Consider the following 57,366-nt stretch of genomic DNA (forward strand, 5'->3'; position numbering starts at 1 on the left):
GGAAGAAAATTATGCCGGAGTTTACGGCGAAGAGATGACTTGGTTGAAAACCATAAAAGCGGTTCGATAAACGATTTAAAAATAATAGAAAAATATATTTGACTGGAAGCACGCTTTCAGAGATGACTCGATACTCCATATTCGTAAGACGAGGCTGGTCGATGAGTAAAAAAACCTCACCTTGCGATGAATTGTCTATTTTATGCAACATCTCTGCAAATTTCGCAAAGAACTCAATCTCAATGATTGCCCCTGAAATTTCGCCTCACGGAACAAAAACACCGTTTTTTAAGGCTGCTGACCGGCAAAATTTTGCTCGTCCGATAATGGCACATATTTTGCAGACCTGCAATATACAAGGACACATTGTAATCGCAGTAAGCCCGAAGAAGAAGTTTATCTGCCTATGGCGGAATAATGGAGGATATGAAAATGGACATCTCTGCTGTTGAAACCAAACTCAATGAGCTTTTAAATGAAATCTCAGACATACCTGCCGGCCGGGGCAAAAAACTTTTACTGCTTACACAAAAAACAAAGTCTATCGACCCGAAGCCGAAAATTGAAACCATCGATGAATCCATAGACCATCTCCGCCTGATTATAAAGTATCTGCTTTTTGATGTAGAGGCCACACGCCGGGAAAACTCATATCTTCGAAAAATGCTCGAAGGCCGGGAAGATTAACGCGAATTTTCGGCCATTTATTCCGCTGCGATCGGCGGCTCATTCTGGTCGGCTGCAGGAACAATTTTAAACCTTGCCTCTGCCGGGTCGCCTTTGAGCCGAATCCTGTCTTCGCGAACGTACTGTACGGGAAAATTATAAATTATCTGCCGCGTTATTTCAGGTTTGCCCAAATCATCGTCCTGAACTTCAAGCAGCACTTCGAACTGTTTCTGTTCGTATGCGTCCTTGGCCTCAGGTGTCGCCAGTATCGGAATACTGCCGACTTCGGGACGTTTGATGAATTCCACTTTATATCCGCCGGCAAGATTCGCGCTGAATATATATCCGAGTGTGCCGCGAATCGTGTACTGTTTCATATCCTCGCCGGTCACAGGAAGCTCAATCTTAACCGTAGTATCGGAATATCTGGTCTCGCCTTTGGCAAGTTCTATATAAGGATTTTTGCTGATTATTCCCCCGCGAGCCTGTTTTTTCTCAGCGGTTGAAGCCAGTTTTACTTTTGCTCCGGCTACCGTATCCGGCGATAACATAGTAATAATATCAGGTGTTATTTTTGCCGCCGGTATTTCGGTATCCGTCTCATCGACACATTTTATTGGAAGTGTTTTTTCCTTAAGCGCAACCACTTTTATTTTTTGCAGCTTGTCGGGCTTTGCCGCCTTGACCGCAAGTCCGTACTCGCGAATCTTGTCGCTTTCAGCGAGAAATCTTCTTACGTCAGGCAGACTGTACTCGCCTTCTGCGGTCATATTCTGTTTTTCAGCATCGAATACGATATCGAGTTTTTCCCTGCCGGCGTTCATTCTACTGATAAGCTCTCCTACTTTTCTTGCCGGCCCTCTGAAATCGGCTTTTATTTGTATATCGGATTTATCTTCGATGGTTACCCACAGCCGGGGATTGGCCTTGCTGACGGTTATAGTTACAGTCTGGTCGGTAAGGTCTTTATCGAGGGACAAATCGGCCCACACCCATATCAGGCAGGTTATAAATATTACAAGGATTGCTTTTTTAAGTTTTGCTAACATAGCTCTACATTTCTTTGCTCAAAGAGTCAGTCTTTCTCCGCAGCTTCGCTGTAATGGGGCCGGCGTCAATTATTATATTTGTCAGTCTTTTACGCAATTCTTCTTCGGTTATATGACGGTCGAGTTTGCCGTTTTCAGCTATGCTTACGATTCCTGTTTCTTCGCTGACCACTACGGCCACCGCGTCGCTGCCTGTCGTTATGCCCACTGCGGCCCTGTGTCTTGAGCCGAGCGAGCCTTTTATAACACCGACTTCCGCCAGCGGAAGCTGGACTCGTGCCGCAACTATTCTGTCTCCATGTATTATTACCGCCAAATCGTGCAGCGCCGAACCAGGATAGAATATTGTTTCGAGCAGGGCGGCCTTGACTTTGGCGTCAAATTTTACCCCTGTTTCGGTAAATTCGCCCAGGGCGACTTGTCTTTCGAGAACGATAATTGCTCCGGTCTTCTTTTCGGAAAGGTTGGTAACTGCGCCTATAATTTCCTCTACTGTCTGTGAAAGTTGTTGATGTGACGAACTGCCGAAGCTGCCGGCCTGTCCTATTTTAATAAGCATTCTCCTGATTTCAGGCTGGAATGCCGCCACTGCGAGAATCAAAACGAGGATAAGGAAGGTGCTGTATAGATATTGCAGTCTTTCGAATTCGAAGCTGCCTATTAGAAGTTTAAGAATCATCGACCCGGCGAGCAGCAGAATAATTACTCCCCTGAACAAACGCTCGCCTCGTGTGCCTTCGAGGAAATTTACCGCCCAGTAAACAACAAGCCCTATCAATAAAAGCTCGATGAAAACTATCAACGGATTATAAGTTGCGATACGGTTGAAATATTCGATAATCGCGTCCAGCCACATTTGTGAAGCAAATTCCTTTTAGCTTTTCTGCTCTGGTTACCGTTTTACCTTATAGTATATTCAGAAAGTCTGCTTGGTCTGTCCTGCTGGAAAATCGAGTCGACATCGTCAATCATCATTGTTCCATTCAGCCTAAGCTGTCTCGAATGGTCGTCACTCCGCTCAGCAGCAGTCTCACCCATACCATGACAGCCGACAATCGATACCGCAAACGCAGTCAACATCAGCACAAGCAAAATACCTGGCAAAAATCTTCTCATTTGTCCTGCCCCAATCTCTAAATTAAACTTAAGTTCGGTACTAAACAAAGTTTACTAAATATAAGCTACTTTGTACAGCCATATTTTAACAGATTTCAGCTTAAATGTCAATTTAGGCAAACTTTGAATATTAAATTTTATTTCCCGCTATTTTAACTCCTGTAAAGTCCTGTTTTTTGATATTTTGCCTATTTTTTACCGGACTTTACAGGTATTTTGTCTATTGTTCCTTGAATTTTTTAAGAAATTTGCTAATCTCTGCAAAGTTATGGAATTTCCAGAAAAAACAACTATTCAGTCCTGTACGATAACGGTTATTCCGCGATATTGCGAGACCGACCAGGCGGGCGTGGTTCATCACGGCGTTTTCCCAATCTATTTCGAGATGGGCAGAACCGAACTTCTCCGCGCCAACGGCCTTGCTTACAAAGACCTCGAACGTGAAGGTTTTTATATGGTCGTCGCGGAACTGCACGTCAAATACCGCAGGCCGGCATACTATGATGAAAAACTGGATTTGATTACCGAATGTACAAAAGTATCCGCCGCGAAAATCGAGCATAGCTATAAATTGATTCGTCCCGGCGTGGGGCTGCTGCTTGCCGAAGGCTGGAGCATCCTTGCCTGCGTAGATGATAACGGTAAACCAAAACGTGTGCCGGAATTTATGTATCCGGGCTGAAACAGAAAAAGAGAATCTATTTAGAAGGAGAATAATATGACTAATATCGAGGTGTACAAAAAATCTTACGAACCAAAGGAAGTCATCAGCCAGGCAAATAAGGCATGCGGCTGGTTTGCTGCAATCGCCGCGTTTTCGCTGGTCAACTCTCTATTAATATTTTTTAAGAGCGAGACAACTTTTGTAATCGGACTCGGCATAACTATGATTGTGGACGGTATTATAGCAGTCGCCCGCGAAGAATCTGCTCCTGCAATGGCGAATTTTTTTACTGTTATCGGATTCCTGATAAATCTTATTCTAATCGGCGTTTTCGCCCTTATCTGGTTCTTGTCCAAACGTGGAAGTAAAATTGCTTATATTATAGGTATGATATTGTATTTGCTCGATGGTCTTCTTTTCATTCTCTTTAAGGACTGGTTTGGCGTCGCGTTTCACGCGTTCTTTTTGTATATGCTCATCGGCGGCTGGGGCTTTATAAAGGCAAAGGCAAATGCGGAAAGTCTCTTAGCGGCCGATGCAGCCAATCCGCTGCGAAAATCGAGCATAGTTATAAATTGATTCGTCCCGGCGTAGGACTGCTGCTGGCCGAAGGCTGGAGCATCCTTGCCTGCGTAGATGATAACGGCAAACCGAAACGTGTACCGGAATTTATGTACCCGGATGAATAGCCATCCGCCGTCGCTAATCCTCCGTCGCACTATGTGCTATGTAGGGCAGGCGAGCTATGGCGGACAGGCTCCGACACGAAGAAGAAAAGGAGTTTTGATTATTAACCACGGATTTCGCGGATTTGCACGGAGAGGTATTTGTTTTAACGGCAATAATAATTGCCAATAATTCAATAGCGTCAGTCCTTGCTTACAAGTAAACTTGACGCCGGCTTGACGCTTTGAATTTTCACCCAACGAGTGGGCAAAGCCTTTGTTAAAACAAAAAAATATCGTGAGGCAACAATTGAGTATTGAGAGAAAAAACCGCCGAAGGCGGACAAAAATTGAGGAAATAAAGGATTGGCAGAAAGTAGAGCAGGTGAGCAGGAGAACCGGAAAAAATTATAACAGGAAATCGAGGATTTTAGAATAATGGCAAAAACGCCTGAGATGATATTGCAACTCGTACGGTTTTCGGGAGGCAGGTCGCAATTAGAGGGACTTAATAGCTCGTTGTGGTTTCAGGATTTAGATGACGTAATTAGAAATCCTTATGATTACGAAAATCAAAGACTATTTATTAAAGAGGCAACGTGGATATTAAATAAAATTTATTCGCTTTATGATAAATATCAACTTAAATTTCATATGGACGATATATCCTTAAAAAAGTGCGTATGGATGTTGCAGATTGACGCACTTGACACATTAAGAGATTGTATTTTTTTGATAGAGCAAAATAAACATAGAATTGTTGGAAAGATGTTTCGAGATATTGTTGAGACTTTAGATTTTGCGTATTTGATTCGCAAAGATACTAAAAAACATTTGAATAAATGGTTTAACGGTAAAGAAATTAAGCATGCTGAGTATAGAAACTATGTCAAAAAGATAAAAGGTGTTAAGAAGAAAAAAGAAGCGGACAAGTTGTATCATGAGCTATCAAATTTTACACATCATACTTATTATGCATTAAAAAATTCTTACTCATTGGGCGGAGATAATATGATGGTATATGATAGCCATGCACCAGATATGTTAGTATTGCCAGAAACAATTTCGCAGTACTTGTGGATGATAAGTTTTTTAATAAAAAAGTTTATAAAAGAAATGGAAGATTCAAAAATATTTAATGACGGGGAATTTATTACCCACGGTGGAGAATAGTGGTAAGCGGTAAGGGAGAAGGATTAATAATAAATCTACGCAGTCGGCAGGTTGAAGCAACAGGCAGGCAGATTGATAAACTTGTATATGAATTGTATGGACTAACGGAAGAAGAAATAAAAATTGTTGAGGTATTACTATGAAAAAATGTATCTTGATATTGTGTTTATTTGGTTTTCTTTTAGTAACTGGATGCAGGCAAAAAAAAGAAATTCAATTAACGCCAGACACTTTTCCAGAATTTTGTAAACTTAAATTCACTAAAGTTTATATTTCCACTGGTACCAGACGTGGTGGTTATGAATATTACATTGATGACCCTAAAAAAGTTGAGGTTATTAAATTGTGTCTTCAAAGAGCAAAACATATGAAATTCGATTTAGAACGATTGTCAAAAATGAGGGAAACCCAAAAAAACGAAAATTTAGAAATGCTGATTTTTGAAACCAGAAATACAATGTATAGCTTGCAGTTTTGCTGGAACGATGAATTTGTTTATGGATTCTGGTGGGAGTCAGCACCTCTGCTGAAGGTTTTTGAGAAATGGCAGTTGTTTGAAGAATTATCCAAAGCGGATCCCGCCTGGCCAGTGTTCACTCTCAATTACCCAACAGATACGAATACATTCCGGTTGCCTCCATATGATAGAAATGAACCGAATAATAAATCAATAGAACCAAACGAATCGATAGGGTTAATGCTCTAAATTGTGGGCAAACTGATGAAGAAGTCAGAAATTCTATGACTGAAAGAGAATACCTCAAATTTAGAAAATCTATCGAAGAATCCGCCGAATAAATCGGCGGGCTTTCGGATAAAATTATAATTATTTGGGGGATTGCGATTTGTCAGGAAAGTTCAGGGAAGCCCCGATGAGATAGCCGAAGCGGGGAATAGGCGAACAGGAGAACAGGTGAGCAGGAGGAACGGATTTAAAATTTGAAAGTTCAGATTTGAGAAATAAACCCTGCCATAGTGATGGCAGGGCTAACCATGACGTAATTATTTTTGGATCCCTACCTTCGCAGGGACAGGTTTTGCGATTTATCGGGAAAGTTAAAATGGAAGAAATAAACAGGGCGATAAAGCCGCATGGAGGATACCGAAAGCTGCGAAGTTTTCAGACAGCTCAAATAGTTTATGACGAGACAGTAATTTTCTGTAACAGATTTATTGAAAGAATGTCGCGCACGCGCGACCAGATGGTTCAAGCGGCACGAAGCGGCGTACAGAACATTGCCGAAGGCAGTATGGCTTCGGCAACATCAAAGAAAATGGAGTTGAAATTGACGGGGGTGGCGCGCGCCAGCCTGGAAGAACTGCTGTTGGATTACGAAGACTTCCTTCGGCAGCGAAGTCTAAGAATGTGGCTGAAAGATTCGCCTGAAGCACTGGCGGTTAGGGAATTTTATAAGTCGGACGGGTCAGACAGGTCGGACAAGTCGGACAGATTTGATATTAAAACAGCTAATGCAGAAACATCTGCTAATACCCTTATCTGTTTGATTAACCAGGCGAGTTTTCTTTTGGGACGGCAAATCCAGAAGCTGGAACAGTCTTTTTTGAACGATGGCGGATTCTCGGAGCGTCTATACCAGATGCGCAGTCAAACACGGCGGCATAATTCTTAACGCTTTTATGGGTTCCGGAACAACAGGAGTAGTCGCTAAACAATTAGGCAGGAATTTTATTGGTATTGAAATTGACCAATCTTATTTTGATATAGCAACTCAAAGAATAGATAATACTTCAAGAGAACAAAGTCTGTTTGTAACACCTCTATCAAAGAGTAAAGCTATACATTGCCAACTTAGCCTTTCATAAACTATTGTACCTTATCAAAAAATGAAAGTGTTATATCGGTACAAAACCCCAGTTAGATAGGACTTTGACCCATCGAATAAACCTGGGGGCTAAATTGGTGCGGGATAAAAACCCCCGGTAAAACCGGGGGCTAAATATTTTTGAACGACGAACCCTGCCAAGGTATTGGCAGGGCTAATCACGACATAATTATTTTTGGATTTGCGATTTATCTGGAAAGTTCAGCGAAGCAAATTTCCCAAAATACAGTTGTGCGGCATTGTCATAGGCTCTTGCGGCTTGCTCTTCTGTTTCGAATCTGCCTAAATATATACGCTTGCCATTATGGGTTATATATGCCCGCCATAGATTTTTATCGCTGTCGTAAGAGACGCCTTTGTATTTTGAGCTGCAAGGTCTTAACACTTTTCTGACGTTGCAGGCGTTTTGTCTGGGTGTAGCAATTCTTAAATTCGCTTTTCTGTTGTCCAGGCCGTTATGATTTTCATGGTCAACGAAATATCCTTGGGGAGGGCGCATAATCTGCTGGTGCATAGCAATTGTCGTCTGTCTGCCGTTTTTGAGGCCATAACGTTTGGCATAAAAAGTGTCGCGCTTCGGGATGGCATACCAGTTATGTTTATTAAGCTTTTCAAAATCTTCGACATCTACGATTGCATATTGGCCACGAGACAGACGAATCCGCCTAAAAGGATAGCCGTAACGCAGTCGCCTGTAAAAAATCGCAATGGCAATGAGCCAATCGGCCAATGGCGGATGGATTACAAAGTCAAATTTAATGGGAATTATAATTTTGATGGGACACCTCTATAAAGAATTGAAGATTATTACGATCAAACCCTAAATCCTAAACCCTAAGCACTAAACAAATTCAAAATACAAAACCTAAATGTTCAAAACCGTGTTGTTTGGGTAATTTTAGATTTTGGTAATTAGGATTTGTTTCCACCGTAAGGCATCCTGCGGAGGATTTAGATATTATGATTTCGGATTTAAGTTAGGTAATCGCCTAACTATGCCGGTATTATACCATATTTTTAACAAAAATCAAGCAAAAAATGGGAAAAACGCGACATAGCTGATGAATGAATGGCAGCAGTTAGGTATAATGAAAAAAACGGTATTAATGAGGAATATTAATGAAAACAGTTTTTTGTTTATCGCTGATAGGCCTATTTTTGTCGGCTGGGCCGGCGGTCGCTGATACTTTTGTCAATACTCAAAACGGCGAGACATATCACGGATTTTTAATCGGCGATTCAAACGCGGGGCTTTCCGATGTCAATACTATTGAAAAAGGAATCATCGAGGTAAACTTAAGCCAGTTCAAAGTAACCCGCGACAGGGCCGGCAGAAACAATACTGTTGCGCTCCTGTCGGTGCCGGACGTAATAATGCTCGGAATGGAAACCAAGGCTTTCGAAGACGCAATCAAACAGGCCGCATCGAAAGGGCCGCTTTTTATTCTTATCGAAATAGATTGTCCCGGCGGTCGCGTCGATTTGGCAATGAGAATGTGTTCGGCCGTTCAGGAAACCACCAACTGCAATACGTACGCCTATATAAAAGGCGGCACCTGCGGCGGGGCGTATTCGGCTGCGGTGGCGCTGTCGCTTTCGTGCGATAAAATTTATATGTCGCCGGGTACGGTTATAGGCGCCGCCACGATGATTTCGGTGAACGATGAAGGTAAGCCTGTGGAAATAAAACAGGCACTCGGCGAAACCGTAGGCGAAAAAATGAGTTCGGGCTGGAGAAATTATCTCGCTTCGCTGGCTTCGGAAAAGAACCGGCCCGCCGTATTGGCAAAAGCGATGGAAAGCAAGGATATCGAGGCTATCGAAATCAACAAAAACGGAAAAAGACTTTTTATAGAGTCGGTAAACAAAAAGCCTGACGATATTGTGGTAAAAACGTGGTCGAAGAAAGATTCGATATTGACGCTTACCGCCGAAGAGGCCGTCGAGTGCGGCATGGCCGACAAACTCTACGCCAACCGGCAGGATTTGCTGGCAGACCACAACGCTCTGTCGGCTCAGATAATTCCCGATGTATCCATGGCAAAGGCCAGAGAGATTTACCAGCGGATAGAAAAAAGTCTCAAACGGATAAACGCTTCGATTGACCTCGGCGTAAAACAGCTTAAGGCTACCAAGTCGCGCGGCCAGGCTCTGAAAGCGATGAGGAATATTATAAACGACGCACAGTTCGTGCTGGGGCTCAAGAGAAAATTCGGGGACGATGTTCCGGTTGACGAGAAGAAGGTTCAGGATTACCTGAACGATGTCAAGGCCGAGTATGACGCGTTGAGAACCGCAAGATAATCTTCGGGCTAATCGAAAAGTTCACTGAACCTGCCGGCGATATCGCCTGCCTTGCAGAGTGTTTCACCGATAAGAATCGCTGTCGCGCCGCATTTTTTTATCTTCTCGATATCCTGCCTTGTTTTTATTCCGCTCTCAGCGACAAGTCCGTTCGTCTGCCCGGCAAGTTCGGCGAGTCTTACTGTCGTATTCAAATCGACCTGCATCGTTTCAAGGTTGCGGTTGTTTATCCCTATCACGCTGTAATGAGCCATTGGAAAACCAATCAGGCTCCTTACCCGCAAAAGCGTCTCCGCGCTGTGCACCTCCAGTAATACCGACAGTGTAAGTTCCGCCGCCAGAATTATTAAATCCAGTATCCTGCCGTCCGTCGGCTCGAACGCCTCGGCTATTAGCAGTATCGCGTCGGCCCCGGCCGCACGTGCTTCGTAAATCTGATATTCGTCGATGATAAAATCTTTCCGCAAAACCGGCAGCGAAACAGCGTCTTTGATTTGCGTCAGATATTCGAGCCTGCCCTGAAAATATTTTTCATCGGTCAGAACACTGATGGCGTCTGCGCCGCAGGACTCGTAAATTTTCGCGATTTTCACAGGGTCGAAATCCGGCCGGATAATCCCCGCTGATGGCGAGGCTTTTTTCACTTCCGCGATAATGTTTATATTCCGCAGATTCGGCTTTGTTACGGCCTTGTGAAAATTCCTGCACCTGGGCAGATTTTTTATCTGCTCTTTGAGATGCTCGATGGAAACAGCTTTTTTCTGCTGTTCTACTTCATTCCGTTTGTGGCCGATTATTTCTTTGAGTATATTTGCCAAGATATTATCCTGCCGCACTGACAAAACCCATTCGAAGCTGGCTTAGCGCTCCGGCCAGGAATTTCTGTTCCTGCTCGGTAAGATTTCCTTTTGTTTTCTGCTCAATCGCTTCGAGCATATCTATATGGAACTTTGCCAGCGGCAAATCCCTTTTCGGCGTTTTGTCGTTTTCGTCGCCTATAAGTCCCATAGCGAAGAACGCCTGTGTCGCCAGCAGGCTGATTAGAGAATTGAAATCACCCGGCGGCAGCGTTTGAGACTCTTTTTGGGGCTTGGGTTCTTCTTTGTCCTTTAGAACCTCTTTTTCCTTCTGCGCCTTGTTCTTCCAGTCTTCGTCAATTATTATTTTCTTTTCCTGTTTTTTTTCTTCTGCCATATTTATCTCCGGATTAAACCACGAATTAACACTAATAAGCACTAATTTTTATTCAGCCTAACTGTGATAACTTTCTACACGACTTATCCCATAAATTTTTTCGCATTTCGAGAGCTGTTTGAAAATAATTGGTTTCATTTGGCGTATCACAAAATAATCTTATTTTTTGCAGTACACCATCAGAAGCATATAAAAGTGAATTATAGTAAAATTCTTTTAACTTTGCAAAAGTGTATTTTTTTATGGTCTCGATATCTTTTGTGCGCGGTACATATGGGTCGTTTAATTCAAATTGATTAATATTTTCTGGATTTAATAAAATCCTCATCCATACCAAAGTGGAGCGATAACGATTCTCTTTGATTTCGTGATTCTTAATATCATATACTTTTCTTTTCTCGAAGATTGCAGTAAAGTATGTTCCTATTAAACTACCAATTCCCAACAAACCCACAATTGAAATAATCGTTTGAATATTCATGCTACACCATAAATTTATTTGTCTCATTGTTAATTCGATGTTCCTTACTTTTCCTATTTAATCGGTGATTAAAATTTTTGTGTAAATTCGTGTTCATTCGTGGTTAATTTCATCTCTTGTATTTTCTCATACTTTTTTTGATATCGCCTTTTTGCTGACGGGCCTTGATTTTTTCCCGTTTGTCGTACTGGCGTTTTCCGGTTGCCAGCGCCAACTCGATTTTCGCATGGCCGGTATCGGAAAAATATATCCGCAGCGGCACAAAAGTAAAACCCTTCTGCCGCAGTTTGCCGTCAATCTTTTTTATCTGCCGCCCATGCAGCAGGAGCTTGCGTTTTCTCAAAGGTTCGTGATTCCTTGCTCCGGCCTGTTCATAAGGTGAGATATTGCAGCCGATTAGCCAGCATTCATTTCCGTCGATTCTTGCGAAAGCGCCTTTCAAATCCGCGCCGCCCCGTCGCAGCGACTTGACTTCACTGCCCAAAAGCACCATGCCGGCCTCTATCTTCTCGATTATCTCATAATCGAAAAAGGCCTTACGGTTATCCATTTTCGGTATATGTTTAATCTTTTTTTCGTCTTTCGCCATAATCGTATAATACCACAACAGGCTTAGGAAACGCCATACCATTTTTTGATTGTATCTCTAAGTTCGGCCTCGTCCTGTGCCATTACAAGCTCCCTGCGGACTTTTCGCGGCTCCTCGTGGCTTCTGCCGTATTGAGAAAGAAATTTTCTGAAGTACCAGACGCATTTTCTGGACTCGTACAGTTCCTTAAGCAGGTCTAAATGTTCGAGTATAATCTGGCCCTGTTCCTTTATGTCCGGCTGGTATATTTCTTCTTTCCCTTCGAGCAATTCTTTTATCTGCCTAAAAATCCATGGTTTTCCTATCGCTCCTCTTGCGATAGCCACACCGTCAATGCCGCTTGTCTTGAGTTTATTGACAATATCGTGTGCCTCGAATAAATCTCCGCTGCCGATGATGGTCGTCGCCGGATATTGTTTTTTCAGTTCAGCCAGAACGTTCCAGTCCGCGCTGCCCCTGAAGTATTGCGAAGTGGTTCTGCCGTGGACAATCAGTCCGTCAATTCCGCCTGCGACGGCGTCGGCGCAAATCTGCAAAAAATCTTCACGGGCCCCGGCGCTCTCATCGAGGCCGATTCTCAGTTTCATCATAAGCGGGCAGGTAACGGCGTCTCTGACTGCGCGGAAAATTTCGAGTATCAGCTTCGGATTGCCGAGCATAGCGCCGCCTCTGCCTCGGCGCAAAACCTTCGGAGCGGGGCAGGCAAAATTCAAATCTATTATATCGTAGCCGGCGGCGAGAAAATTCCGGGCCGCCTGCGCCATTATTTTCGGCTCTGTTCCGAGCAATTGCCCGCCGATTGGATGTTCTTCGTTTCTGAGCCGGTGAAAATCTTTCGCAAGCAGAGGTTTATAACATGCGGATGTATCGAGCATAACGCCGCTGAAGGTCAGTTCGCAGCCGAAACGTCTGGCAAGCGTTCGCATTGCCCGGTCGCTGTAGCCGCTCAGCGATGCCTGCATAACAGGCGTATTAAGTTTTATATTTCCTATTTGCACTTAAGCGGGCTTATCAGAAGTAACGGTTTCTTTTCTTGCGCGTCTCGACTCAGGCTGAGGTCGGGCGGCAAAACAGACAAACGAAACCAGAACAAGTCCGGTCCCGGCGGCAAAGAGGATTACCCTCGACATTTTTAAAGTCGCCCGCTGCAGCCGGGCGGGAATCCGCTCTTGAGAAACCCTCGGATTTTCATCGTCATTCGACCACTCGAGCACGGCCCTGGCCTGGGTAAGTGTATCTGTGGTTATTTCCACAGCCGGCATATTTGGTTCCTCCGGCTTTTGACCCAAATTTGCGGGGACAAGACGCTTTAGCATATTGGGGTCTTTGTTTATCCGGCTAATCAGTTCTTCCTGGTCGCGCATAATCTGTTCTATTTTCCTGTTGTTCTGTTCGGATTGTTTTGTGGCCGCTTTTATTTTGTAAAGATTTTTCCACTCCGGCCCGAGTACCGCCAGCGTTACGGAAAGAATCCCTATCGCGGAAAATAAGGAAAAGAACGCGGCTCTGCTGAATTTTTCAAGTTTTTCCACTACTCTGCTCACCTAAGCAAAAATTACGGATATATAATACTCGGCGATTTTGTAAAATCAAAAGTCAAATTTCTATTTTTCATCGGCAGGTAAATCTTGCTGTCGGCCGGTTTTTTTGGAGGCTTCTTCGGATTTACTAAACCCGCAATTCGGACATCTGTCGATGCAGCCGTCTTCGCTTTGATAGTCGAGGCTGAAACAATTGCCGCATTTTTCACAGGTCGTCGCCGCGTACGCAGATTCCTGTCCGCATTTTGGGCATTTAAAAACCGGCGTCGGAAGTCCCGCCCCGACAGGGCCTTTTTCAAGAAATTCTTTTTGGCTTATCTCAAACTTGCTGCCGCACTGCGGATTTTTACATAAAAGCTGAACCATCCCGCTTGAAACATCCGATTCGCCCGACCTGCCCGGCCGATTTACCACAGCCGCAATAATCACAACTGTAACAATACAGGCCAGCACGATGCAGGCGATGGCGATACCTGTCAAAGTTCTCTTTTTAGCCTTTTTGCTCCGCCATAAGCCGTTCAATATAGGTTTGAGCTTTTTCCATATATTCTTACGTTTGCGCGAAACAGCCATTTTGCCCTTATCCTAAAATAATTCTGTACTTTATGCCACCAAGAGTATAATACTTTTTAGAATAAAAACCAGTCTAAGATTAATTTAGGGTCTGGGAAATATTACGAAAGGGAATACAAACAATAAACAGAGGTACATTAAAGGATTGAACAATATCGTACAGGAGAAAATAGAAATTGAAAAGTCAGTACGGCCGAGCCTGGCCGGATTATTGATGTGGGTAATACCGGCATCGGCAGGGGCGTTTTTGCTGCTATTCCGGCTGGCTGACGTAGCCGGACTGCATCGCGACGAAGCAACCTTTGGCTTATTTGCGGAAATGATACAGAATGGCTTTCGACCGTTGCGGGGTTACTTTAATTTTTACACTTCTCCGGTTCACTCTTATATAATCGCTCTTTTTTTCAGCCTTTTTGGCGAATCTATATGGTCGCTCAGGGCCAGCGGTGTTCTCTTTAATCTCGTCGCAGTCTGGGCGTACATAGATGTGCTAAGGCGCATATCGCCCCGTGAAGCATTATGGACGCTTTGGTTTCTCGTCACGCTGCCGGCATTCATCGTTATGTCACGTATTGCTGGCGAAAACTATGCAATGAACCCATTATTCCTGTTTGGCGGAATATGGTGCTTTTATGTCCTCGGGCTGAAAGGACAATCGAAATGGGTAAACCGGGCCGGGTATTTCCTGACTGGTTTTTCGTTCTTTCTCGGATGCTGGAACCATATTGTTTTTGCGCCTGCGGCGTTAACTGTCGTTATTGTTTATCTTATTGCTTCGCGGATAAAAATAACAAAAATATCGGTCGTCCTGTTATGGTTTGCCGCCGGTGCGATAATCGGCGCCATACCCAAGTTGTACGGCGCGGCATTTCTCGGTTATCCACTGTTTCCGGCAACCGGCCGGACGACGCACTGCGACTTTAGAGAAGCGTTTTTAAATATGGTATATACATTGGGCGGCGATGCACTTTACATAAGAGCCTGCGGAAAAATACTTTTCTCTGTTAACTGGTTTTTGCCTTTGTGTGTTCTTGGTTTGGCAGGTGTTGTTTTTCGCCGCGATGTGCCGCCGCAAAAAAGGAAAATCTGGATTGCCGCGGCAGCCTGTGCGATTTTGAGCTTTCTGGGAACATTAGCGATTACGCCGAACGGACTGGTAGGCTCCAGGATATGGCTTTTGCCGTTATGGTTTGTACCGCTGCTTCTTGCATCGGCATTATCGACCTGCCCGAAAATGATTAGAGTCGGATTGGGTACCGCCATAATCATAACCAACATTGCCGCAATAAGCGTAAACTACTTCTATAATTTTCTTCAGGATAAAGGAACTCCGCTGGCGTCGGTCTACGTTGGCGGCCGGTACGATAACAGTTGGGACTTCATCGACCTTCGGCCTCTGGTAAACAAACTCGCCGACTATAATAACAAACCAATTTACATAGAGGATTTTAACGCCGACCGGCTAAAATTCCTGTTGCCGGCAGATTGCAGGACCAGGGCAAAGATAATAGAAGACCTTGTCAATAATGATAATGCCGAACCCGGCAGTATTATTGCTTTTTATAATATTAAGAGTCGTATTTTCCCGCCTAAGATTGATATAGGCAGAGCTGCGGGAATGAAAAAAGAAGAACTATGCACGCTGCATTATGTCGTTTTTGAGATTGCCGGAGTAAAATAAATCTTATCTGATATCTGGAAATATTACGAAAGGAACCGATATGACTAATGTTGTTCTTTATTTGATTTTGGGCCTCGTCGCCGGAATATTAAGCGGCCTCATCGGCATAGGCGGAGCTACGATAATAATTCCCGTACTGGTTCTAATGTTCGGCCTTTCCCAATATATGGCACAGGGCACAACACTTGCGCTGATGGTTCCGCCGATAGGAATACTTGCCGCATGGACATATTATCAGAAGGGCTTTGTCGACCTGAAAATCGCCGGTTTCGTATGCCTGGGCTTTTTAGTCGGCGGTTTGTTAGGCGCAAAACTCGCCATTGGAATACCCGAGCAGATATTGAAAAAAATCTTCGGAATATTCCTGCTTATCGTTTCGCTGCGAATGATTTTATTTAAATAGCCTGGATAATTATCCCAGCCAGAACACTTATAACCACCAGAAGGGCGATAACAAAAAGCGTATCCTTGAAACTTTTATTTTCCCTGACAAGCACTAAAAGTCCCAATCCTCCCGCCGCGCACAATCCCGCGACCAGAGAACCGAAGCTGATTGTCCCATCTGCGAACAGTTTGGCCAAAAGTACTGACGCGAAACAGTTGGGTATCAATCCAATCAGCGATGCCAGAAACGGCTGAAATACCGTTCCGCTCAGCAGCATTTCCGCGATTCTTTTTTCACCGACTTTTTCGATAATCAGATTTAATATGGCCGAGAGAACAAGCAAATAGATAAAGATTTTAATACTGTGCTGCAGCGGATGAAGAACCAGCGCTTTGAATTTCGAGTGTTTCTCGTCCAAATCATGGGCGCAGCAGCCCGCATGGTGCTCGTGTTCATGTTCGTCTTCGTGATGATTATCCGCGATGGCAGGGGCGGCTTGTTTCTCTGCCGGCAATCGCCGCAAAAGCAAATCAACCCCGATGCCTGCGATTATCGCGATACCAGCCTTGATAGCGATAAGAGTCCAGACCATATGTGCCTTGCCCGGCATAGATAGAAGTACCGGCACAGCCTCGTCCGAGGTCGATAGAAAAACCGCCAGCAGCGTTCCAATCGATATCAGCCTTTTGACGTACAGCGCCGAGCCTACCACAGAAAAGCCGCATTGCGGTATGCATCCGAACATCGCGCCAACCACCGGATTGAACATTCCGAACCGTGTCAGGATAGAACCCATACGGTCGCCGTATCGATATTCGAGAAACGAAACGAAAAAATAAATCACCACCAATAACGGCAGCAGTTTTAGCGTATCAACTAAAGCTTCTGTCAGAAATTCCATCATTTATCTCCAAAAAATAATTCTAATACTTATGGCAATCTCTAAAAATTGTTTTCCCGGTCATTTCGACCGAAGTCAGCGAAGCTGACGGAGCGGAGAAATATTTTTTAAAACAGATTTCTCCCCCTGCGAGGGTTTACGCTTTGCTCCAACGACTACGACCTGATAAATCAGGTCTCCGCTCGAAATGACAGTGAGCGTTTTTTTGATTTTTAGATTCAACCTTATCTGCATTGAGTACACAGACCTTTAATCTGCAATAAGTGAGATTCCACTTTGCATTTGAGATTTTTTTCAATCAACCGGGAAATTTCACTGAAGTTGCAGTAATCGACCTCTTCGGTTTTTTTGCATTTGGTGCATATAAAATGATGATGATGATGTTCGTCCGGTATGGAGCACAGCGAATAATGGAGCTGCCTGTCTTCTGAAAGCACCTGTACTAAAATGCCGATATCTTTCAGTTCGTCCAGTATCCTGTAAACCGTGGGCAGCCCGATTTTCGGCAGTGTTTTCCTGAGCCTCTTATGAACATCGCAGGGCTTCATCTGCGTATTATTTTTCAGAAAAAGCTTTATGACCGCCTTGCGCCGGGGCGTGATTTTCATCAGGTTGCCCTTCAAAACCTGCAGGAACCTGTCCATATCGCTCCTTTTCTAAATAGAAACCGTTTCTATTTAGATTATAACAGGGGATAATACTTTGTAAATAAAAATAATTTCTATTTATAACAGGAGAAAATACTGCTGTTTCCTTCGTGTCTTAGTGCCTTTGTGGCTACATCTTGGCGTTTTTAATTTTCGTCCATTCGTCGCGAAGAGTTGCTGTACGATTGAAAATCAATTTGCCATTCTTACTATCAGAATCAACGCAGAAATAACCGAGTCTCTCAAACTGCCATCTGCTCGAAGCCTTTGCCTCTTTAAGATAAGGCTCGACTTTGCAATTATTGATAACTTTCAATGAATTCGGATTAAGATATGCGGTGAAGTCTTTTCCTTCCTCGACTTCATCAGGATTTTCTTTTGTGAAAAGATGTTCGTAAAGTCTCACTTCTGCGTCTATCGCTGTTTTAGCGCAGACCCAGTGCAGTGTGGATTTTACTTTTCGCCCGTCCGGAGCGTCTCCGCCGCGGGTAGCGGGGTCGTAAGTGCATCGCAGCTCGGTTATATTTCCCGCCGAATCCTTTATTACGTTTGTGCAGGTAATAAAATACGCATAACGCAGACGGACTTCTCTGCCGGGAGCAAGCCGGAAGAATTTTTTCGGCGCATCTTCCATAAAATCGTCGCGCTCGATATAAATCTCTCTCGAGAATGGCACCTGTCTTGTGCCTGCCGCCGGGTCTTCAGGATTATTTATCGCGTCGAGATGTTCGACTTGTCCTTCGGGATAATTTTCAATAACAACTTTTAGCGGATTAAGTACAGCCATTACGCGCGCACTCGATTTATTTAATTCTTCGCGCAGGCAGTGCTGCAGAAGCGCAAAGTCGATTGTACTGTTGAATTTATTTACGCTGATTTTATCGCAGAAATTTCTTATCGCCGCCGGCGAATAACCCCGCCGCCTCATTCCACAAATCGTCGGCATTCTCGGGTCGTCCCAGCCGGAAACTAATCTTTCCTGCACCAGCTTGAGCAGTTTTCGTTTGCTCATAACGGTATATGTCAAATTCAAGCGGGCGAATTCTATCTGTTGCGGATGATAAATGCCGAGCGAATCAATGAACCAGTCGTACAATGGTCTGTGATTTTCAAATTCGAGCGTACAGATTGAATGTGTGATTTTTTCAAGAGAATCTTCCAGCCCGTGTGCCCAGTCGTACATCGGATATATGCACCACTTATCGCCGGTGCGGTGATGCGATGCGTGAACAATCCGGTACATCACAGGGTCGCGCATATTGAAATTCGGCGAGGCCATATCTATTTTCGCGCGGAGCGTTTTTGCCCCGTCAGGAAATTCGCCTTTTCGCATTCTCTCGAACAGGTCGAGATTTTCTTCGACGCTTCTATTTCGGTAAAGACTATCCTTACCGGCTTCTGTCGGTGTCCCCCGGCTTTGGCGTATCTGTTCTGCGTTAAGGTCGCAGACATAAGCTTTGCCTTTCTTTATAAGGTCAACCGCCCAGTCGTACATCTGCTGAAAATAATCAGAGCCGAAGAAAAGATTCTGACCCCAGTCCCAGCCGAGCCATTTCACATCTTCCTTTATCGAATCGACGTATTCCTGTTCTTCTTTTTCGGGGTTGGTATCGTCAAATCGCAGGTGGCATTTTCCATTAAATTCTTTTGCGATGCCGAAATTAAGGCAGATGCTTTTTGCGTGCCCTATATGCAGATAGCCGTTCGGTTCCGGCGGGAATCGAGTCTCGACCCTGCCGTCCCATTTGCCGCTCTTGCAGTCATCAGCCACAATTTGCCGAACAAAATCAAGTTTTTGCTGACCTTCGTTTTCCAAAGCCATATAAACCCTTAGTATTTAAGACCTTATATTAAACCAAATATTATACCCCAACTGTTTTTCCCGTCAAGATTATACTCCGAAAGCCCCTAACTTTATGTTGGGGGTTTTGTAACCCAATATTTTAAAATTGCTTCCAAAAAATTCTGTCTATCAAATCCATCTGAAACATTCAGCCACAACTCCGAAGGCTTGCTACGGTAGAGGAAATATGACGCTATCGAGAACCGTTCGATAATTTCGTCAGATATGTTTCCTGGAGAATTGATAAGATTTTTACTGATTGCCTCATAAATCGAATCAGGATTGTCTAAAGCAAAATCGCCCAGGTCTATTATGTTGAAAAAATCTATTACAAATACCGCGTAAACCTGCACTTTCTTCTTGCTGCCTTGTGGTTTAATTTTGAAAGACTTGTCTATATGTACGATTTTTAATTTTTTCAAATCGCCTGTCCACCTGTAAGTTTGTTTTTTAAGAGCGGCCAGTTTCTCGATTTTTTTCTTTAGTCCCGCCGCTTTTTCGAATTTTAGTTCCTTCGCGGCAGTCTGCATTTCCGTCTGAAATTTTTCAATGGCCCCGGCCGGATTTTTACCTGCCTCAAAAGCGTCTCTTAAAATAGTTTGATATTCTTCAGGGCTGATTTTACCGCCGCATACTCCCACGCAGGCATCCATCTGCAGATATGGACAGCTTTGCGTCTGTGCGGGATTATTTACAAGGTCGCTTTTCTTGCACAGCTTGAACGCATCTTCAATGGCCTTCAAAAAAACCGTTGCTGTCCTTTGTCCCGGAAAAGGCCCGAGTATTTCTTCCGCATTTTTGAAGGTCGGTTTTTTCGTAATTGAAAAGGATGGAATTTTTTCGCTCAAATCTATTTTGATAAACCACGGCAGGACTAATGTTATATGGTCCTTGTAGTTTTGACCGAATAGTTTTTTTGCCGCGTAGAAGTGTTTTACCGCCAGCCGGAATCTACATCGGCAGGGTGAATAATAAATTTTTGCGGTAATGCTTTTCAGGTCGGCGCGTTTATTGGATTCGATTTTTTCAGCGAGTTTGCTTTTTACGGCCCTTTTAATATTAGCGGTAGTTAAAAGCACTATCGGCAGGTTTTGGCCGTCCGCAAAAAAAACAAGACCTGCCGAATTCGGCAGGCCTGATAGTTCGTCATTAATAGAAAGGCAGTTTTCAAAAATTTCCTCTGCCTCTGTTTCCATCATACTCTAAGACCGCACAGCACAGCGTCGAAAACCATTATTCCGTTAACAATGCCCTGTGCCTTACAGGTATATTTTTTTCTTTCGTAACCCGTAATATGGCCGAGCAGATAGAGCCTTGAGCCGGGTTCGACCGGTTTTCTGAACTTCGCATCTTCGATACTCGCAAAACCGATAAAACCCGTCTTTTCGTAAACTCTTTTTATAAAAACGCTCGAAAGCTGCGCCGCCGCTTCAATCATTATCACCGCCGGCATAATTGGTCGGCCGGGTATATGTCCGCGAACCCAGAATTCATTTTCTGTTATGTCTTTATAGCCGAGAATAAGGAATTTTTCCTTATCGTACCAGATAATTCCGTCGAGATGCTGCATTTCATATCTCTGCGGATTTACTTCTTCGATGGCTTTTTTATCGAAAATTATTTTGTTAAGGTCTATCTTTGATAAATCAAATAGTTGTACCGGAGGCATCGATGTCCTTTCTTAACTTCAGAAAGCAGCGTTTCTGATAAGTGACTTATGTTGAGTCAACAACTCCCCTCTTCCATCTCTAACCGGATGCAAGCAAAGGATCAGGTTTTGCAGCCTAATTACTTACTCTACGACTCTCATTTCAAGAACTTTGTTCCTGACGGTCTGAGCGGCCTGCTTAATCATCTGCATTTGTTTGCGGACTCTTGTTCCGGCAGCTTTATTTCCGCCCTGTGCCTTGCTGATGTCGCTTTCGGCTTCTTCTATCAATCTCTTGAGTTCTTCGTATTCCTGCATAATTGTCTCCATACAAAAAATGTTCAATGAGGAATTTAACCTGTTAATAGGCTATTGTCAAAAAAAATCGCCCTTTTTAAAGCAAAAATAAGGGTATTATTTAAAAAGTTTTTTCGTCAGTTCCGCGACCCTTTGGCCGGCTCTTTTGCACTGTGAAACAGCCCTTTCATCAGGACTGCCGATAGCTACCGGACCATAATGGTCGCCTTGCGGATCGCCCTGGACAACCATTCCGTGAATCAGCATAGCCTCTAAAATGCCCATAATCGTGGTTTCATTTCCGCCGCCAATGTTGGCGGAACTGGCAAACGCGGCGCCTACTTTGCCTGACAATTTGCCGTGCTTACTCACAGAATCCGTAAAAAGCTGCATAATCGGAGCCGCCATCTGACCATAATATGTCGGCGAACCTATCACAATCGCGTCAGCAGCCAGAAGGTCGGCGACAACTGTCTTTTCGACAGACTTGCACTCTGTTGCTAATCCATTGTCATTCATAGATTTAGCTATTATCTCGGCCATCTTTTTTGTATTGCCGCTTTTGGAAAAATAAACCACAAGCCCCTTTGACATAAAGATTCCTTTCAATGCGAAACAAGCATATTTTAAAGTAAAGTCCAATAATTGCACGTTTTTTTATTAAAAAAGTGCTTTTTTTCGATATGGCAGAGACTACCTGTTAAAGTCGTTAAATCCTGCACAATTTAACATATATGGCCGCCAAGACACTAAGATTTTGTATCTCGTATTTGGATAAAATTGGTTTTCGAAAAAGAAATAGGTGCTATGGCGGACAAGTTTCGCAGATATAAAAGATGTTTTTTCGCCACGAAGGCACGAATCTACATTAGAGAAAATTCTTTATCAAGAGCATTGCTTTGCTTCGACCAGTATGGCACAGACGATACTTAATTTTATTATTTTGACTATGTATTTCAAAATATGGATGAAATCTTTGATTGAAATATCTGCTAACATTGTTCTTATTTGTTTTAATACTATTGGGAAAACAATCATTTATTTTATGTGCTATTTCCGTTGTCGTTAAGTATTGATTTTCTCTCAGCAAAGCTAGCAAGATGGCATCCTCTAAATCTTTTGGCCTTTCTTTAGGAATATTTGACAAAATTTTATTTTTTGATTCAGAAATTTGCGGATACTTCTTTAAAAAACTATTATAATAACTATTAAAATCGGAATTATTATAGATAATATCAGATTTCAATTTGGTTTTGATTTTTTGTAATCCCATTTTTATTTGTTGGCTATCACGGTCACGAAATTCTTTTTCCGTATCGATATCTCCTTTGCGCTTTCTTTTTAAATTTCTCTGAAATCTTTTTTCAAAATCAGCACCTATGAAAATCTGATAGACTTTATTGAGCCCTTTATAGTTAGATATAAAAATTTCAACTTCCTTCGGAGACCGAAAACCTGTGATAATAAATGGAACATCTTTTATTTTATCTAAATGAGAAAGAGTTTGTTCGACTACAATAGATGGTGAATCTATTAAAACTTTTTCTGCAAAATCTGCAATATTAACTGATGAATTTATTCCATGCCTTTCATAAAAACTCAAATGCATGAAATCGCTAGCTTCTATGTGATAATAGTTATATTTATCACTTAAAAATTCACCAAGAGTTGTTTTACCAGCGCAAGGCAATCCACAAACTAAAAAAGCAGGGGTGTCAAAGAGAGATAACGTTTTTTGTATAATGTTTTCTTTTTTACTGTTTTTAATCTTAATATCTAAAAAGGTTAGCATTTTTTTAAAGGCGCCAGCTCTAAAGTCGTATTGATCTGCGTCTTTAATTGGCAACATACTAATCGGGTACTTACAACCTTGGGGGACAAACCATTTATTAAATGATTTGTTATCAAGCCAAGGGTAAAGATCATTTGTTTTAATATTGTATTCTTTTTCTGTAATAGTACCATACTCTGCACTTGTAAACCTCTTGTAACCTTCACCTTCTCGCCAATACTTTGGCAAATATAATAAGATGTCAGAACGTACAATTACTCTTCTATCATTACCGTGTTCTTTTAATAGTTTGTCAACTGAGGTAAAATCGTGTTCTTTCATCCAAAATTTTATTTCAGTGCCTGGGACTTCTTCTGAGCTTGTACTTAATGCATTTATGATTACAGAAGTATCTTCGATAAAAAAAACTTCATCCAGCATTGAGTAAACGTCTTTTTGTGTTTTCGAAAGTTTTTGTTTTTTCTTTAAACGTCTTTCTATTGCGTTTTTAATACTTTCGTTGAGTAAATTATCTCTATCTGGTATACGCGGCTCATTATATGCGACACCATAATCTGATTTTAAAATTATATCAATGTCATGTTTCCGACATAAATAACGTGCATGTTGAAACTTCGTTCGATTAGAAGTAAGAAAAAGTAATTTAAACATATATAATTCTTCTTCCGCTATTTGAAGGTTTAGTAATTAATAACTCACAATTAATTTCCCCATTTTTCAACTTTTTAATAATTTTTTTAACATTTTTTGCCATAAAAAATAAGCTTGGTCCAAGACTTGACATGCCTACTGCTTCTGCTCCAAATTTATATAATTTTTGCTCAATATTAAAAAGTTTTTCCCCATATTGTTTTCTTTCCGATAATTTCCAAGCACACTGCTGAATTGATTTAAGTGCTAAACAAAAAGTCTTTTTGTCTTTTTCTTTAACAGCAGAATATAAACCATAGATTACATTATAAAGAGTTTTATAAACTTCGCTGGAGGGAATTGGACAAGTTTTTTTAAAAAAATCTGCTTCTTCTTTTTCTGTTTTATGAGGGATGTCAGGAATACATATTCCAATTTCCCATTCTGGCATTTCTAATCTTTGCATTAGTAAAGGCAAACTTTTCCTGTTTTCAGCTAATTGAGAAGGACGAAAGAAAAGATCTTTTTTTCGCCTTCCTAAGTCAATAATCATTCCTCCTTCAAAATATGTATTAATTCCAATTCCCGAGGTTCCTCCTCTGCCTGATGAAAAAACCAACTGTTCTCTTTTTGATTTCTTATTATTTAATAAATATAAGGCCTCTAAGCTGGCCAATCGAATGGCACTACTTGAGCCAAATCCAAAATGAGTAGGCATTTCACCAATAATTCTGATTTTAATGTTGTATTTAGCATTTATCTTTTGTTTTTCTTTGTTTACAATTTTTTCGATACGATTGACTTCTGGTTTTTGAAAGGGAGTTCTTCGCATATCATTAAAACTAAATTTATCAGATTTTGAGAAATTAATCTTTAGAGATGGCTTTTGAATAGAAAAACCTATTCCTCCATTAATACGGTACCCATTATTATCCATACCAATAAGGGTAAGATGAAGACGAGGATTTATCTTAATAGTCATTGAGTTTAAAGACATTAATTGGCATCTTTCCATTCAAATTCAAAATATTCAAGGTATGACTGTGCAAATATGCTACTCTTATCAGTATAAATTGTTGGGGTATTCTGACTAATTATATGAGGGTAAATTGGCCCCACAAAACAGTCATTATCAGCTCGAACTAGACTATGAAATGGAGAGTGAGAAAAATATTTCAGCTCAACAAGAGTATTATATTTAGTTTTGAGTGCCTCAATTAATCTCAAAGAAATTTTTGCACGATCTTTATCGTTCTGATTCCAAAGAAACTCCGGTTTGGGAAGTAGAAACTTCACGTGGACTCCTCTTCCTAAAGCTTCAATTAGAGCCTTTTTGTCCGGTCTGGTGTCATCTGCAAAATCTTTCATAAATCGGGAAGCAGTATTTCCAAGCACATAGATTTCTTTTTTAGTCTTCTCGATTACTGCTCTATAAAGAGCTTCTTCGTCTCGATAAGAGAGGACCTTTTTAATGCCTAATTTCTTAACCCTTTCTATTTCATTGTGTTCGGTTGCCATTAGTAAAAGCTGTAACCATCCAACAAAAAGCCCTGTTGCTACACCTCCTAATAGCGTTGTAATTTTTATGTTCGACTCATAAAAATACCATACCGTAATGACTAATATAATGATCAAGACCAGCCAATATATAATCCTATATAAGTATATATTAAAATATTTCCTAAAAAATTCCATAATGACTCCTTATTTTACATATGAAGATAATTTATCAACACCTATCAATAAATATTCTTTGTGAAAACCATTATTTTTATTTAGGGCATAATCATATTTTTTCCCGGGAACTAAAAAAACTTTTTTCTTAAACTTGTTCAGTAATTTAGCGAGTTTTGCCTTGGAAGGAATTCCAGGCTCCTTGTAAGAAACAACAATGGTAGATTTTTTAAAAACATCAAATAATTTCTCAAATGCAGAAATATTTAATATAGGTGAAATCCATTCGTTCTGCCCATCTTCTGCTAAACAAAGATTTTTAGAATTATAGTCAATCCGTTCGCCCCAGTTATCCTTATTGCAAGCACCTTCCAAGAAATGATAAAATTTAAGATAATTAACCTCTGAGCCGCTAGCTTCTTTTCTAATATATGGAGGATCAACATAAATCAGATCAAATTCTTTTCTATTATTCAAATTAGAAACATCTAAATTGAGTGCTAGATGTTTCTCGCCATTGTCAAAAACATGAGTATTTAATTCATCACAGAAATATCTGAAGTAAGTGTCGAATGAGCCTTCCCATGATGTTTTATTACCAAAACTTCTTTTAACATTATTTAAACGCAATCGCAAATTTGCTCTATGAAACAGGTTGAATGGCCGTTTCTTGAGCGCGCTTTGGCAAAAAGCATAAAATGCTAAGGCCCTCTTGTATTGTTTAATTTTCTCAGGGTAAATATCGGGGAAATTATTCCAATTACACAAAAATCTATCTATCCACTCGTTTTCTTCATCTGTATAATAAATATTTTTAAAAGTATTTTGGACAAAATTTGAATACTTAATCTTTTTGTGTTTGGTTAAAAAAAATTCGACATCCTCCATAGTAATCACAATTTCATTATTTTCAATTAAAGATTTACCAATATAGTAATTGAATTTAAGATAATCATTATAAGTTACCTGCTTACCCATTTTTTTAAATAAATAACTAACGCTTGCAGTGCCACCAAATACATCTAATACCGACTTAAACTTTAAAGGAGAGATGTGTTTGTAAAGCCAAGGCAATAACTTTCTTTTACTACCTTGATAACGTGTCGTTGGCAAAATATTGAAATATATTTGCACTGGCTTCATCTTATATTTGACTCTTTGATTATATTTAATAATTCATTTTCAGATAAATTCATACTTATCCCAGGTTTCTTACTTAAATATTCCCAAATATTTTCGTTAGAAAGATTATATGTTTGTCGAATGCCTTTAATAATATGTTTCAAATAATTACTCGAAGGTGGCAATACTTCTTTCGGATTAAAATCCCAATGTGCAGTTAAGGTAAAAATCGGAAATCCTTCTTCCGTACCTAAAAAAACTAATCTCCCATACCATGATTCCTTAACGGTCAAAGCGCCTATGTTTTTTGCTTCAAGAAAATCAATATTAATTGTCTGTTTCATACCGACCTTGTTTTCCTGCCGAAATACATCTTCAAATTGCTCTTTAGTAATCAAATATTTTCTTCCCAATGTCCTAATTGAAGTGTCAATTTCTAAACCTAAAAAACCAACTGACTTATTTTCCCATTTTGGCGAACTTTTCGCGAAATATAATTGGAAAGGGATTGAAATCATTCCTCCATCCACAGCTGGAGTTTTATCACGACAGCCAACATCAAACACAGAAGTGCCTTCGGGAGTTCCTCCTTTTATATAACACGAGAAACGATATTCATTAAGATTGGTACCATATACAGCATACCATACGTTGTCTTTTTTGAAATCATTCATGATTTATCCAAATCTTTGTTTTTTTATTTGTGGTATTCTCCAAGAAATAGGGATAGCTATGATTGTAGCCGGAAACATGGAAAAAGGCAAAGGGGAAAACTCCTGAAATTATTGTTGCCGAAACGGCAGTTTCGGGTAAATTAAGGCAATGACGAAACACCCAGAAGACGTTTTAGCCAACCTTTTCAAAGGTGAAATTGTGGGCGTTGGCGTCGATTTTTATAGCATCGCCTTCGGCGAATTTACCTTCGAGTAATTCAGCGGCAAGTTTGTTTTCCAGTCTCTGCTGAATTGTTCTCTTTAGCGGCCTTGCGCCGAAAGAGGCGTCGTATCCTTCATCCATTAACTGCTTTTTAGCGTTTTCTGTAAATTCGACGTTTATATGTCTATCGCGCAGACGCTGCGCGAGATGGGCGAGCTGTATTTCGATAATTTTTTTAAGGTCGTCCTTGCTCAGCATATGGAACACGATACTTTCATCAATCCTGTTGAGAAACTCCGGCTTGAAATATTCTCTCAGGACTTCCTTGACGTGCGCTTCGATTTCCCAGTCGGCGCCTTTTTCTTCGGTAAGTTTTAATATCTGTTCGCCGGCGATATTGCTGGTCATTATTATAACGGTGTTTTTGAAATCGACCGTTCTGCCGTGGCCGTCAGTCAATCTGCCTTCGTCAAAAACCTGCAGCAGAACATTGAACACATCCGGATGCGCCTTTTCAACTTCATCGAGCAGAACAACCGAATAAGGTTTCCTGCGGACAGCTTCGGTTAATCTTCCGCCTTCTTCGTAGCCGACGTAGCCCGGCGGAGAACCAATAAGACGGGCGACGCTATGCTGCTCCATAAATTCGCTCATATCGACGCGAATCATGGCGTTGGAGTCGTTAAATAAAAATTCCGCCAGTGCCTTTGAAAGTTCGGTTTTGCCAACACCTGTCGGACCGAGAAACAGAAATACGCCGATGGGCCTGCCGGCATCGCCTAATCCTGCGCGATTTCTGCGGACGGCATCGCACAGTGCGCCGACAGCTTCGTCCTGCCCGACGACTCGTTTGTGGATTTCCTCTTCCATATGAAGCAGACGTTCTCGCTGGCCGCTCAGCAGTCTTGAAACCGGCACTCCAGTCCACTTCGAGACTATTTGCGCTATATGTTCTTCTGTAACTTCGTTGCGAATCATCTTGCCAGTATCGCTTTGGGCAAGCTGTTCTTCTTTTTTGTTCAGTTGTTTCTGAAGTTCGGCGATAGTGCTGTATTTGAGCCGGGCCGCCGCTTCGAGGTCTCCTTTGCGCTGCGCCTCGTCAAATTCATTATTGGCGCGGTCAATCTTTTCTTTAATCTGTTTTATCGAATCGATGTCCGCTTTTTCGCCTTCCCATTTCGAGCTGAGTTCTTTATCCTGTTCCTGCAGTTCGGACAATTGCTTCTCAAGATTCTCAAGCCGTTTCTTGCTTGCGTGGTCGGACTCTTTTTTCAGAGCCTCCCTTTCAATCTGAAGCTGCATTGTTTTTCTGCGTATATCGTCGAGCTCCGCCGGCAGCGAATCGTTTTCAATCCGCAGTTTCGACGCGGCCTCGTCAATCAAATCGATTGCCTTGTCCGGCAGCCATCTGTCGGAGATGTATCTGTTGGAAAGCGTCGCCGCCGCGACAAGAGCCGCATCGGTAATTCTTACGCCGTGATGTGTATCGTATCTGTCCTTGAGTCCCCGAAGTATCGCGATTGTTTCCTCGACGGAAGGGGGGTCAACCAGAATCGGCTGGAACCTTCTCTCCAGCGCCGCGTCTTTTTCGATATGTTTTCGGTACTCGTCTATTGTCGTTGCGCCGATACAGCGGAGTTCTCCGCGTGCAAGCGACGGCTTGAGTAAATTTCCGGCATCGACGGCGCCTTCGGCTTTTCCTGCGCCGACTATCGTATGCAGTTCGTCTATGAATAATATTATTCCGCCGTCCGATGCGATAACTTCCCTGAGAACCGCTTTGAATCTGTCCTCGAATTCGCCGCGGTATTTCGTACCGGCAATTAAAGTTCCCATATCGAGAGCGACTACTTTTTTATTTTTAAGTCCCGCCGGGACATCGCCCGCGACTATTCTTTGTGCAAGACCTTCGACGATTGCCGTTTTGCCGACGCCCGGCTCGCCGATGAGAACCGGATTATTTTTTGTCCGCCGATTCAAAACCTGCATACATCGCCTGATTTCATCTTCCCTTCCGATAACCGGGTCGAGCTTTCCCGCCCGTGCCATTTCGATAAGGTCGATGCTGTATCGTTCGAGAGCTTTGTATTTGCCTTCCGGGTTTTCATCGGTAACTTTTCCAGAGCCGCGGATTTGTTTCAGTGCAGCTTCTATTTGCTGGGTCGTTATGGAGTTGACGGTCAGGATTTCCTTGGCGTCGCTTTTAACCGACCCAAGCGACAGAAAAATATGTTCGACGCTTAAATATTCATCGCCTATTTTGTCCGCGCGGTTCTGCGCGTCGAGAACTATCTGGTTAAGAACAGGGTCGGGCATAATCTGACCGCCTACATTTCCGGTAGCAAGCCTGTTGATTTCGCCGTTGGTCATTTCCCTTATTCGGCCGATATTGGCGCCGATTATTTTCAGTATCATAACCACTATGCCGTTGTCATCTCGCAGAACTGCTGCCAGCAAATGCAGAGGCGAAAGGGTGGTATTGGACTTTGCCATCGCGATTTGCTGTGCCGTGGCAAGGGCTTCCTGCGCTTTTAATGTAAATTTGTCAAACTGCATCGTATTTCCTTTCCAACTCTAAGAATACATAGAGCAAAGAATATACCTAAATTGCGAAAAATATAAGTGTTTGACATACAACAGGTTGCAAAACAGGGCCGTTTCTATTTATATGCCAGTTTGGCAGTTTTTAAAAGACCATCGCCAAAAACAGCAGAAGCGTCCCGATAACTATTCCCGCAAAAGTTATCTGCGACAGGCGGTTGTACCGGGCAAAGCCGGGGTGAGTATCCTGAAATTCCCAGTATATATCGTCGAAGTCGGAATCGTCCTTTGGACGGAGTTTAAGTTTTACGTACAGATGCGCAATGACAGAAACGATTAAAAATAAACTGCCGAAAACTATCAAAAAAAATCTCATTTTTGCGCTGATGTTTTCTGTTCAAGAATCGTGAAAAGAACTTTAGGTATATCAGTATTGTCTATGTACGAACCGTAAACAGGGTCTTTGCCTTTTATCTGTCTGGCAAAAAGTTCCGAACCCTGTCCCTTTGCGAATAAAAACACTGGCGCATTTATATGGTCATGACTGTGCCATTTCATTTTCGGCATTTTTCTTTTGCCGCTGTTTTTTACAACTGTTGCTTTATTTTTGTCGCTTTTCGGCCCGGTTAGATAACCCGTCTGATGGTCTGCCGTTATTATTACAAGTGTATTATCCCAGTCGCTTTTTGTCTCGACCCAGTTAATAACCGCATCGGCGGCACCGTCGAAATCAATCATTTCTTCAATCATCCTTGCACTGTTATTCCAATGCGATGCCCAGTCAACGGCTCCTGCTTCAATCATAATAAAAAATCCATCATGGTCGTTGTCAAGCACATTAAGAGCCGCTTTTGTCATCTCGGCAAGGTTCGGCACATTCTTATTAAGAGGCGCATCGAAAGGAACTGAAGATTTGCCACTGCGTTTTTCCTGTAATGTTTCAGCAGCTTGCGCGACCCCGATAACTCTTTTCGGCGTTTGGCCATCGGCAAGATTTATAAAATCCTGTTTACTTTGTATCAAAGTCCATTTATCCGCTATTCCATCGCCGTCAGCGTCGCTGCCGGCAGAGCCTTCTATAAGCGAATTCCATGTTTGCCTTCCGCCGACATATTTCAGCTCGCCCGGCTTGCTAAGTTTTTTGCCGCTGTCATCGAATAAAGGATTTCCGCATCCGAAAATAACTTCCAGTGCGCTTTCATTTATCATTTCATTTGCGATATCCTCATATCCGTATCTCGAATGTTTATGAGCAACAAATCCCGCCGGCGTTGCATGGCTGAGCGGTACCGTTGTAATGACTCCCGTTGACATTCCGAGTTTTTCACATTTTTCGACAATATTTTCGTCGGTGTCGATACCGAGTGAGCCGTTATTTGTTTTTACTCCGGTCGCCAGCGCGGTAGCCGCCGCTGCGCTGTCGGTGTAGCCGGATTTTACATAGCCGAAGTCTTCTTCTGCTTTTTTCGGGTCATAGGAACCGCCCGCAGGATATGTGGTTACGGAAAGTTTTACAGGAAACTTTTCATATAATTGCGAACCTTTTTTACCGTCGGTGTAATAATCCGCCGCGTTAATATGATTAATCCCGCCTCCGTCAACGATTATCAGAATAATATTCTTCGGATAATCCGCCGAGGAAGCAAAAACAAAGGATTGAAGCAAAAGAACCGTCAGGGTGAGATATTTTACAGTTTTCATCTTTTCCTTTTCTTATGTTTATTTTTATATTTTGTTTTCTTTTCGCGCCTTGGTTTTTCTTTCTGTTTTCCCTTTTTCCCGCCTGCCCGCCGAGGCTGGCCAACCGGCACAACATTCAATTGTCTTGCCGCAAGATTAACCGATACAATCTTAACCGTCAATGCCATACCTATATGAAAGATTTTCCCGCTGCCGGTGCCATGAACGCACTGGGCGGAATGGTCGTAAACAAATTTATCGTTTCCGAGCAAATCAATCGGAATAAGCCCTTCAACGCCGAACTTGGTGCACTGAACGAAAATCCCGAAATTCGCCAAACCGCATACTACCGTCTCCATAGTTTCCCCGAGCCGGCTCTGCATAAGCTGCAAAACTAAAACCATCCGCAGGTCGGACTCGGCGTCTTCAGCTCTTCTGTCCGTAAAGCTGATATGCCTGCCGATTTCAATAAGTTCCTCGTTCGACGGAATATCGTCATTATTTTTTTGCGCCTTGCCTTTAAGATAAAGTTCCAGCAGCCTGTGAATAAGCAAATCGGCGTACCTGCGAATCGGACTTGTAAAATGAGTGTAATGCCGCGATGCCAGTGCGTAATGCCCGATACTCAGCGGCGAATATTCCGCACGCGCAAGCGAACGAAGAACATAAGTATTCACCGCGAAACCTGCCGGCTTATCTTTTACATAATCGATAATATTCTGCAAATCGAACCTGTTCGGATTTTTCGGCGCCGAAACGCCGAGCACCTTAAGAGTTTGGGCGAGAGTTTGCAGGCTCAGCGAATCCGGGTCAGGATGTATCCTTCGTATAAACGGAATATCCAGACTGTCGAACAGCCTCGCCACCGCTTCGTTCGCCTCGACCATAAACATTTCTATCATCGTATGCGGATAACTGTTATCGGCAGGGTGCGCGTCAACTACTCTGCCGGCTTTGTCAAAGACAAGTTCAATCTCCGGCATATCTAAATGCAGCATTCCTTCGCCACGGCGTCTGGTCTCGATAATTTTCGCCAGTTTCTCCATATCGTGCAAAAGCGAAACGGCTTCCGCCGGTTTTTGTGTCTTTTGTCCTTTGAGTATTTTGTCGGCTTCGGTATATGTCAGCCTTGCCGTCGAACAAATAATACTTTCGGCAAATTCCGTTTTGAGCACCTTGCCGGACTTATCGTAAGTTATAAAAGCGGATTTCGTAAGACGTCTCTGCTGCGGCTGAAGACTGCAAACGCCGTTGCTTAGCGTCTCCGGAAGCATCGGCAGTACAAGCCCCGGCAGATAAACGCTGTTGCCTCTTTCCTTCGCTTCGACATCGAGCGGCGAACCGGGTTTTACAAAAGCGCTGACATCGGCGATATGCACGCCGAGCGTAAATGTATTATCAGGATTTTTTTCAACGCTTATGGCGTCGTCAAAATCCTTCGAATCTTCCGGGTCGATGGTTATGATAACTTTTTTTGTCAAATCGAGCCTGTCGGAAAAATCGGACTGCTCAAAATTTCTCGCCGCCTCTCCCGCAGTTGCAAGACAATCGGAATTAAATTCGTAAGGCAGCGCGAACCGCCTGATAACGGCGTCTATTTCCGTTTTATATGTCCCGCTTTTGCCGAGCACTTCGACGATAACACCTCGCCCGTATTGCTGCGACGTCGGATAAATTATCATCTCGACAACGGCCTTGTCGCCGGGCTGAGCGTTTTTCGCCGTTATATCCTGAATCTCTATGACCTCGGTGAATTTACCGTCCGGCACAAGGTAATAGGAATCGCCTTTTCTTATCACGGCGCCTACGAAACGGTTATTCGCCCGTTGCAGAATTTCGATAATTTTCCCGCTGTATCGTGCTTCCGCCCCGCGGGGTGCTTCTTTTATCACCTTCGCGACAACCGTATCGCCCGTCATCGCCTCTGCCGTATAATCGGCAGGGATAAACAAATCGCCGTGTGAATTCTTCTCCGTCGGCGTTACAAAACCGAAACCTTTTCTCGAGCCTCTGAATGTGCCGTATATTTTCTCCGAAACATTCGGCAGCGAGACAAGATTTTTTGAGCCGATGATAACCAGTCCTTCTCCGCGGAGCTGCTCGAACGCCTCTTTGAAATTGTCGAATTCGTCCCCGCTTATTCCGAGGGACTTTGCGAAGTCGGAAAGCTTTACCGGCTTGTACTCTTTGTGACCCAGATGGGTCATTATTTTCTTTTTTAAAACATCAACCATTTATTTCCCCAAAAAACAAAAAAACGCTATACCAATATTTCGCCGGCATAGCGTTTTTAATCCGTGTATGTCCGTGTTATAGTCCGCGTAAGTCAGTGTCATCCCTTAAGTTTGTTGATTTTTTTCGCCATACGCGACTTGAGTCTCGCCGCTTTCTTTTTGTGTATGGTTCCTTTCGCCGCGACCTTATCGAGCTTGCTGATGATGAGCTTGAACTGCTCGGCTGCGACTTTTTTATCTCCGCTGCTCAGCGCCGCTACAAGACCTTTAATCTGCGTTTTGACTTCGCTCTTGCGAGCGCGATTGATAGCTCTTTGTTTTACGTTCTGCCTTACTCTTTTTTTGGCCGATAATGAATGTGCCATTTGTACTCCTGATTAAAAAACTTTCTATTATTATCTCTGTTACTGACCGGGTTTTCTTAACCGGTCAACTCTTAACTTGACATCCTTGTATGAAAAATCGAGCTGCGCTATCCTGCGGTACAATTCCAGGGCCTCGTCCATCTTGCCCTGCTGTTCATACGCTCTTGCCAGATTATACCGCAAATCCTTCGCGGTGTCATTGTCTTTTATTTCATAGGCTTCGATTGCTTCCCTGAAAATATCAGCCGCGTCGTTGAACCACCCCTTGACGAAGAAGCACAAACCTATCTTGTTCATAGCCACAATCTTATGTCTCGGGTCCCTCCGGGCCTCCTGAAAAAACGGAATCGCCTCGTCGTATCGCTGATTTCTTATCAGTCTGACGCCGTATTCGTATTTCAGCCGCAAATCAGTCGGATAATTTTCCATACAAAGCCTGTAGTGCTCAAGTTCCGCTGCCAAAAGCTGTTTCGTGGCGATATCCTGCGATTCCTTCGCCTCCTGAGTCAACTGGCCCGGCTCGGCCGTTCTTGCCAGCCTGACATGCCGACGAAGCATCTTGAGTTTTATCTCGCCTGATTTTTTCTTAAACGTGAAATCCTTCGACTGCTCATAATTCTCGTTCAACAGCGCCATCGCTTCTTCATCGGTCTTATCGGCCTGAAGTTCGCTCAGCGTATCGGCAAGTCTCAACAAATTCTGCGATGTTTTTTTCGCTTCGTATATCTGCCTCGCATCGGCAAGTGCCTGCTGACGAACATCGACGCTTTTTACCGTGGCAAGCTGCGACTGGTGTTTCTCCTGGCTTTCCCTGTCTTTGATGGAATCCCTGAAATCGCCCTGCTGGTCGTATTTTCCCTTCTGCATCGTAAGTCTTGCCGAAAGATTTTTGAATTCGCCCGCCAGCATACCGTCGTCGGGTTTCAATTTGCAGGCATTTCCGCACGCCGATACGGCTTTGGCGTATTCCTCCATAGCCGCATAAGAATCCTTCAATAGCAGAAATGTCTGAAGGCTGGGTTTTTCGGCTGCCCTGTTTGCCTCATAAATCAAATCCGCAATCCAGAGCGCCGTCTTTTTATATCCTCCCGCCACCGCGGCGTTGAGCATCTGTTCGGCGTATGTCAGATTATCAGGGTCCTTCGCCAGCAGAGACTCTGCGTTGAGCATATTTTCCAGTGGGGTTTTGCCGCGGGAACGCTTCATTTTTTCGAGCATCGACGGCTTCTTGCCGCCTTTGCCCTGCCGGACAAGTGCGTTGTATCGCAGGGGTTTATGCCCCTGGTCGACCGCATCCGGCGCACGCTGGAGCCCTTCGACATACAAATCTATTGCATAGTCGAAGTTGTCCGTCGCCGCGACTTCTTCAGCTTCGCTGAAGAAGGCGACCGCCTTGCTCAAATCTCCGGTATTTTCTGTAACTGCTTCTGCCATAACAGGCAAAATCTCTCCATTAGCTTTTCGTTCCAAGGTTCTTATAATAAAACAAGTTATATCTTTTGTCAACAACGAAGAAAGGGAGTAAATCGTACAGAATGCTTCGGCAAACAGTGAAAAATCCGCCAGTTAAGGGTAATTTATGATATATTTATGCTGGTGTTGATGGTTGTTTTTCACACCTGTCCGGCTGTGATATGCGAAGACTCCTCGTTTTTTCGTAATTCTTCTTCCGCCTGCCTTCTCTCGGTAACATCTCTGAAGGTGCCCATAAGATATTTCCTTCCGGATAATACTATAGGCGTTGAGTTGATATCTGCCCAGAAAATACTGCCGTCTTTTCTTTTCACAGGAATATTCTTGGCCAAAACAAACTCTTTTCGCGCCAGTCGGCCAAACTGCTCCTTAACAAATGGCAAATCCTCTTCAGGATGAATCTCCGTAATATTTAAATCCTTAATTTCCTCTGTATCATAACCTAACATTTCGCGAATAGTTTTATTGCCCGTCAGGAAGTTCTTATTCTCTAAATCTGCTATAAGAATTCCATCGGTACTATTCTCGAATATCGTTCTGAACCTCTCCTCGGACTCGTGCAATGTCTTTTCCGCCTGTTTGCGGTCGGTAATATCACGGACTATCGCCTGAATTATAGGGTGCCCTTCGATCTCGATACAGTTAAGCGAGACTTCCGTATCTAATAACGTGCCGTCGAGCCGCATATGTGTCCACTCGAAAAACTGGGGCTTGCCTGCATACGCCGCGCTGATTTTCTCAAGTGCTTTTTCATCTGACCTTCGGCCGTCAGGCTGAGTTTCCGGCGAAAAACGAATCGGGGTTTGACCGACAATCTGCTCCCGCGCAACACCGAACATTTCAAGTGTGCGCTCGTTGCAGTCCGTAAAGTATTCTTTCTCCATCAAAAAAATAGCGTCGTTCGCCTGCTCAAAGAGTGCATGGTACCGTTTATTGTTGTTCAGCAGCGTCTCCTCCGCCTGTTTCTGCTCGGTAACATCATCGTAAATAGCAACCACTTCCCCCGAAGGTAATTTATAAATATAGTTTTCTCTCCAGCCGGAAATCCTCTCGTCCTTGTATAGACCGACCGGAAAACGCTCGGCGACTCCTGTGCGGTATACACGCTGCAATACTTCTAAAATCCCGAATTCCTTTACTCCCGGAAAAACCTCCGTTATTCTTCTTCCTATAATCTGTTTTTTATCTATCTTTTCGATATCCAGAAGGGCCTTGTTGCAGCTATTAAAAATAAAATTCTCCCCGTCTTTTTCAGCCTTATACATCGCCACTGCGCTGCTCATATTCTCAAACAGCCCCCTGAACCTTGCTTCGTTGTCCCTGAGAAATTCTTCCGTCCGCCTCCGTTCGGTAATATCGCGTATTATCCCGACGATGCCGATTATTGCCCGCTGCTGTTGCGGTGGGGAGTGTAAGCGCTGATTATCCAGCCTGTCTTTCCTGTCTTGGGACATCGATACACCGCATCAGGGGTAGATACCTTTTCACCGGCCAGTGCCCGAAGAAGAAGTTTATGTATGCCCTGTTCCCGAAGATGAGGAAATAGCTCCAGCGCGTTTCTGCCGACGACTTCTTCCTTTTTCATCGCGGTCATATTTTCCATGAATGCGTTCCATTCGAGATACCGCAATTGAGTATCGTAAACAACCACGCCTACGCTCGCGTTTGTGATTATCTCCTGGTTAAACCGCAAAGCGTCCTGTAATTGAGTGCTGGATTTCCTGCGAAGTTCCTCCATCAGTTTCCGCCTGGTAATATCTCTTATAAAATGTACTGTTTCGATTATTTTCCCGTCATCATCGAACACAGGATGGGTGGATATTTCCAAATGTTTCCTAAGGGCCTCGTAATAAACTTCTATCGAGGCCGGCTCACCGGTTAACAGAGTTTTTCTCATGGGACAATTCTCAGGCGGTTCCTTGGTCCCGTGTATCAGTTCACAGCATCGCTTGCCGAGAAGTTCTTCCGGCCGTTTCCTGAATACATCCGCAAATGCTTTATTGACCATCTTAAGTTTCAGGTCTTTATCGACAATCGAAACCATATCGCCAATGGCGTCGAACGTCTTATTCCACTCTTTGTTTTCATCATATTTTTGACGGTAAAGGCTCGCGATTCGACGCTTCCAGACAAAACCAACACTTGCTCCTGCGCCAGTCAGCAGAACACCGATGAAAACTATAATCGTCCACTGCCTTTGCTTTAAAGGTGCGTATATTTCAGATTCATCTATCTTGCTGATAAGAAACCACGGCGAATCAGGCACTGCCCGGACATCCGCTATTACCGGCTTGTCCTGGTAATCAAGTCCGCTTACTATGCCTTCGTGCCCCAAAATCGCTTTAGCCGCAGGCAAATCCCCATCCTCTATGGAACGCTTCAGCGTAAGTGCCGGACCTTTTTGAAACTTCAGTTCATTCAAAAATTGAACGCTATTCCCATCCCTGCGGACAAGCAGCGTCTCTGCCGTCATACTCGGTATCGGCCAGTTTTCGATATATGGGTATATACAGTTCTTCGGGTTAATCCGAATCGCTACAACACCTGTCATTTTGCCGCTGCTTTTCTCCAGAATGGGAACAAGAACCTTCAGATAGACCTGCTTGTTTTCTTCGTTCCAGTAAAAATCCTCAAAAGCAATTTGGCCTGACTGTAAAACCTTCGATGTCTCTTCGGAAATATAGGAAACGGGCCGTTCGGCTCCGTCCGGAGGAACTATCATTTTCTTGTGATACTGCCCATCCAGCAGCATCAGTTTGTCATACTGGTAAGCTGACTGAGTATTTCTCAGCCACTCTTTAATCTGCTCTTGCGCATCTGCGTCATTGGCGTTGTTAAAGTACCTGCTTACCAGAGCCGAGAAAGATGTGTTCCTGTAAAAAACTTTGCCGTCTTCCAGGTAGTCCTTCCTGAAATGCGACAGCACCTCCGCTTTCATTTTGCCGATAGCCGACAATTGGTCTTCTATCTCGGCCTTGTATTGTGCCTTGTAATTGAAATAATAGATACAGCCGGCGGTGATTATGCCCGCTGACATTATTACAAATATTGCGACAACTGCACAAGGCAATGCTTTATTTTTGGGGACTAATTTACCCATAACTGAATATCCGCGTTTTACTTCTGCAAAAAATATTTTTGATTTGTGTTATCGTCCCCAAAGGTGCCGTGCTTTATACTAAGTTTTATCGTCTATTTTTATCAGGATTATATTTTCTTAACTGTCTTTCTTCGTAATAAGTTAAATGTTCTTTCTTCCCGTCGTTGGAACTCTTTTTATCAGACCTTTTGCGCAAAAACATTCAATATGTGCCATATTTACACGCCCACGTCCAATAACATCTTACCCCCACAAGCCCGCTAATTTGGTTAGTTTAATATGGTTAGCCCCCGGACCTGCTTGTCCGTCCGTAGATTTATCGAAGGCGGATGCCGGGGGGTTTAAAATTATTCAGCCCAGGAATTTTTATCCGCCGCAAAGGGTGTTGCCGGGATTAGTTTGCTTTAAGGCGAAATCCCTTAGGGATAAAATTTGAAATGATGTGCCGACGTCAAGCTCGCTTGTAAGTAAGGCACACGTTTTAAATTTTATAGTGTTCGTAGAACACCGCCTTAAAGCAATAGCTCTGTGCTCTCTGTGAACTCTGTGGCTAATAAAACTATGTCTATCCGCGTTAATCTGTGTCTAAATCCTCTGTGGCTCGGTGGTGAAATTAATTGGTGATTCGTGGTTAAAAACAAGCCCCGTCAAAAGGCGGCTCCTCAATTTAACATTAAAAAATAAAAACTAAAAATTATCTTCGTGCCTTAGTGACTTAGTGCCTATTGACAATCCTTGCTGTTTAGCCGATAATCAGCTTCTTAAAGTTTAATTTAGGAGATGATTATGTCAGTAAGGAAACTGTCCGCTATTGCACTGATGGCCTTTTTCGGCCTGATTTGTTTATGTTCCGGCTGTGTCGAAAGAAAGCTTACCATAACAACCGAACCTTCCGGCGCTCTCGTCTCGCTAAACGATGAGCAAATCGGAACATCGCCTGTTACCGTTGGTTTCGAATGGTATGGCGATTACAGCGTCAGCATTTCGAAGGATGGCTATCAAACCTTAAAAACTCACAGGGACCTCAAGCGTCCGTTGCGTGACAGGTTTCCATTTGATTTATTTGACGATATATTCAGCAAAAGAATTGACGAATACAGTTGGTCGTTCAAGCTCGACGCTTCTAAGCCGCAGGACAAGGACAAGCTTGTGGACGATGCTATGAAGATGCAGAAGCAAACTGCTGAAGAGTTAGCAAAACCGGTCAGGACAAAATAAACTTCCGGTTCTATCGGGTATTTCTAATAGGGCATAAAAACAAAAAAGGCCGTTTTACCACGGCCTTTTCTTTTGCTGTTCGTTCCCAGGTCCTTGTAGGGGATTTTAGCTTGGTGACGGCTCAGGATGATTTTTCACAGGTTTTTGACCTGCTTTTTCTTCCTGAATAGCCACATATACTTCTTTTCTGTGAACGGATATTGTCTTGGGCGCGGTGATGCCAAGTCGAACCTTGTCGCCCCGTACGTCAACGATGACGATCTCCACATCGTCGCCAATCATTATCGACTCATTTCTCTGTCTGCTAAGTACCAACATTTCCCGGCACTCCTTTCTGCGGTTCCAGGATGTATTCCTGTCTTATATACTACGAAAAATCCCGAGCCTCTGTTTAACTCCCGGGACGGATAAACCTGATATTTTTTGTTCTAAAAGATCCATTATCCAACAGCTCATTATCCAAAATGCTGTCCTCTGTATCATTTCGGCAATTAAGACAAGGGTAAATACTAATTTTTTATCTTTTTTTTAAAGTTTAGATATGAATATAAGTGGTTTGAAATGAAAGGCTTATGCGTGATAAATGCGTTAGGACCTATAACTCAGCTCTCGTAAAGCCGCCAAATGCGATACCTGACAGCCAGCCAATACCCCCAAACAGCCCCAATACAACCAAAGGCGACCATTTGAATCGGCAAAACCGAAGCCACCGGCTTGATAAAAAAGACCGCCGGGAAGGTATTAACAAGATATTCCATAGCAGATTTTTGACTGTAAATAACTGTAGAAACAAAACTTAACACTGCCGAGGCCGCCCCAGACCATAAAAACGATGCGCCCATAAAGAGTTTGGCTAAAAACCCGCAAGACATAAAGGCAATCGTAACACCAAAGGCTATCTGAAGATTCGCCGGCTGGCCCGCTACCCGTCCCAATTTGGAATCGGGATAACTTATATCGCCGGCAAAAATATTGATAAGCAAATTCCCGACAATGACCGTACCAACAACCGCAATTAAAATCGCCAGCGCCGGCGGCATCTTGAAATGAGCATCATATTTGTCCGGCAGCTCAACAGGCTTTCTCCTGAGCAGCTTATCGGCGGCCAAAGCACCGGCTAAACAACAGCCCGCCATTACCAGCCAGACGAACGCCTCGAACCGAAGCGCCGAATATGCCGTTAACCTGTCCTGTACGGCAGGGGCGGCCTGAAAGAGCGTTGACATCGCAGCGCTTTTCAATCCCCAATACGCCATACCGGCAGGGGCGGCAAGGATTCCTATCTGTGCGCCGTAAGGCGTGCAAAGTGCCGAAGCGATGAAACCGGCGGCAAGTGAAAGGAAAGCAAAAATCAGTAAATCCTGTGCGCTGACAGCTCCGTTTAGAATCGCGAAAACGCCGGCGGCAGGGGGACTGATTCGAGAGGCAGGCAAAAGGCCGAGCAGTACAACGCCGATTGCAAATGCCGCGATGATTCTAATTCTCATTAACCAGGATAGTTCCATAGGCAGGTATTTTAGCCGCTAAGGCACAAAGACACAAAGCGAATTTTGAATTTTTAATTCTTAATTTTTAATTGAGGAGTCCGCCTTTGGCGGATAAATCTCGTGAATCGTCCCGATACGGTTAATCCTGAGTGTTTGCCTCCGGCTTTAGATTTTTGGCCTTTGGGAACGTAAAGGTTTCTGCTTCCCTGAATAGAGAACTGCCGAAATCGAGCATCGTATCGTTGCCCAATTTGTCAATCTCAAGAGGATTTATAAAGAAATTGGCGACTGTCGCTTTTATGCTTCCCCAGAGTCCGTTTGCATCGGCATCGGCGGAATAGAGCGACGATATCGCGATATCCATTCTCGGATTGTCCACGCTCGGGCCAAATGTAAGAGTATCGACGCGGGCGACTATTTCATTGTAACAGTTTTCGTATTTGTACTGTCCGTTTACACATTTGACGCTGTACAGGCCGACTGTAACGGGGCTGGTGCAGCCTTTGTCGTTGAAATGAACTTTCACTTCTGTCGCGGTCGCTTTTCCGTTTTCGATTTTTCCCGTAATTTCTATCCAGCCGAAACCTTCGCCCTCGAATTTGATATAGCCGAGAATATTTTTAAGAGGCGCATCTTTCGCCAGGCCGTTGGTATTTCTTGCAATCATACCGGCCGGGTCGAATACGTTTTTGTAGGAGCCGCTTCCGCGCATCTCGAATTCGCCGCGGACGTAAAAATATTTCGAATCGGATTTCCTGTCGCAGCAAATCAGGCCGGAAGTCTGCTTGTTGTCTTCACTGACCTCGATGCTGACCAGTGTCGGCGATATCAGCGGGACAAAGTACATAAAGTCGGGCGTGGAATTTACCAGGGCACCGTCTTTTTCGCATTTCAGGATGACCATCGGGCCGTTTGTGTCGTCCTGCGGCCTTGACATAGTCTGCACCGGCTGATTACTCATAGCCGGCGCCATCGAGGCGATGCAGAACAGCAAAAGTAAGCTTGTGATTTTTGTCTTCATCTTCTACCCTGATTTTGATAACGGTTTAATGGCGGGCAGTTTACAGTAAAAATTGAAAAATTGAAAGGGAAAAATAGGTGGGTGTTACGGCCTTAAAAAGTAAAGGGAAAATCCTGTTAAAAAACTCCACCTGTCTTGTCCGAATAGTCAAAAACGCGCATAAAAAAACTTGCGCAAATGTGAAAAATAAGATTTTTTCAAAATTTTTAACTTCAAATTAAATAAGCACTTATAAATTCAGGTCAAAAAAATTTTGCGAAAAGTTCGTCAAAAGCGCGCAAGTTTTTATGTAATACGGAGGGACTTATATATATCAAAAATTAGCGTCTTAGTGCCTTGGTGGCTATCAGGAGTTTATTATGTCAAAACTAAGCGGTATCGATTACCTGATGTTCAAGATTCGCGGCAGAATTGTAAAAGTTGACCCCGACATCTATTACAAAATCAGAAATCCCGGCCATGAAGAGCCCAGGAAAAAATATAACGGCGATATCAAAGTACTAACCATTTCCAGCGCAGGCTATCCGGTACTTATCATCGGAACCAAGCCCTGCAGGCATCTTCAATTATCCCGATTTGTAATGAACGCCGAAAAAGGCGAGATTGTTGACCATATAAACGGCGACCCGCTCGACAATCGCAGGAAAAATCTACGCATCGTAAATTCAAGGCAAAATAATCTAAACAGAAGAGTTAAAAGCAAGACAGGATTTTTCGGCGTTTACCTTAGACACTGGAGAGAACGTACTTACTGCTACTCACAATTTCATGCCAAAGACGGAAAACTGCTGTTCTTTCATCTGCCGGATAATCCGCATAACCGGATACTTGCGGCATTTGCACGCGATAAATTCATATTACAGGAAGGAGAAGAAGAATACGCACCGCTGAATTTTCCATGTTTTAAATTTGAGCCGTTCAGGAGTTTTCTATTGGAAGAGGATTTGAAAAAATATAAAAAGAACAGGGGACCGGATGACACATTAGCCCCCGCCGCTCGAGGCGGGGTTTTTAGGCAGTTAACCATTAATTTTGATTAAACAACAAAATTTTCATTTTTTTCTTGTTTTTGGGGCAATTAGCGACAAATTTATAAGGTTAACGCCCGGCATTATGGAAACGGATAATTTTAAAAACCCGGCCTCGAGCGGCCGGGGCTAAAAAAAAGGAAACATAATGATAATCGCCTATCATATTGTTTTTACAACTTACGGCACATGGCTGCCAAATGATCCAAGAGGTTCGTTTTCAAAACAAATATACAATCAAAAACTGGCAATAGTCGCACCAATAAAATACGGCAGGCAAGAAGATTTACCAAATAAAGGAGACCTAAGAAATTTCTGGACGGAAGCATCAGGACAAATAAAACGTAAATCCTACTTCATAGATGAGAACGCAAGACAAGTAATTGCCAATTCATTTTCCAAAACAATTAAAGGATACAATTTAATAGTGCCGGCCTGCGCAATAATGAATGACCATATTCATATACTTGTTCTAAGCACAAAATATAAGATAGGATTTATTGTCAATCAGCTAAAAAGTACTGCCACGAAAAATCTAAATCTCAAGGATACCCCATGGACAGAAGGATACTGGAAAGTATTTATATATAACCGAGGAAACATTACAATCTGCAATAAAATACATCAATTCAAATCCTGTTTCTGCCGGGATGCCTCAACAGCATTGGGACTTTATTCGTTCAAATTTGAGTTGATACCCCGCCTCGAGCGGCGTTGTGGAAACGGATAATTCAAAACCCGGCCTCGAGCGGCCGGGGCTAACAGTGTGCAAACATTTGACAATCAATATCAATCAGGTAAACTGCCGGAGAATTATGACAAACGATGGAACAGAAAGAAATCTCGGCCCGCAGCCGATTGCCGACCTTATGGCCAGGCACAAATTAAAACCGCACGACCTTGTCGCGGCTTCGACGCAGCAGCTTACGCATAAAATGGTTGCCAGAGCCTGCAAAGGCAGAAAACTTACCGACAAGAGCAGGTACAAGGTTCTAACCGCCCTAAACCTTGCCGCCAAAAAGAACTACACGCTAAGCGATCTTTTTAACTACTAACGACAGTCTCTTGCTAATTGGCCGTAATTGCTGTATTCTAATCCGATTATGATTAAGAATTTGAAATCGCGTTTTATCGTTCTCGATGGCCCTGACGGCTGCGGAAAAAGCTCACAGGTTAAGCTTCTTGCCGAATTTCTGAAAAAACAAAAGCTGAAGGTTTCCTGTTTCCGCGACCCCGGCTCAACGCCCACCGGCGAAAAAATCCGAAAAATTCTGCTCGACCCGAAAAATCATATCGGCGACAGGGCGGAACTATTGCTTTATATGGCCAGCCGTGCGCAGCTCTGGGATGAATGTATCGCGCCTGCGCTGAAGAAGAAAAATTGCGTAGTGCTTGACCGCTGGCTGTCGAGTACCTGCGCGTATCAGGGTTTTGCCGGCGGGCTGGGAATCGCTAAGGTTCTCGATATCGCAGAGCATTCGCTCGAAAGAGTTTGGCCGGATTTGACGATTATTCTCGATGTTGACCTTAAAACCTCGAGGGTCAGAATGAATCGCGGCCTTGACAGGATGGAGCAAAAGGCGGCGGTTTATCATAAAAAAGTCAGGGCAGGATTTATCGAGCTTGCCGAGTGCCGCGATGACATCGTCGTAATTGACGCGAGGGACGATATAAAAGCGGTGCATAAGAAAGTAATCCAGATTATACAGTCGTTTTTTAAGTAAATAAATTAAATATCAAAAATTAAAATGCAAAATGACAAATCAAAATTTAAAACGGAGTTTAAAAGCAGGCTTTATAAGTTTGCGCTTCGTCTGATTGAGTTTCTTGACCATTTGCCTTCCGATAACGTGTCAAGACGCTTGGGCGACCAGTTGCTTCGAAGCGGCACAAGTATCATTGGAAATTATATTGAGGGTCAGGCGGCCAGCAGTAAAAAAGATTTTATTAACTATTTTAATATATCGTTAAAATCAGCTAATGAAAGTAAACTTTGGCTGGCTCTTCTGCGCGACAGCAAAAGAGCTGATTCCAAAGATGTTGAGTGGTTTCTGAGTGAATTAAATGAAATAAGTAAAATTTTCGCATCCAGTATATTAACGCTCAAAGGCAGAAAATAATTTTGAATTTTTATATGTCATTTTGATTTTTGCACTTTGATTTTTAATATAAGAACATAAAAATGCCAAAGTAAATGGCAGGATGATAACTTGCAAAGTAAATTAAATTTAAAGAACTAATGAACTTATCCGATATATTCTGCCAGGATAATGCTGTTAATACACTGACTCGCGCGTTTGACACGGGCAGAATTCCGCACGCATATATATTCGAGGGCATTGACGGGGTCGGTAAATATACGACCGCTTTCGCATGGTCGAAACTTCTGCTTTGCAAATCGCCTGTAAAAAACCAGGCCTGCGGCAAATGCCTTTCGTGCGTCGCTATAGATTCGGATTCTCATCCAGATTTTCATCACGTTTACAAAGAACTGATTAAGCTCAATAAGGACGCTAATAAAAGAAAAAGACAGGCGATAGACCTGCCGGTAGATGTTATTCGTGATTTTCTTGTCGAAAAGGTTCAGTTAAAGCCGACGCTTTCAGCGTCAAAGGTTTTTGTCGTGAGCGAGGCCGAGAAATTGAATCCCGAGAGTCAGAATTTACTTTTGAAGACTCTCGAGGAGCCGCCGGATAAGAGTTTTATCATATTGCTGTGCACAAAACTTGATAATCTTTTGCCGACTACGAAATCGCGGTGTCAGGTTGTTCATTTCGGTCCTTTGGACGAAGAAAAGATAATTGAAAAACTTTCAGGCGGGCAAGAATCTAAATTCTGGGCAAGACTGACCGGCGGGAGTCTGGGCCAGTCTGAGCTTTTCACAAAGTTTGAGCCATCGTTTTACGGGATTAAAAAAGAATTTCTTAATCGATTCTCCAAATTTCAGACTGCCGATTGTGTGGATTTTGCGCAATGGATAAATTCGACCGCTTCGGACCTGGCGGCATCGTGGCAGAAGCTCAGGGCCGATACGAGTAAATCCGATTTGAGCAGGCAGGCGAAAAAACTGTTTATTTCAGTGCTTATTTCTGCTTTTGTCGATGCGATGAAGATTTCATTTGCCCCTGCGGAGAAAATGACGAATTTCGACCAGCCCGGCCAGGTAAAGCTTCTTGTTGACAGGTTCGGACAGGAAGGCTGTGCCGAGAGAATTGACTGCTGTTACGAAGCTATTCGGTTTATTGACGCATCGGTCAATGAAAAGCTTGTTTTTGAGCATTTGTTGCTGAGTTGCGTCGATTCTGGTATAATAAAGGTTTGATAAATATATATTTAATGATTTTATCCTTTTTAGGTAAATATGAACGATAATACCGATGATATAAAATCCAAGCCGAGCCATCATCCGGCGGAAAAGAAAATGCTTGTCCGCTACGGAAAAACCAGCCTTACCGGCTGGTTTGCGCACGATGAAAAAAATATACCCAAGGCCCAGAGCAAGGTAATGATAAAGACCGAGCGAGGTCTTGAAATCGGCGAGGTGGTCGGGAAGTTCTGCTATAAGGCCGGTGCTTTTAAAAAGAGCGAGGAATCCGTTATCGATTATTACGAAGTGGGGCCGGCTGAATGTCCGGTAACGGTCGGCGGCAGGTTTGTCCGTTATGCTACTGAGCAGGACCTCAGCGAAGAGCATCATATCAATATCGGCGCAAAGGAAGAGCTTGCCAAGTGCAAGCAGGTTATAAACGAATTGAATTTACCGATGAAGCTTGTCGACATCGAACACATTTTCGGCGGCGAGCGGATAATCTTTTATTTCACATCTGAGACTCGGATTGATTTTCGTGAGCTTGTCAAGAGACTGGCCAAGGAGTTTCAGACCCGCATTGAAATGCGGCAGGTCGGCTCCCGCGACGCCGCCAAAATTGCCGCCGACATCGAAGTATGTGGGCAGCATTGTTGCTGTCAAAGGTTTTTGAAGATTTTGAAGCCGGTGAATATGAAGATGGCGAAGCTGCAGAAGGCGACGCTGGACCCGGCAAAGATAAGCGGATACTGCGGACGACTGAAATGCTGCCTTCGATATGAAGACCACACATATAGAGATCTCGTCAAGCGACTGCCAAGAAAACGAACGCGAGTAAAAACATCCCAGGGCGAAGGTACCGTAGTCGATGCACAAATCCTTACACAGCTTGTCTGTATAAGAACCGACGACGGAAAGGTATTTGCCGTGCCGGTAGAAGAAGTAGAAGTTCTTGGGCCGCCAAGGCCGGCAGATTCGGGCAGCCGCGACGAAGCCGATTTCGATGATTATGACGAAAAATCGGACCCGAAGCAGGATGCCGATAAAGATATCGACGAAGAACCAATACGGGACGATAACCCCGACGCACAACCGGAGCAATAGATGAGCAGAAAGATTATTGTTACCTCCGCACTTCCGTACGCAAACGGCCCAATTCATATAGGACATCTCGTAGAATATCTGCAAACAGATATATGGGTGCGATTCCAAAAGGCAAACGGCAATCAATGCCTGTATTTTTGCGCCGACGATACGCACGGCACGCCGATAATGATAAGCGCGCGGGCGGAAGGAATCGAGCCGGAGCAATTAATAAAAAGAGTTTACGGCGAACATACGAAAGATTTCGCAAAGTTTCATATAAAATTCGATAATTATTATTCCACACATTCGGATGAAAATAAGGAATTAAGCTCGCTGATTTTCAATCACCTTAAGGAAAAAGGCTCGATTGTAAAAGGCGAAATCGAACAGGCCTTCTGCGAACAATGCAAGATGTTTCTGCCCGACAGATTCATTCGCGGGATTTGTCCGAAATGCAAAGCTGAAAATCAGTACGGCGATTCGTGCGATACCTGCGGGGCGACATACCAGCCGACAGATTTAATAAATCCGGTATGCTCGAACTGCGGGACAAAGCCGGTAATCAAAAAAAGCATTCATTACTTTTTCAGGCTGGCCGACTATCAGCAAAAACTTAAAGATTTGATGGCATCGGGATATACGGGCAAAAGCGTAGCGAATAAACTCAACGAGTGGTTCGACGCGGGGCTGAAAGACTGGGATATATCGAGAGACGGGCCATACTTCGGGTTCAAAATACCCGGCGAAGAAAATAAATTCTTCTACGTCTGGCTCGATGCGCCAATCGGTTATATGGCGAGCTGCAAAAATTACTGCGATAAAAACGGGCTGGACTTCGATAAGGTCTGGAACGGCGGCGAATACGAACTCTATCACTTCATCGGCAAGGACATTATGTATTTCCACGCTTTGTTCTGGCCTGCAATGCTGATGGGAAGCGGATACAAAGTCGCAAAGAGACTTTTCGTGCACGGATTCCTTACTGTCAACGGCGTAAAGATGAGCAAATCTAAGGGGACGTTTATCAAAGCCGCGACTTACGCAAAACACCTTGACGCGGAATTTCTGCGGTATTATTACGCGAGCAAATTGACCGAAGGCGTCGACGATATCGATTTGAACCTCGAAGATTTTGTCGCGAAGGTAAATTCAGACCTCGTCGGCAAACTTGCGAACCTTGCGAGCAGGTCGGTGCCGATGCTGACAGGCAAACTGGGCGGAATGCTCGGAACGATTGATGCAGCGGGCAAGGAATTGATTAATCAGATTGCCGCGGCAAAACAGCAGATAATAAACGATTATGAAAATCTCGATTACGCATCGGTTATACGACAGATTTCGGCCCTTGCGGATATCGCGAATAAATACGTCGAGCAAAGCCAGCCGTGGGCGATGATAAAAACAGACGCGGAAAAAACACGCACGATACTCACGGTTATTTTAAATGCAGTTAAGATTCTTGCGATATATCTAAAGCCGGTACTGCCGGTGTTTGTCGAAAAGATTGAAAAAATACTCGGCGTTGGGGCATTGTCGTTCGCTGATGTCGAAACGTTACTGGAAAATAAAAAGGTAAACGAATATATAAGACTTGCAGAAAGAGTTGATAAGGATAAGGTACAAGCTATGTTAGAAGAAAGTAAAAATGAATCCGCCGACGCTAAAGCTATGGCGGACGGGTCGGCAGAACAAAAACCGGCAGTTACACTCGATGAGCCAATGGAGGCGGAATGTACGATTGACGATTTCAAGAAGGTAGACCTGCGGGTGGCAAAAGTCGTAAAGGCCGAAAAGGTCGAAGGCGCAGATAAACTGCTGCGCCTTGAGCTGGATATAGGCGGGATAACGAAGAATGTTTTCGCAGGGATTGCAAAGGCATATCAGCCGGAGCAGCTTGTCGGCAGATTAGTTATCTGCTGTGCGAATCTGCAGCCTCGAAAGATGAAGTTTGGAGTATCGGAAGGAATGATTCTCGCGGCAGGGCCGGGCGGAAAAGAAATATTTATGCTCGGAATAGATTCGGGAGCGAAGCCTGGACAGAGAATACATTGATTGAAAATTGAAGAATGAAGATTGAAGATTTGCGGAACCCCTAAGGGGAGTTGTTTTAATTTTCACCACAGAGGGCACCCGCCTTCGCCAAGGCTACGGACGGGCAGACAGAGAATACAGAGATAAAAAATATAATGAAAAAGAGTATACAGGAAATTGCGAGGCTTGACGGGAGATATTCGCTGCGGGCGTTTCAGTTCGTTAACGAAGGGCTGGGATTTACCGTGAAAAAATTTCACAGCCTTGATATAGAAGAATCCGGTACGCATCATGTAACAGGCAAACAACTGTGCGAGGGCCTTGCCGAATTTGCCACTAATAAATGGGGCAGGATGGCAAAGGTTACGCTGAATCAGCTCGGTATAAAATCCACGAGAGATTTCGGCAATATCGTTTACCTGATGGTCGAAAATAAATGGATGCACGCACGGCCGGAAGATACGATTGAGGAATTCGATAATGTTTATGATTTCGAGGAAGTTTTCGAGAAGAATTATCAGTTTAGTTCTGGAAAATAGGAACACGAATTTTTTAATCACAGATAGCTATACCACAAGTTACGCTGATTTTTTTGATTTAAAGGTATCTCTAATAATTCGGGGAATTGAGATTGCTTCGTCCACCTTAGGCGTCCTCGCAATGACAAAACTACCTCCCGGCACAGGTCCGGGGGCTAAACAAAATTATTGTGCATCGTCGGAATGTTCTTTTCCGATTTTGATATCGCTGAAACAATCGGGGGCGTGTTTTTTCAGGATTTTGAATATTTCAGTACAGACGATTCTGATTTCCCATTGTGCCTTTGGGCTCGTGCGGATTTTTATAATGTGCCGCCATTCCCTTAGATTTGCCGTTACCACAATCTCGCTCGTACAGGCGTTGGGCAGGACAAACCGGGCATCCTCCCGTTTCAGGCCTTTATCCCGCCATTTTTTGTACATCAGCCTGATTGTTTCCATATCGTTCTGAAATTCTTCGATGTGCTCTTTCGGCAAAGTCTCAGGAATTACAAAATGAAAATTTTCCTCATCGACATATCGTTGCGACTGCTGAGAAACGCTCATCAATCTATGACGGACGAGCTGGTGCGTCATCGCGCGGGAACAGTTTTCGATTCGAAATGTCGCGCAGGCGTGCTCAAGAGGAGAATCGTGTCCCATTTTTATTAGTCTCTGTATGAAATCGCTTGCGGAATTTGCGCCGATTTTATCGAAACTCAGATAGCACGTTCTGCCTGCCTCTTCGATGAGTTTTTCGGCGTCTGGCGTAATCGCAAGCAATGTGACTTTTAGTTGATTATTATTTTCGTTCATTTAAATAACCGCTCATTTACATTCGCGGCTCTGAACCCCGCCATAGTAATGGCGGGGCTAACCGCTAAATTTTTTCGATATCGATTTTTCCGGCGGCGGCAAGAGCCATATTAACGTTTCCGAACGGCGCGCTTATCGCAAAGCCGCCGACTACATCGCTTATTTTATCCATCAATTCCATAGCAATTCGGACGCCTTCTTTTCGGCCGTCGCGGCCGTCTTTGGTTTTGCTCATACGCTTCAAAATTTCAGCGGGCACGACAACGCCGGGGACCTCATTGGCCATAAATTCGGCGTTTTTATAATTTGTAAAGGGCCATATGCCCGCGATTACGGGAATTTTACAGTCTTTTGTCAGTTCGAGAAATTTGAATAAACTTTTTTCATCGAAGACCGGCTGGGTTATCGCAAATTCTGCGCCGGCCTCGACTTTCTTTTTGTACCGGCCGATTTCTCTTTCCAAATCTGAAGCGACGGGGTTTGCGCCAACTCCGACAACGAGCGATGTCGGAACGGGCAGGGCGTTGCCGGCGATATCGATGCCGCAATTGAGATTGCTTACGACTTTAGTCAGGGTAATCGAATCGAGGTCGAAGACCGCTGTCGCATCGGGATAGTCGCCCAGCTTTGGCGGGTCGCCGGTGATTATCAGGACATTTTTCAAATCAATCGCCTGTATGCCGAGCAGGTCGGACTGCATCGCGATTATGTTCCTGTCACGGCAGCAGAAATGCAGCAACGTTTCGATATTGCAGAGCTGATTTATTTTTATCGCTGTTATCATTGCGCTAAGACGCGAGCTTGCGCGCGGGCCGTCGGGAATATTGACGGCGTCAATTCCGTATTTTTCGCAAAGTTTTACTTTTTCGATAAGGCCTGAAACGTCGATTCCTTTCGGAGGCGAAATTTCTACGGTATAAATTTTTTCTCTGGTTGACAATTTTGCGCCGAGTTTCGATTTATTTTTCAGTTCGACTGGCTTTTGCCTGACGGCCTGTTTGGGCTGCGGCTTTATCTCAATCACTGCGAAGCTCGAATCGGCTTTGTGGAGCGGCCTGACGGTTTTAACCATTTGCTTTATATGCTCCGGTGTTGTTCCGCAGCAGCCGCCGAGGATTTTGGCGCCTTTTTCGTAAAAACGTTTGGCGTATTCTGCCATATATTCCGGCGTGCACATATAAACGGTTCTGCCGTCGATATTATGCGGCAGGCCGGCGTTGGGCTGGAGGGATATCGGTTTTGTCGTTATTTTTTTTATAAGCTCGAGGCTTTCGAGCATCGCGGCGGGGCCGATGGAACAATTCAATCCCACGGCGGCAACCTGCGGGAACTCGGCGAGTTTGGCAAAGGCCAAATCAATTTTGTCGCCGTAGAGCGTTTCGTTGTTTTCGTTTATCGCCATTTGCGCGACAATCTCAAGGCCGCACGTTTTTACCGCGCAATTTATCGCGATTAGTAATTCTTTCAGATTGGTAAAAGTTTCGAAGAGCAGGAAATCCGCGCCGGCCCGGGCCAGAGCGCTAATCTGGTTTGTGAAGGCGTCGATTATTTCTTTTTCACTTATCAGGCTGCCCTGGGCGATATCGAAACCGAGCGGGCCGATGGAACCTGCGACAAGAATTGTTTTCCCATCGCTTACGCTCCGGGCTCTGTTAGCGGCGGATTGTTTTGCGATTTTTACGGCAGCGGTATTAATCTGAGCGGTTTTTTCAGCAAGGCCGAACCTTGCGAGCCTGAATTCGTTTGCGCCGTAAGAGTTTGTTTCTATAAAGTCGCTGCCCGCTGAGATATACGAATCGTGAATTTGGCCGATTAGTTTGGGATTTGTAATGTTAAGCTCTTCGAAGCAGGTATTTATAAATACCCCTTTGGAATAGAGCATTGTGCCCATCGCACCGTCGGCAAAGACGATTTGTTTGCTTAAAATTTCAGTTAATTTCTTCTCTGACATTATCTTCCTGTTAATTGTAATTTTCCGATTATACACATATACCGGAAAAGTTCAAATCCTGACTGTTTTAATTTTCATTTGCAAAAATACCCGTTTTTACTATACTTGGCTGGAATTAAACCCTTCTAAAGGACTCGATAATGGGCGACGAAAAAAAGAACGATTTGAAGAAAGTCAAGGAACTCGTTGATCTTATGATAGAAAACGACCTTGTGGAGGTTGAGATTGTCGACGGCGACAGCAAAATACACCTCAAACGTCCCGGCCATTCGCAACCGATGCAGGCTATGGCTCCGATGCATATTATGGCACCTGCCGCGGCGTCTGCCGCAGGTTCGGCTGTGCCGGCCGCTGACGATAAACTCGTTGATATTAAATCGCCAATAATCGGCACCTTTTATGCCGCGCCAAGTCCGGATTCGGCGCCTTACGTGAAAGTCGGCGACCATGTAACGCCTGATACGGTGGTATGCATCATCGAGGCGATGAAAGTAATGAACGAAATAAAGGCTGAAACCACCGGCACAATCGAAAAGGTTATGATAGCCAACGGTCAGGTAGTCGAATTCGGCCAGGTAATTTTCAAGGTCAGGCCGGATTAACCGGTGCTGATTTTCTTCAGGGAAATTCATGTTTTCAAGAATCCTAATAGCCAATAGAGGCGAAATAGCATTAAGAATAATTCGTGCCTGTCGCGAACTCGGCATCGAAGCGGTGGTTGTCTATTCCGAGGCGGACAGGGGCGCTTCATACCTCGAGCTTGCCGACCAGGCAATCTGTATCGGTCCTGCGAGTCCGGCCCAAAGCTATCTTAATATTCCGGCGATAATGAGCGCTGCCGAGGTTGCCGATGTCGAGGCTATTCATCCCGGCTACGGCTTTCTCGCGGAGAACGCGCACTTTGCCCAGATATGTGCCGACTGCGGCATAACTTTTATAGGGCCCAGGCCTGAGTCGATGCAAATGCTCGGCGATAAAGTCGCGGCCAGAGACCTTGCGAAAAAAGCGCACGTTCCTGTTGTGCCCGGCTCGGACGGCGAGATAAAAAACGAAAACGAAGCAATCAAACTCGCAAATAAAATAGGTTATCCCGTCATCGTAAAGGCGGCGGCGGGCGGCGGCGGAAGAGGAATGAGAGTCGCCCATAACGATATAAGCCTGCGAAACGCTTTCGCTACGGCAAAGACCGAAGCTGAGGCGGCATTCAAGAACGGGACTGTCTATCTGGAAAAATATGTCGTCGAACCGCGGCATGTCGAGGTGCAGATTATGGCCGATAAGGCCGGCAATACACTGCATTTCTTCGAACGCGATTGTTCCATCCAGCGAAGACATCAGAAATTGATTGAAGAATCGCCTTGCCCGGTGCTTGACGAACGCACCCGTGAAGAATTATGCAAGTCGGCTCTTAAAGTGATAAAAGAGGCGCGTTATGAAAATGCGGCTACTGTCGAGTTTCTGCTCGACCGCGACAAAAGATTTTACTTTATCGAAGTCAATACGAGAATCCAGGTCGAACATCCGGTTACGGAAATGGTTACGGGAATAGACCTGATAAAGATGCAGCTTAAAGTCGCCGGCGGCCAGAATATTAATCTTCGCCAGAAGGATATCGAACACCGCGGCGTCGCAATAGAATGCCGTATTAACGCCGAAGATCCGGACCGCAATTTTTCGCCATGTCCGGGAAGAGTCGATAAATTCATTCTGCCCGGCGGAATGGGTGTAAGGGTCGATACACATCTTTTTCAGGGCGCGATGGTTTCACCTCATTACGATTCAATGGTCGCAAAACTGATTGTTCATCGGCCGACAAGGGAAGAAGCGATAATAACGATGAAACGCGCTTTGGGCGAATTCAGAATCGGGCCAATTAAGACCACAATCCCGGCCTGCTTAAAAATCCTCTCGCATAATCTGTACCTGCAGAACAAAGTCGATACGAGCTTTGTCGAGCAGCATCTTTCATAACGGCTCAAACTTTTTCAATCGCCTCTTTAACCTGCGCCAGAAATGTTTTTACCTTCACAGCGATAGATTTTTTATCGTTTAAGTTTTCCTCGATAATTTTTACGATTCTTGAGCCGATGATGACGCCGTCGGCGCCGGCTTTCGCCAATTCAACAGCGTGCTGCGGCGTGCTTACGCCAAACCCTACGCAAACGGGAACATCCGTAATGGATTTTAACCTGCTTATCAGAGGCTTAATCATATCCGATAAGGTATCACGTCCGCCGGTTACGCCCAAAAGCGAAACGGTGTAAATAAAGCCGGTGCATTTTTCGGCGATTTTTTTGGCGCGGTCGGTTTCAGTGTTAGGCGTTACCATAAAAACCGTATCAAGACCTGCTTTTCGGGCAGGAGCGTAAATTTCGTCGACATCGTCAATACTCAAATCGGCGATAAGGACGCTGTTTGTGCCGGCCTTTGCGAAATCGGCGAAAAACTTTTCCGTACCGTACTGGAAAATTAAATTGTAGTACATCAAAAGGCCGATTGGAATATCTTTATAGGCTTTTACCTTCGCGATAAAGTCCTTTGCTTTTTCAACTGTTATGCCGGCGCCCAGCGCACGGATGTCGGCTTTCTGGATTGTCGGGCCGTCGGCAATCGGGTCCGAAAAAGCGATACCAAGTTCAAGAATATCTGCGCCGGCGTCAATGGCGGCTTTAACGATTTGCAGACTGGTATCAAAATCCGGGTCGCCGATTACGAAAAATGGAATCAGTGCCGCACGTTTGAGTTCCGTGAAAGTTTGTTTATATGTCTTCATAAAAATCCTTTAGCCACAGAGAAAAATATGGTTTTTTATTTTAAGCCACAGAGCTCACAGAGAACACAGAGATATTATTTCAATCTGTTTCTTTCAACTATATCAACGTCTTTATCGCCGCGGCCGGAAAGATTAACGACGACAGTCGTATCGGCAGGCAATTTGCCTTTCTGGCTGTACACCCACGCCAGAGAATGCGCGCTTTCGAGTGCAGGTAAAATACCTTCGCATTTTGTAAAGATGTCGAAAATGTCGAGCACATCGTTATCCTTTACGGCGACATATCTGGCCCGGCCGGTATCTTTCAGCAGGCAATGTTCGGGGCCGACGCCGGGATAATCAAGGCCGGCGGAAATCGATTCGGTATCGAGAATCTGGCCTTCCTTATTCTGCATAAGATACATTTTCGTTCCGTGCAGAATACCGACGCTGCCTGCGGCAAGCGGGGCGGCGTGTTTTCCTGTTTCGATTCCTTTGCCCGCAGGTTCCACGCCGACAAGTTTAACATCTTTATCATCGACAAATGCGCTGAAGATTCCAATCGCGTTGCTTCCGCCGCCGACACAGGCGGTAACTATATCAGGTAATTTGCCGATTTTTTCGAGACACTGCTCGCGGGCCTCTATTCCGATGCAGGACTGGAAATATTTTACGATAGTCGGGTACGGATGTGGGCCGCAGACGGTGCCGAAAAGATAAAATGTATCAGTGACATTGGCCGTCCAGTAGCGAAGCGCTTCGTTGATAGCGTCTTTTAATGTTTCCGTTCCGCCTTTGACGGGAATGACTTCTGCGCCGCAAAGTCTCATTTTGTGAACGTTTACGCTCTGGCGCTCAACATCGACTGTGCCCATAAAAATTTTTGTCTGCATTCCGAACAGTGCGCCAATCATGGAAGTCGCAAGGCCGTGCTGGCCGGCGCCGGTTTCGGCGATAAGTTTTGTTTTGCCCATATATTTCGCAAGAAGACCCTGGCCGAGACAGTTGTTGACCTTGTGCGCTCCGCCGTGAAGCAGGTCTTCGCGTTTGATGTAAACTTTAAATCCCACAAGTTCGCTGAATCGCGTGGCGTAATACAAAGGCGTCGGCCTGCCGGCGTAATCTTTGTAAAGCACGTCAAGCTCGGCGGTGAATTTCGCGTCTTTGTAAAATTTATAGAAGGCTTTTTCCATTTCCTCCAGAGCCGGTATCAAAACTTCCGGTACGTAAAAACCGCCGAATTGTCCGAATCGTCCTTTTTGTTTCATCCTACACCTTTGCCACAGAGTTGATTTTATTTTTAGCCACAGAGCTCACAGAGAACACAGAGATATAAATTTGAATCTTTCTCATTGCGCACCTTTACCAGATACAACGTTTCCTATATTATTGAAAAGTTC

60 protein-coding genes and 1 pseudogene (1 of these 61 only partly in view) are annotated in these 57,366 nt (G+C 43.9%); 22 read left to right on the top strand and 39 right to left on the bottom strand.

Translation table 11 applies throughout. From position 1 onward, the window contains the following. Positions 1 to 426 precede the first annotated feature (426 nt). Entirely contained in the window at positions 427 to 687 is a 261-nt protein-coding gene (locus tag WC496_10550) for a hypothetical protein (GenBank protein MFA5293460.1), read from the top strand. 17 nt (positions 688 to 704) lie between these two features. On the opposite strand, the gene WC496_10555 is transcribed toward WC496_10550, so the two are convergent. From WC496_10555 to WC496_10565, 3 genes are read right to left on the bottom strand one after another with little or no spacing between them, the layout of a single operon-like run. Then, a complete protein-coding gene (locus WC496_10555) occupies positions 705 to 1,718 on the bottom strand; it encodes a hypothetical protein (protein MFA5293461.1) in 1,014 nt (337 codons plus the stop codon). 4 nt (positions 1,719 to 1,722) lie between these two features. Further along, entirely contained in the window at positions 1,723 to 2,574 is an 852-nt protein-coding gene (gene cdaA, locus WC496_10560; GenBank protein ID MFA5293462.1) for a diadenylate cyclase CdaA, read from the bottom strand. Between the two features lie 44 nt (positions 2,575 to 2,618). Next, a complete protein-coding gene (locus tag WC496_10565; protein MFA5293463.1) occupies positions 2,619 to 2,834 on the bottom strand; it encodes a hypothetical protein in 216 nt (71 codons plus the stop codon). Positions 2,835 to 3,102: 268 nt separating this feature from the next. Between WC496_10565 and WC496_10570 the strand changes: the two genes are divergently transcribed. The 6 genes and pseudogenes from WC496_10570 (at position 3,103) to WC496_10595 (ending at position 7,079) form a co-directional block, all read left to right on the top strand. Then, entirely contained in the window at positions 3,103 to 3,516 is a 414-nt protein-coding gene (locus WC496_10570) for a thioesterase family protein (protein ID MFA5293464.1), read from the top strand. Positions 3,517 to 3,552: 36 nt separating this feature from the next. Further along, positions 3,553 to 4,077, top strand: coding sequence for a hypothetical protein (locus WC496_10575; protein MFA5293465.1), 525 nt, complete (start codon positions 3,553 to 3,555; stop codon positions 4,075 to 4,077). 524 nt (positions 4,078 to 4,601) lie between these two features. Then, positions 4,602 to 5,336: a hypothetical protein gene (locus WC496_10580; GenBank protein ID MFA5293466.1), complete on the top strand. Its 735-nt coding sequence runs from the start codon at positions 4,602 to 4,604 to the stop codon at positions 5,334 to 5,336. Between the two features lie 139 nt (positions 5,337 to 5,475). Next, a complete protein-coding gene (locus tag WC496_10585) occupies positions 5,476 to 6,042 on the top strand; it encodes a hypothetical protein (GenBank protein ID MFA5293467.1) in 567 nt (188 codons plus the stop codon). A 355-nt stretch (positions 6,043 to 6,397) separates the two neighbouring features. Then, positions 6,398 to 6,967, top strand: coding sequence for a four helix bundle suffix domain-containing protein (locus WC496_10590; protein ID MFA5293468.1), 570 nt, complete (start codon positions 6,398 to 6,400; stop codon positions 6,965 to 6,967). Then, positions 6,939 to 7,079: pseudogene (locus WC496_10595) on the top strand (DNA methyltransferase). Before WC496_10590 ends, WC496_10595 begins: the two are co-directional and overlap by 29 nt. A gap of 270 nt (positions 7,080 to 7,349) precedes the next feature. Here the strand turns inward: WC496_10595 and WC496_10600 are convergent. Further along, a complete protein-coding gene (locus WC496_10600) occupies positions 7,350 to 7,910 on the bottom strand; it encodes an AP2 domain-containing protein (GenBank protein ID MFA5293469.1) in 561 nt (186 codons plus the stop codon). A gap of 389 nt (positions 7,911 to 8,299) precedes the next feature. On the opposite strand from WC496_10600, the gene WC496_10605 reads away from it, so the two are divergent. Beyond that, the gene (locus WC496_10605; protein ID MFA5293470.1) at positions 8,300 to 9,484 is read left to right on the top strand and encodes a hypothetical protein; all 1,185 of its coding nucleotides are present in this window, start codon (positions 8,300 to 8,302) and stop codon (positions 9,482 to 9,484) included. Between the two features lie 8 nt (positions 9,485 to 9,492). Here WC496_10605 and trpC read toward each other — a convergent pair whose 3' ends face one another. The 7 genes from trpC to WC496_10640 form a co-directional block, all read right to left on the bottom strand. Beyond that, complete coding sequence (trpC, locus tag WC496_10610) at positions 9,493 to 10,302, bottom strand: indole-3-glycerol phosphate synthase TrpC (GenBank protein ID MFA5293471.1); 810 nt, start codon at positions 10,300 to 10,302, stop codon at positions 9,493 to 9,495. 4 nt (positions 10,303 to 10,306) lie between these two features. Continuing rightward, the gene (locus WC496_10615; protein ID MFA5293472.1) at positions 10,307 to 10,678 is read right to left on the bottom strand and encodes a DUF1844 domain-containing protein; all 372 of its coding nucleotides are present in this window, start codon (positions 10,676 to 10,678) and stop codon (positions 10,307 to 10,309) included. A 52-nt stretch (positions 10,679 to 10,730) separates the two neighbouring features. Further along, positions 10,731 to 11,159, bottom strand: a complete 429-nt coding sequence (locus WC496_10620) for a hypothetical protein (protein ID MFA5293473.1) — start codon at positions 11,157 to 11,159, stop codon at positions 10,731 to 10,733. A gap of 109 nt (positions 11,160 to 11,268) precedes the next feature. Next, a complete protein-coding gene (gene smpB / locus WC496_10625) occupies positions 11,269 to 11,748 on the bottom strand; it encodes an SsrA-binding protein SmpB (protein MFA5293474.1) in 480 nt (159 codons plus the stop codon). Positions 11,749 to 11,771: 23 nt separating this feature from the next. Next, a complete protein-coding gene (locus WC496_10630) occupies positions 11,772 to 12,746 on the bottom strand; it encodes a tRNA-dihydrouridine synthase family protein (GenBank protein ID MFA5293475.1) in 975 nt (324 codons plus the stop codon). After that, positions 12,747 to 13,280 (bottom strand): hypothetical protein, encoded by a 534-nt coding sequence (locus tag WC496_10635; protein MFA5293476.1) that lies wholly within the window; start codon positions 13,278 to 13,280, stop codon positions 12,747 to 12,749. It abuts the gene before it with no gap. A gap of 72 nt (positions 13,281 to 13,352) precedes the next feature. Next, on the bottom strand, positions 13,353 to 13,862 hold the full coding sequence (locus WC496_10640) for a hypothetical protein (GenBank protein ID MFA5293477.1): 510 nt from the start codon (positions 13,860 to 13,862) through the stop codon (positions 13,353 to 13,355). Positions 13,863 to 14,007: 145 nt separating this feature from the next. On the opposite strand from WC496_10640, the gene WC496_10645 reads away from it, so the two are divergent. Both WC496_10645 and WC496_10650 read left to right on the top strand, forming a co-directional pair. Further along, the gene (locus WC496_10645; GenBank protein MFA5293478.1) at positions 14,008 to 15,543 is read left to right on the top strand and encodes a glycosyltransferase family 39 protein; all 1,536 of its coding nucleotides are present in this window, start codon (positions 14,008 to 14,010) and stop codon (positions 15,541 to 15,543) included. Between the two features lie 40 nt (positions 15,544 to 15,583). After that, positions 15,584 to 15,946 carry a TSUP family transporter gene (locus WC496_10650; GenBank protein MFA5293479.1) on the top strand — a complete coding sequence of 121 codons (363 nt, stop codon included), beginning with the start codon at positions 15,584 to 15,586 and terminating at the stop codon, positions 15,944 to 15,946. Here the strand turns inward: WC496_10650 and WC496_10655 are convergent. The 20 genes from WC496_10655 to WC496_10750 form a co-directional block, all read right to left on the bottom strand. Next, positions 15,939 to 16,832 carry a putative manganese transporter gene (locus WC496_10655; GenBank protein ID MFA5293480.1) on the bottom strand — a complete coding sequence of 298 codons (894 nt, stop codon included), beginning with the start codon at positions 16,830 to 16,832 and terminating at the stop codon, positions 15,939 to 15,941. The genes WC496_10650 and WC496_10655 overlap by 8 nt on opposite strands. A gap of 221 nt (positions 16,833 to 17,053) precedes the next feature. Further along, entirely contained in the window at positions 17,054 to 17,473 is a 420-nt protein-coding gene (locus tag WC496_10660; GenBank protein ID MFA5293481.1) for a Fur family transcriptional regulator, read from the bottom strand. A 133-nt stretch (positions 17,474 to 17,606) separates the two neighbouring features. Further along, positions 17,607 to 19,298, bottom strand: a complete 1,692-nt coding sequence (locus tag WC496_10665; GenBank protein ID MFA5293482.1) for a glutamine--tRNA ligase/YqeY domain fusion protein — start codon at positions 19,296 to 19,298, stop codon at positions 17,607 to 17,609. Between the two features lie 92 nt (positions 19,299 to 19,390). Then, complete coding sequence (locus WC496_10670; protein MFA5293483.1) at positions 19,391 to 20,518, bottom strand: UvrB/UvrC motif-containing protein; 1,128 nt, start codon at positions 20,516 to 20,518, stop codon at positions 19,391 to 19,393. After that, positions 20,515 to 20,988 carry a 3-hydroxyacyl-ACP dehydratase FabZ family protein gene (locus tag WC496_10675; protein MFA5293484.1) on the bottom strand — a complete coding sequence of 158 codons (474 nt, stop codon included), beginning with the start codon at positions 20,986 to 20,988 and terminating at the stop codon, positions 20,515 to 20,517. Before WC496_10675 ends, WC496_10670 begins: the two co-directional genes overlap by 4 nt. A 123-nt stretch (positions 20,989 to 21,111) precedes the next feature. Continuing rightward, positions 21,112 to 21,285 (bottom strand): histone H1, encoded by a 174-nt coding sequence (locus WC496_10680; GenBank protein ID MFA5293485.1) that lies wholly within the window; start codon positions 21,283 to 21,285, stop codon positions 21,112 to 21,114. A gap of 96 nt (positions 21,286 to 21,381) precedes the next feature. Beyond that, complete coding sequence (locus WC496_10685) at positions 21,382 to 21,858, bottom strand: flavodoxin domain-containing protein (protein MFA5293486.1); 477 nt, start codon at positions 21,856 to 21,858, stop codon at positions 21,382 to 21,384. 274 nt (positions 21,859 to 22,132) lie between these two features. Next, on the bottom strand, positions 22,133 to 23,707 hold the full coding sequence (locus WC496_10690) for a non-canonical purine NTP pyrophosphatase (GenBank protein ID MFA5293487.1): 1,575 nt from the start codon (positions 23,705 to 23,707) through the stop codon (positions 22,133 to 22,135). Then, complete coding sequence (locus WC496_10695) at positions 23,700 to 24,683, bottom strand: beta-ribofuranosylaminobenzene 5'-phosphate synthase family protein (GenBank protein ID MFA5293488.1); 984 nt, start codon at positions 24,681 to 24,683, stop codon at positions 23,700 to 23,702. Before WC496_10695 ends, WC496_10690 begins: the two co-directional genes overlap by 8 nt. Further along, positions 24,683 to 25,381, bottom strand: a complete 699-nt coding sequence (locus WC496_10700) for a hypothetical protein (protein ID MFA5293489.1) — start codon at positions 25,379 to 25,381, stop codon at positions 24,683 to 24,685. The genes WC496_10695 and WC496_10700 overlap by 1 nt, the downstream gene beginning before the upstream one ends. A 9-nt stretch (positions 25,382 to 25,390) precedes the next feature. After that, a complete protein-coding gene (locus WC496_10705) occupies positions 25,391 to 26,503 on the bottom strand; it encodes a DNA adenine methylase (protein MFA5293490.1) in 1,113 nt (370 codons plus the stop codon). Then, positions 26,500 to 27,156, bottom strand: coding sequence for a hypothetical protein (locus WC496_10710; GenBank protein MFA5293491.1), 657 nt, complete (start codon positions 27,154 to 27,156; stop codon positions 26,500 to 26,502). The genes WC496_10705 and WC496_10710 overlap by 4 nt, the downstream gene beginning before the upstream one ends. A 172-nt stretch (positions 27,157 to 27,328) precedes the next feature. Then, positions 27,329 to 29,914: an ATP-dependent chaperone ClpB gene (gene clpB, locus WC496_10715; protein ID MFA5293492.1), complete on the bottom strand. Its 2,586-nt coding sequence runs from the start codon at positions 29,912 to 29,914 to the stop codon at positions 27,329 to 27,331. A gap of 130 nt (positions 29,915 to 30,044) precedes the next feature. Then, a complete protein-coding gene (locus tag WC496_10720; GenBank protein MFA5293493.1) occupies positions 30,045 to 30,275 on the bottom strand; it encodes a hypothetical protein in 231 nt (76 codons plus the stop codon). Next, a complete protein-coding gene (locus WC496_10725; GenBank protein MFA5293494.1) occupies positions 30,272 to 31,600 on the bottom strand; it encodes an alkaline phosphatase in 1,329 nt (442 codons plus the stop codon). The genes WC496_10720 and WC496_10725 overlap by 4 nt, the downstream gene beginning before the upstream one ends. Then, positions 31,597 to 33,813 carry a ribonuclease R gene (gene rnr / locus WC496_10730; GenBank protein ID MFA5293495.1) on the bottom strand — a complete coding sequence of 739 codons (2,217 nt, stop codon included), beginning with the start codon at positions 33,811 to 33,813 and terminating at the stop codon, positions 31,597 to 31,599. Before rnr ends, WC496_10725 begins: the two co-directional genes overlap by 4 nt. 98 nt (positions 33,814 to 33,911) lie before the next feature. Further along, on the bottom strand, positions 33,912 to 34,178 hold the full coding sequence (gene rpsT, locus WC496_10735) for a 30S ribosomal protein S20 (protein ID MFA5293496.1): 267 nt from the start codon (positions 34,176 to 34,178) through the stop codon (positions 33,912 to 33,914). Between the two features lie 39 nt (positions 34,179 to 34,217). Further along, positions 34,218 to 35,612 carry a hypothetical protein gene (locus tag WC496_10740; protein ID MFA5293497.1) on the bottom strand — a complete coding sequence of 465 codons (1,395 nt, stop codon included), beginning with the start codon at positions 35,610 to 35,612 and terminating at the stop codon, positions 34,218 to 34,220. 179 nt (positions 35,613 to 35,791) lie between these two features. After that, a complete protein-coding gene (locus WC496_10745) occupies positions 35,792 to 37,105 on the bottom strand; it encodes a PAS domain S-box protein (protein ID MFA5293498.1) in 1,314 nt (437 codons plus the stop codon). After that, entirely contained in the window at positions 37,033 to 38,751 is a 1,719-nt protein-coding gene (locus tag WC496_10750; GenBank protein ID MFA5293499.1) for a PAS domain-containing protein, read from the bottom strand. The genes WC496_10745 and WC496_10750 overlap by 73 nt, the downstream gene beginning before the upstream one ends. Before the next feature lie 786 nt (positions 38,752 to 39,537). Here WC496_10750 and WC496_10755 point away from each other — a divergent pair. Beyond that, positions 39,538 to 39,969, top strand: a complete 432-nt coding sequence (locus tag WC496_10755; GenBank protein ID MFA5293500.1) for a PEGA domain-containing protein — start codon at positions 39,538 to 39,540, stop codon at positions 39,967 to 39,969. A gap of 105 nt (positions 39,970 to 40,074) precedes the next feature. Here the strand turns inward: WC496_10755 and csrA are convergent, their stop codons facing one another. The 3 genes from csrA to WC496_10770 all read right to left on the bottom strand — a co-directional run bounded on the left by csrA (position 40,075) and on the right by WC496_10770 (position 42,477). Then, positions 40,075 to 40,287, bottom strand: a complete 213-nt coding sequence (gene csrA / locus WC496_10760) for a carbon storage regulator CsrA (protein MFA5293501.1) — start codon at positions 40,285 to 40,287, stop codon at positions 40,075 to 40,077. A 284-nt stretch (positions 40,288 to 40,571) separates the two neighbouring features. Next, positions 40,572 to 41,456, bottom strand: a complete 885-nt coding sequence (locus WC496_10765; protein MFA5293502.1) for a hypothetical protein — start codon at positions 41,454 to 41,456, stop codon at positions 40,572 to 40,574. Between the two features lie 139 nt (positions 41,457 to 41,595). Beyond that, the gene (locus tag WC496_10770; GenBank protein ID MFA5293503.1) at positions 41,596 to 42,477 is read right to left on the bottom strand and encodes a hypothetical protein; all 882 of its coding nucleotides are present in this window, start codon (positions 42,475 to 42,477) and stop codon (positions 41,596 to 41,598) included. A 359-nt stretch (positions 42,478 to 42,836) separates the two neighbouring features. Between WC496_10770 and WC496_10775 the strand changes: the two genes are divergently transcribed. From WC496_10775 to WC496_10815, 9 genes are all read left to right on the top strand, one after another. Next, positions 42,837 to 43,517 (top strand): HNH endonuclease, encoded by a 681-nt coding sequence (locus WC496_10775; protein MFA5293504.1) that lies wholly within the window; start codon positions 42,837 to 42,839, stop codon positions 43,515 to 43,517. 136 nt (positions 43,518 to 43,653) lie between these two features. Next, the gene (locus tag WC496_10780) at positions 43,654 to 44,235 is read left to right on the top strand and encodes a transposase (protein ID MFA5293505.1); all 582 of its coding nucleotides are present in this window, start codon (positions 43,654 to 43,656) and stop codon (positions 44,233 to 44,235) included. A gap of 34 nt (positions 44,236 to 44,269) precedes the next feature. Then, positions 44,270 to 44,560, top strand: a complete 291-nt coding sequence (locus WC496_10785) for a hypothetical protein (GenBank protein MFA5293506.1) — start codon at positions 44,270 to 44,272, stop codon at positions 44,558 to 44,560. 48 nt (positions 44,561 to 44,608) lie between these two features. After that, positions 44,609 to 45,229, top strand: coding sequence for a dTMP kinase (tmk, locus tag WC496_10790; GenBank protein MFA5293507.1), 621 nt, complete (start codon positions 44,609 to 44,611; stop codon positions 45,227 to 45,229). A gap of 24 nt (positions 45,230 to 45,253) precedes the next feature. Then, complete coding sequence (locus WC496_10795) at positions 45,254 to 45,625, top strand: four helix bundle protein (protein MFA5293508.1); 372 nt, start codon at positions 45,254 to 45,256, stop codon at positions 45,623 to 45,625. A 119-nt stretch (positions 45,626 to 45,744) separates the two neighbouring features. Beyond that, a complete protein-coding gene (locus WC496_10800; GenBank protein MFA5293509.1) occupies positions 45,745 to 46,827 on the top strand; it encodes a DNA polymerase III subunit in 1,083 nt (360 codons plus the stop codon). A gap of 39 nt (positions 46,828 to 46,866) precedes the next feature. Beyond that, positions 46,867 to 47,916, top strand: coding sequence for a regulatory iron-sulfur-containing complex subunit RicT (gene ricT, locus WC496_10805; GenBank protein ID MFA5293510.1), 1,050 nt, complete (start codon positions 46,867 to 46,869; stop codon positions 47,914 to 47,916). Next, the gene (gene metG / locus WC496_10810) at positions 47,917 to 49,950 is read left to right on the top strand and encodes a methionine--tRNA ligase (GenBank protein ID MFA5293511.1); all 2,034 of its coding nucleotides are present in this window, start codon (positions 47,917 to 47,919) and stop codon (positions 49,948 to 49,950) included. Positions 49,951 to 50,084: 134 nt separating this feature from the next. Then, positions 50,085 to 50,468 carry a Minf_1886 family protein gene (locus WC496_10815; GenBank protein ID MFA5293512.1) on the top strand — a complete coding sequence of 128 codons (384 nt, stop codon included), beginning with the start codon at positions 50,085 to 50,087 and terminating at the stop codon, positions 50,466 to 50,468. Positions 50,469 to 50,633: 165 nt separating this feature from the next. Here WC496_10815 and thyX read toward each other — a convergent pair whose 3' ends face one another. Both thyX and WC496_10825 read right to left on the bottom strand, forming a co-directional pair. Further along, positions 50,634 to 51,263, bottom strand: a complete 630-nt coding sequence (gene thyX, locus WC496_10820; protein MFA5293513.1) for an FAD-dependent thymidylate synthase — start codon at positions 51,261 to 51,263, stop codon at positions 50,634 to 50,636. Positions 51,264 to 51,327: 64 nt separating this feature from the next. Continuing rightward, entirely contained in the window at positions 51,328 to 53,214 is a 1,887-nt protein-coding gene (locus tag WC496_10825; protein MFA5293514.1) for a bifunctional homocysteine S-methyltransferase/methylenetetrahydrofolate reductase, read from the bottom strand. Between the two features lie 140 nt (positions 53,215 to 53,354). On the opposite strand from WC496_10825, the gene accB reads away from it, so the two are divergent. Both accB and accC read left to right on the top strand, forming a co-directional pair. Then, positions 53,355 to 53,816, top strand: a complete 462-nt coding sequence (gene accB / locus WC496_10830; protein ID MFA5293515.1) for an acetyl-CoA carboxylase biotin carboxyl carrier protein — start codon at positions 53,355 to 53,357, stop codon at positions 53,814 to 53,816. Between the two features lie 28 nt (positions 53,817 to 53,844). Then, positions 53,845 to 55,185 carry an acetyl-CoA carboxylase biotin carboxylase subunit gene (accC, locus tag WC496_10835; GenBank protein MFA5293516.1) on the top strand — a complete coding sequence of 447 codons (1,341 nt, stop codon included), beginning with the start codon at positions 53,845 to 53,847 and terminating at the stop codon, positions 55,183 to 55,185. A gap of 4 nt (positions 55,186 to 55,189) precedes the next feature. Here the strand turns inward: accC and trpA are convergent, their stop codons facing one another. The 3 genes from trpA to WC496_10850 all read right to left on the bottom strand — a co-directional run. Then, positions 55,190 to 55,987 (bottom strand): tryptophan synthase subunit alpha, encoded by a 798-nt coding sequence (trpA, locus tag WC496_10840; GenBank protein ID MFA5293517.1) that lies wholly within the window; start codon positions 55,985 to 55,987, stop codon positions 55,190 to 55,192. Between the two features lie 74 nt (positions 55,988 to 56,061). After that, on the bottom strand, positions 56,062 to 57,234 hold the full coding sequence (gene trpB / locus WC496_10845) for a tryptophan synthase subunit beta (protein ID MFA5293518.1): 1,173 nt from the start codon (positions 57,232 to 57,234) through the stop codon (positions 56,062 to 56,064). An 81-nt stretch (positions 57,235 to 57,315) separates the two neighbouring features. Continuing rightward, positions 57,316 to 57,366: the 3' end of a phosphoribosylanthranilate isomerase gene (locus WC496_10850; protein MFA5293519.1), read on the bottom strand. It continues 600 nt past the right edge of the window; only the last 51 of its 651 coding nucleotides appear in the window; the start codon falls outside the window, past its right edge; it ends in the stop codon at positions 57,316 to 57,318.

It is taken from the genome of Phycisphaerae bacterium, from assembly GCA_041652575.1.
Lineage (GTDB): Bacteria > Planctomycetota > Phycisphaerae > Sedimentisphaerales > UBA12454 > UBA12454.

Excerpts from the sequence above, each read along its gene's own strand:
- accC (MFA5293516.1), top strand. The coding sequence starts at position 53,845 with ATGTTTTCAAGAATCCTAATAGCCAATAGAGGCGAAATAGCATTAAGA.
- WC496_10640 (MFA5293477.1), bottom strand. The coding sequence starts at position 13,862 with ATGGCTGTTTCGCGCAAACGTAAGAATATATGGAAAAAGCTCAAACCT.
- WC496_10585 (MFA5293467.1), top strand. The coding sequence starts at position 5,476 with ATGAAAAAATGTATCTTGATATTGTGTTTATTTGGTTTTCTTTTAGTA.
- WC496_10815 (MFA5293512.1), top strand. The coding sequence starts at position 50,085 with ATGAAAAAGAGTATACAGGAAATTGCGAGGCTTGACGGGAGATATTCG.
- WC496_10575 (MFA5293465.1), top strand. The coding sequence starts at position 3,553 with ATGACTAATATCGAGGTGTACAAAAAATCTTACGAACCAAAGGAAGTC.
- accB (MFA5293515.1), top strand. The coding sequence starts at position 53,355 with ATGGGCGACGAAAAAAAGAACGATTTGAAGAAAGTCAAGGAACTCGTT.
- WC496_10665 (MFA5293482.1), bottom strand. The coding sequence starts at position 19,298 with ATGGCTTTGGAAAACGAAGGTCAGCAAAAACTTGATTTTGTTCGGCAA.
- WC496_10680 (MFA5293485.1), bottom strand. The coding sequence starts at position 21,285 with ATGCAGGAATACGAAGAACTCAAGAGATTGATAGAAGAAGCCGAAAGC.
- thyX (MFA5293513.1), bottom strand. The coding sequence starts at position 51,263 with ATGAACGAAAATAATAATCAACTAAAAGTCACATTGCTTGCGATTACG.
- WC496_10720 (MFA5293493.1), bottom strand. The coding sequence starts at position 30,275 with ATGAGATTTTTTTTGATAGTTTTCGGCAGTTTATTTTTAATCGTTTCT.
- rnr (MFA5293495.1), bottom strand. The coding sequence starts at position 33,813 with ATGGTTGATGTTTTAAAAAAGAAAATAATGACCCATCTGGGTCACAAA.
- WC496_10695 (MFA5293488.1), bottom strand. The coding sequence starts at position 24,683 with ATGTCTTTAAACTCAATGACTATTAAGATAAATCCTCGTCTTCATCTT.
- WC496_10605 (MFA5293470.1), top strand. The coding sequence starts at position 8,300 with ATGAAAACAGTTTTTTGTTTATCGCTGATAGGCCTATTTTTGTCGGCT.
- WC496_10590 (MFA5293468.1), top strand. The coding sequence starts at position 6,398 with ATGGAAGAAATAAACAGGGCGATAAAGCCGCATGGAGGATACCGAAAG.
- WC496_10580 (MFA5293466.1), top strand. The coding sequence starts at position 4,602 with ATGGCAAAAACGCCTGAGATGATATTGCAACTCGTACGGTTTTCGGGA.
- WC496_10770 (MFA5293503.1), bottom strand. The coding sequence starts at position 42,477 with ATGAAGACAAAAATCACAAGCTTACTTTTGCTGTTCTGCATCGCCTCG.
- WC496_10670 (MFA5293483.1), bottom strand. The coding sequence starts at position 20,518 with ATGATGGAAACAGAGGCAGAGGAAATTTTTGAAAACTGCCTTTCTATT.
- WC496_10825 (MFA5293514.1), bottom strand. The coding sequence starts at position 53,214 with ATGTCAGAGAAGAAATTAACTGAAATTTTAAGCAAACAAATCGTCTTT.
- cdaA (MFA5293462.1), bottom strand. The coding sequence starts at position 2,574 with ATGTGGCTGGACGCGATTATCGAATATTTCAACCGTATCGCAACTTAT.
- WC496_10765 (MFA5293502.1), bottom strand. The coding sequence starts at position 41,456 with ATGAGAATTAGAATCATCGCGGCATTTGCAATCGGCGTTGTACTGCTC.
- WC496_10615 (MFA5293472.1), bottom strand. The coding sequence starts at position 10,678 with ATGGCAGAAGAAAAAAAACAGGAAAAGAAAATAATAATTGACGAAGAC.
- WC496_10795 (MFA5293508.1), top strand. The coding sequence starts at position 45,254 with ATGCAAAATGACAAATCAAAATTTAAAACGGAGTTTAAAAGCAGGCTT.
- WC496_10725 (MFA5293494.1), bottom strand. The coding sequence starts at position 31,600 with ATGAAAACTGTAAAATATCTCACCCTGACGGTTCTTTTGCTTCAATCC.
- WC496_10755 (MFA5293500.1), top strand. The coding sequence starts at position 39,538 with ATGTCAGTAAGGAAACTGTCCGCTATTGCACTGATGGCCTTTTTCGGC.
- WC496_10685 (MFA5293486.1), bottom strand. The coding sequence starts at position 21,858 with ATGTCAAAGGGGCTTGTGGTTTATTTTTCCAAAAGCGGCAATACAAAA.
- metG (MFA5293511.1), top strand. The coding sequence starts at position 47,917 with ATGAGCAGAAAGATTATTGTTACCTCCGCACTTCCGTACGCAAACGGC.
- WC496_10700 (MFA5293489.1), bottom strand. The coding sequence starts at position 25,381 with ATGGAATTTTTTAGGAAATATTTTAATATATACTTATATAGGATTATA.
- WC496_10650 (MFA5293479.1), top strand. The coding sequence starts at position 15,584 with ATGACTAATGTTGTTCTTTATTTGATTTTGGGCCTCGTCGCCGGAATA.
- WC496_10800 (MFA5293509.1), top strand. The coding sequence starts at position 45,745 with ATGAACTTATCCGATATATTCTGCCAGGATAATGCTGTTAATACACTG.
- WC496_10775 (MFA5293504.1), top strand. The coding sequence starts at position 42,837 with ATGTCAAAACTAAGCGGTATCGATTACCTGATGTTCAAGATTCGCGGC.
- ricT (MFA5293510.1), top strand. The coding sequence starts at position 46,867 with ATGAACGATAATACCGATGATATAAAATCCAAGCCGAGCCATCATCCG.
- clpB (MFA5293492.1), bottom strand. The coding sequence starts at position 29,914 with ATGCAGTTTGACAAATTTACATTAAAAGCGCAGGAAGCCCTTGCCACG.
- smpB (MFA5293474.1), bottom strand. The coding sequence starts at position 11,748 with ATGGCGAAAGACGAAAAAAAGATTAAACATATACCGAAAATGGATAAC.
- WC496_10750 (MFA5293499.1), bottom strand. The coding sequence starts at position 38,751 with ATGGGTAAATTAGTCCCCAAAAATAAAGCATTGCCTTGTGCAGTTGTC.
- WC496_10565 (MFA5293463.1), bottom strand. The coding sequence starts at position 2,834 with ATGAGAAGATTTTTGCCAGGTATTTTGCTTGTGCTGATGTTGACTGCG.
- WC496_10620 (MFA5293473.1), bottom strand. The coding sequence starts at position 11,159 with ATGAATATTCAAACGATTATTTCAATTGTGGGTTTGTTGGGAATTGGT.
- WC496_10550 (MFA5293460.1), top strand. The coding sequence starts at position 427 with ATGAAAATGGACATCTCTGCTGTTGAAACCAAACTCAATGAGCTTTTA.
- WC496_10555 (MFA5293461.1), bottom strand. The coding sequence starts at position 1,718 with ATGTTAGCAAAACTTAAAAAAGCAATCCTTGTAATATTTATAACCTGC.
- WC496_10675 (MFA5293484.1), bottom strand. The coding sequence starts at position 20,988 with ATGCCTCCGGTACAACTATTTGATTTATCAAAGATAGACCTTAACAAA.
- WC496_10690 (MFA5293487.1), bottom strand. The coding sequence starts at position 23,707 with ATGTTTAAATTACTTTTTCTTACTTCTAATCGAACGAAGTTTCAACAT.
- trpB (MFA5293518.1), bottom strand. The coding sequence starts at position 57,234 with ATGAAACAAAAAGGACGATTCGGACAATTCGGCGGTTTTTACGTACCG.
- WC496_10660 (MFA5293481.1), bottom strand. The coding sequence starts at position 17,473 with ATGGACAGGTTCCTGCAGGTTTTGAAGGGCAACCTGATGAAAATCACG.
- csrA (MFA5293501.1), bottom strand. The coding sequence starts at position 40,287 with ATGTTGGTACTTAGCAGACAGAGAAATGAGTCGATAATGATTGGCGAC.
- WC496_10780 (MFA5293505.1), top strand. The coding sequence starts at position 43,654 with ATGATAATCGCCTATCATATTGTTTTTACAACTTACGGCACATGGCTG.
- tmk (MFA5293507.1), top strand. The coding sequence starts at position 44,609 with ATGATTAAGAATTTGAAATCGCGTTTTATCGTTCTCGATGGCCCTGAC.
- WC496_10710 (MFA5293491.1), bottom strand. The coding sequence starts at position 27,156 with ATGAATGATTTCAAAAAAGACAACGTATGGTATGCTGTATATGGTACC.
- WC496_10745 (MFA5293498.1), bottom strand. The coding sequence starts at position 37,105 with ATGTCCCAAGACAGGAAAGACAGGCTGGATAATCAGCGCTTACACTCC.
- WC496_10705 (MFA5293490.1), bottom strand. The coding sequence starts at position 26,503 with ATGAAGCCAGTGCAAATATATTTCAATATTTTGCCAACGACACGTTAT.
- trpA (MFA5293517.1), bottom strand. The coding sequence starts at position 55,987 with ATGAAGACATATAAACAAACTTTCACGGAACTCAAACGTGCGGCACTG.
- WC496_10570 (MFA5293464.1), top strand. The coding sequence starts at position 3,103 with ATGGAATTTCCAGAAAAAACAACTATTCAGTCCTGTACGATAACGGTT.
- WC496_10740 (MFA5293497.1), bottom strand. The coding sequence starts at position 35,612 with ATGGCAGAAGCAGTTACAGAAAATACCGGAGATTTGAGCAAGGCGGTC.
- WC496_10655 (MFA5293480.1), bottom strand. The coding sequence starts at position 16,832 with ATGATGGAATTTCTGACAGAAGCTTTAGTTGATACGCTAAAACTGCTG.
- rpsT (MFA5293496.1), bottom strand. The coding sequence starts at position 34,178 with ATGGCACATTCATTATCGGCCAAAAAAAGAGTAAGGCAGAACGTAAAA.